This is a genomic window from Idiomarina sp. X4 (assembly GCF_002808045.1).
GTDB lineage: Bacteria > Pseudomonadota > Gammaproteobacteria > Enterobacterales > Alteromonadaceae > Idiomarina.
The window spans coordinates 631,558-689,228 of the sequence record NZ_CP025000.1; the positions used below are offsets into that span (position 1 = coordinate 631,558).

Below are 57,671 nucleotides of genomic sequence, written 5' to 3' on the forward strand. Positions count from 1 at the left end.
AAGGCGCCGCAATATCTTCTGCCGGATCAAAGGTTAAGTCCGCTTGTAAGCCCGGGTTATCGGCACGTTGTTTCAAGCGGAATTCTTCGTCAGCACACACTGGGTTGTCGCGCAGGCTCTGCATTTGATGCGTTGTTTCGGCCCATACCGTACGCCAGTGCGTACGACTTTGAGCCAATACGTTTTTGCCTTCCCGGGTAAAGACAATAGCGTCTTCATTGGTTGGCTCACCAATGCGCTTTACGCAGTCGCTTAAACCGGCTGACGCGTATGCATCCATGACGTTTTGATACTGCTCGTCGCTCACCTGAATAACCGCGCCCAATTCTTCATTGAACAGTGCCGCCAGGTTATTTTCGCCAAGCTCATCTAACGCGACATTCACACCGCAGTTACCAGCAAAAGCCATTTCCGCCACGGTGCCGAACAAACCGCCGTCGGAACGGTCATGGTAAGCCAGCAACCGCCCTTCAGTGACCAGTTGCTGCGTGGTATTGAAAAACGCTTTGAATACGTTGGTGTCGTCGAGATCCGGCGTTTCTTTACCCAGCTGCTGATACACTTGCGCCAGCGCAGAGCCGCCCAAACGGTTCTTGCCCTGACCTAAGTCAATAAGTACCAGATGCGACTGTCCTTTGTCGGTGCGCAACTGCGGCGTCAATGTCGCCCGAATGTCATTCACGCGACCAAAGGCCGTGATAATTAAGCTTAACGGTGCAGTGACTGCTTTGTCTTCGCCATCGTCCTGCCACTGGGTTTTCATCGACATTGAGTCTTTACCCACCGGAATGGTGATGCCCAGTTCCGGACATAACTCTTCACCCACCGCTTTCACGGCTTCGTATAGGCCCGCGTCTTCGCCCGGGTGGCCGGCGGCTGACATCCAGTTCGCCGACAATTTAATGCGTTTTAAGTCGCCAATATCAGCGGCGGCAATGTTGGTTAATGACTCGGCGACAGCCATGCGTGCCGATGCGCCAAAGTTCAATAAAGCCAGCGGTGTACGCTCGCCCATGGCCATGGCTTCACCGTGATAGCTGTCATAACTGGCGGCGGTTACCGCAACGTCTGCGACCGGAATTTGCCACGGGCCAACCATTTGGTCGCGCGCCACCAGACCGGTAACACTGCGGTCACCAATGGTAATCAGGAAGGTTTTCTCGGCGATAGCCGGTAAGCGCAATAAGCGGTCTGCAGCGTCATTAATATCGACACCTTCTAAGTGCAAATCGACACCGCTTGCTTGCTTGGTTTCAACATCACGGTGCATTTTCGGCGGCTTGCCAAGCAGAATATCCAACGATAGGTCGATAGGCTGATTAGAGAACTTAGCGTCGTTCAGCAATACCGTCAGCTCTTCGGTGGCTTCACCAATGACGGCGTACTCGGCACGTTCGCGTTCGCAAATCGCTTCAAAACGCGCCAGGTTTTCCGGTGCGATGGCAATAACGTAGCGCTCTTGCGACTCGTTACACCAAATTTCCAGTGGCGTCATGCCCGGCTCGTCGTTCGGAATGTCACGCAGCTCGAACTTACCACCGCGCCCGCCGTCGCTGACCAGTTCCGGCATGGCATTCGACAAACCGCCGGCGCCCACGTCATGAATGAAAGCAATCGGGTTTTCAGCGCCCAGCTGCCAGCAGCGGTCAATCACTTCCTGACAACGGCGTTCCATTTCCGGGTTTTCACGTTGTACAGAAGCAAAGTCTAAGTCTTCAGTCGATTCACCCGACGCCATGGAGGATGCCGCGCCGCCGCCCAAGCCAATGTTCATTGCCGGACCACCTAACACGACTAACTTAGCGCCAACCGGGATGTCCCCTTTTTGGACATGCGCTTCGCGAATGTTACCCATACCTCCGGCTATCATAATCGGCTTGTGATACCCGCGTGTTTCAAGGCCGTTATGGCTGTCGACGGTTTGCTCGTAGGTACGGAAATACCCCGTCAGCGCCGGACGACCAAATTCGTTATTAAAAGCAGCGCCGCCTAATGGGCCTTCCAGCATAATGTCCAGTGCTGACACAATGCGCGCTGGCTTGCCGTAGTTTTCTTCCCACGGTTGCCTGAACCCCGGAATGTTCAGGTTCGAGACACTAAAGCCCACCAAACCGGCTTTCGGTTTTGAGCCCACGCCTGTGGCGCCTTCATCACGAATTTCACCGCCGGAGCCAGTTGCGGCACCCGGGTATGGCGAAATCGCGGTTGGGTGGTTGTGCGTTTCTACTTTCATAAGAATATGCACAGGCTCGTGATGGTAGCCATAGCTCATGCTGTCCGGCTGCGGGTAAAAGCGCCCGGCTTCGTGGCCCTCCATAACGGCGGCGTTGTCTTTGTACGCAGAAAGCACGTAGTCTGGCGTGGTTTCGAAGGTGTTTTTAATCATTTTGAACAGCGACTTAGGCTGCTCTTTACCGTCAATAGTCCAGTCGGCGTTGAAGATTTTATGGCGGCAGTGCTCAGAGTTGGCCTGAGCGAACATATAGAGTTCGATGTCGTTCGGATTACGTTCAAGCTTCTGGAAGTTTTCGACAAGGTAGTCAATTTCATCGTCGGCCAGCGCCAGACCTAAATTGATATTTGCTTGCGCCAACGCCTCGCGCCCGCCCGCTAAGATATCAACAGACGACAATGGCTGAGGCTCCTGTGTACTGAACAACTGGCGCGCGTCGTCCATGTCGTACAGGACACTTTCGGTCATGCGATCGTGCAATAACGCAGCAGCTTGTTTCAGTTCTTCAGCAGACAAGTCGCCTTTTAAGTAATACGCGGTGCCACGCTCCACTCTGTGGATGTTTTTTAAACCACAGTTGTGCGCAATATCGGTCGCTTTCGATGCCCAGGGAGAAATGGTGCCAATACGTGGAGTGACTAAAATGAGCGCGCCTTCTGGCTCATGAGCGGGCAATTCCGGGCCGTATTTCAATAATTGCACCAATACTGAACGATGTTCGTCGGTCAGCTCATTGTGCAAATCTACGAAATGCTGGTACTCGGCATAAAGTTCGTTAACCGGCAAGCCGGCTTGTTTCAGTTGCTCGAGTTGCTTCGTTGTTTTAAAGGCTGATAAGGCTGGTGCACCGCGGTAGATTTCCACAAGCAAGGTCTCCAAAGCTGGGCGATTTTTGCTGGCGGATTATACAGTACCCCGAAGGTATTGGAAAGGCAGTTGGTCGTAGCTAGATGCTGACAATTGACCGTAGCCTGATGCTATTTCATCAGGTGAGATTTAGCTAACTGCACCGCCGGAACAGTTGGGTGATGAAGGTTTAATGTGGGTAGTTGCGGCATCGCACCTGACGTAATAACGTCAGGCTACTCGACTTTAGGTGTGCCTTCTTTCTGGACTAAGCGAAACCACTTTTCGCGGCGTTCAATAATGCGCTGACGGCGCTTGCGGATAACGGCACGGCGGCGGGAGTTATTTTCTCGTCTGAGGCGGTTGGCTCGCATAGACTTAGGCCTTTATTACGTTGAAAGACCTTTTCAGCTTACCTTGCCGCCCCAGTTTTTTGCAATGATTTTATGCCGACGGCTTTTTGATGACTAAAGTGCCGGCCATAATGTCATGTAAACCCTGCTTTTTCTCGGTGAAGGCTATCATGATAAAACCAACCATGAGGAGAAGCGCTGACACAATTTTACCCCAGTAACGACCATTGGCACGGCCAAAGCCGATTTGCTGACCGTTCATGTCGGTGACCTGCAGACCCAGAATTTTCTTGCCTGGTGTTGCCATCCAGCCAGAGATTTCAAAAATGGTGAAATACAACCACTGACCAACGATACCGATAACGTAACCGATACCACCGGCGACCATTTCAATATCACCCATTGGTGAACCCGCAGCGCCCATAAATATACCGACGAAAATGCCGATAATGACACCGATAATGGTTAAGCCCAATTGCGTGATAATAGTGTCGATAATAGCTGCCGCTAAACGTAGCCAAAAACCACCGTGATTAAATTCCATTTGTTGCTCCGTATTGTTAATTTTGCGTTAAGATGCCTTGAGTAAACGCTCAAGTCAATACGCTTGCGTCGTATAGATTAATATGGAAAGATCCGCCGCCAATAAAGGAAAGGATGTGTTATGAGCCAGCTCGACAGTGACGTTTGGTACGTTATTCGCACGAAGCCTAAGCAGGAAGAGCGTGCCGCATTAAACCTGGAAAACCAAGGGTTTGAGGTGTTTGCGCCCAAGTTAACGGTGAAAAAACTTCGTCGCGGCGTTCGTACGTCAGTTGTTGAGCCCATGTTTCCGAATTACTTGTTTGTAAAGCTGGACGATATCATTGAGCAGTTTTACAAAATACGCAGTACCTATGGTGTGGCTGGCGTTCTCAGGTTTGGTAACAACATTCCCAAAATTCCACAACAGTGGGTCGACGAAATGAAAGGCGTTGACGAGCTGACCGATGAACAAGCCCCGAAAGTGGGTGATAGCGTCGAAATTCAGCAAGGTCCGTTCCGTGGATTCCTTGCTAAAATTGTTCAGCTTGACGGCGAGTCACGATGCTTCGTGATGCTCGAGTGGATGCAAAAAGAAGTGAAAGCCAACTTCAGTTACAAAGAGCTGCAGTTTAAGTAGCCTGATGCTATTGCATCAGGTGCGGTTTTGTCATTTCCCACTTTGTTTAAATAATACGGAGGTGCGTTTTAGACATCGTACCTGACGTAATAACGTCAGGCTACGGTAGCATCAGCGTTTGCAACGTCGCACTAACCACGCGACTGGCACCAATAACAATAGCCAGGCTGCATTACCGCCGCTACTGCCTGACGCAGCTTCAGTGACAGTAAAACGGACCGCTGCGGTCTCGCTGTTACCCTCGATGTCGCTTGCGGTCAGGCGGTATTCGTACTCACCGGTAGACAGGCTGCCTAATGACGCAGTGGCCGTATCACCCTCATAATTGACGTTGGACACACGGGTTTCGCTGCCGTCACTATTCAACCGAACGACCTCGATGCTGGACGTATCTAAGTTGCCGTCAGCGTCGGTCACCATTGCGGTTAATGACACGCTCTGCCCTGCTATTGTATTACTAGCCCGAAAGCTTCGTATGGTCGGCGCAATAGCGCGAGGCTCTACCGTGAGAGACACATTAATGCTGGCACTGCCGTCACTGAAGTTGATTTGCAGTGGCACAGACAGCGCATCGTCCACGGGCGGTGTCTCACCCGTTAGCTGAATGCGCCGCTCACCTTCAACGGCCGATTCAACTTCTGTCGCGCTGAAGTTTTCAATAAGCCCCTCAACATCGTTAACAGTAATGGCAACATCCGTCGGCACGTTATACACGCTGATAGCCGAATCCAGCGTCATGACCTCTCCAACGCGCTCTCCCTGGCTGATAAATGCCTGGGCAGCGCCGCCTGTCATGGAGTCCGGGTCTACCCACAAACCACTGGACACTGAAAACTCCGCAGCATTGGTATTTACCACTTTTAGCGGCAAGTGATACGGGTTATGAACATTATCTTTGTTCAGCCCCGCACTAATGTCGGCCAATGACTGCTTGAGGGTTATTGTCATTGTTCGGGTAGTGCCTGAGCCGGCTACTTCCCAACTGAACCACTCAGCGGCATTGTCGATACCAATTTGCTGACTGACGTCAGTGCCACTAGCGGTTACCGGAAGCGCTAGCTGAATAGCGGCGTTGTCGGTGTTTTCATCCGAGAGTTCAATTGTTACCTGAGATTGATCACCGGCTTCCACCAAACTGACGACGTTGTTGTCGAGTAAGAGGTAGTTTGCAGCGGCGTCGGTATAGTCTCCACTAAAGCTTGCGTTGCTGACAAAGCGCCAGCGGGCGGTGTTAGGGTTAACCTGTTCAACGGCAATAACGCACAGGTTGTCATAACCACCGTCAGCTAGAGTTTCAGCCCCATTGGTGTTAATGGCCTGATTAGACGCCGTATCAAGAAGTTGTTGCTGAAATAACCCTGCAATCTCTTCACACGCATTGGAATAAATCGCATAGTTGTCCGCACCTTCAACTCTCGGCCAGGTCAGCGTTACCTCATCATTCCCTGAACGCGTGACTTGCATGCCCGCCACATTTGTTCTTGAGCTGTTATTCGACCAAATAATGCTGCTACGCTGTGCGGCCAAACTGGCATTGGCGGCGTCAATTTCGGACGCGGCTTTGCCTAACGGTAAACCATAGTTGCTGTCGACAATGTCAGGGCTTGAGAATGCGGCTTCGCTTGAACAGTCGCCGGTGCTAAATTCGCTGCGACAAACCGAACCATATGACATGGTTGTGTAGAAACGACCTTCGCCTTCAATATAGCCGTAAGGAATATGGAAGTCTTCCTGCTCTCCTTCACCGCCGCTTGAATTATCAGCGAGGGTATAGCGATCATGACGTAAACCAAAATTATGCCCGACTTCGTGCGCAACCGTACCGTTCCCCATGCACTCTATAGCCGTATAGCCGGCGTTTGAGCCACCACTGACATAATTCACTTGATTGTCACTGGTATTAAACTCGGAGGCTCTAAACGCAATACCGCATAGGTCAGGGTTTTCAGCCCCAACAAAATGCACCACGTCGGCTTTGTAACGATCCACCAGTCGTATTACTCGCTGATCGTTTATAAGCTCATCCAGTATGGTATCCGGGTTCTCATTGGGAAAGTCGGTTGTGCTTTCTGGTCTGAAAGGCTCTACGCCGGCTATGGTCATGGTGACGGGTAAGCTTGAGCGTTGAAAAATCGCATTGCTGGTATCGACTGCACCTTGAATAGCAAGCTCCAAGTCGTACCCATTGTCGTCGGCATAACCCAACAATCGATCATCGTAGATAAATAAAACATCCAACGAATTATCGAATAACTGAACCTCGTCTGCCGGGGCCGCCGCTTTATTGGCTAAATACGCTTTCTGAGGCAGCGCCCGCGCATTCACAGCGGTTGTTGTCGTACGCTCTGTTTTGGGTTGCTTCGGTTCTGCGGGCGATGAATTGGTGTTTTCAATGACCGTTTTGCCGTTAACCACGCGGATGGTTACCGAGCCGACCTGCGGATGAGTGATTGAAATGAGCTGGTTGTCACCGCGTCGGTGTATAAAGCCGAGGTGTTGAGTATCGCCGCTGGCCATTTCAAAAGTCAGGCGGTAGCTGTTTTGCGAAGAAAGCCGCTCTGCGAGGGTCGCTTCAATGAATTCGCCATTGACGTCGAGTTGAATCGTTTCTCCCAGGCTTTGCGCCCAGGTCAACATTGGAGTCAGAGCGACGATTGTCGCAGCAGCTATTTTTTTCATTTTATTTGACCTATTTGAAATCGGTAACATTACACCTTGTAGCCTGATGCTATTGCATCAGGTGCGATCTCTCCGACGGCAAATTACGTGTAAATAATTACGCGGTGGTGCCGTAAGTCAACACCGCACCTGACGTAATAACGTCAGGCTACAGCCTACCCTGCTCATCGAGGTATTTCAGGGTGTCGTAAAAACGGCGGATGTTACCGACGTAGGTTACGGGCTCATCACCACGGGCGAAGCCAAAGCGGGTTTGCCGATAAAACTGTTTCTGGCGCAACAACGGCAGGCGCTTTTTCACGTCCACCCAACGGTCCGGATTACCACCCTGCTTTTCTGTCAAAATACGGGCGTCTTCCAGGTGTCCAAAACCAATATTATAGGCGGCTAGAGCAAACCAGGTGCGATCTGGCTGAGGGATACGATCGGGTATTCGTTCCAACATGCGCTCTAAATAACGCGCGCCACCACGAATGCTTTGCTCTGCGTTCAAACGGCTTTTTACGCCCATGGCTTTGGCTGTGGGTAGTGTCAGCATCATCATGCCCCGCACGCCGGTAGGTGACACTGCCCTTGGGTTCCACAGCGACTCCTGATAAGAAATTGCCGCCAACAACCGCCAGTCTAGAGTGCCTGAGTGCTCTTGAAATAACTCTTTGTATTTGGGCAGTATGTTATCCACCGCCTCAATGAACAAACTGGTGGTCACGTAGTTAAACTGCTTAACATGACCAAAATGCTGTTCTTTTATATGCGCTAGCCGGCCACTACTACGAATTTCCCCAAAGTACTCAATAACAGCGGCGTACAGTGAGTCATCACTGCTCTGTGGCAGTGCCCAACCAATGTCCTGCTCATGTTTAACCGTAAAGGCGACACTCAAGTCAGGGTGAAAGCGGCGCTGAATATCCAACGCTGTGCTGTCCGTAATGGTGTAATCAATTTCTTCATTGATAACCATGCGCAGCAACTCGACCGCATCATGGTCGGTGGTGGCACGCCACTTTAGGGTAGGAATGCTGTTGCCCAGGCTTTTTAGAAATTCATGGTGCGAACTGCCCTCGACCACAACAATTTCACCGTCGGTAATTTGCTGCAAGTCTCTGGGGCGTTGCCGGGAGCCCTGCTTAAACACGACCTTTTGGCTGATCACATCATAGGGCGGGCTGAAACGAAACAGCTGCGCACGCGTGGACGTTCGGTCAATGCCAGCTGCGACAATGTCCACTTCACCCCGGCGCAACATAGTGAATAAATCATTCACATCGAAGCGCGGCACCATTTCCAGCTCCACCCCAAGCCGGTCGGCAAAGCGCTTTGCCAAGTCATACTCGAAACCCTGCTCACGGTCGTGGTCAAAATAGTAACTGGTGGGGTTCATTAGCGTACCCACCCGAAGCACTTGTCGTTCCTGCACAACAGTCATGGCGTTCGGTCGGGTTTGAGGGGTACAGGCCGTCAGCGTCGTGACGGCCAAAAACAAGGTAACTAAAAAATAAACAACAGACTTCGGCATATTAGAGTGATTCCAGCGCCCAATTCACATACAGCTCGGTGCCGGTTTTCAGTGCGTCTTCGTCCGCATAGAAGTAAGGCGAGTGGTTGCTCGGCTCTTTGCTCATGTCACGCTCAGGTGGAGTAACCCCCAAAAAGACAAACATACCCGGTACTTCCAGTGCATAGTAGGAGAAGTCTTCTGCGCCTGTCACCAGAGGCACTTCCTTCACTTTGTCAGCACCGGCAATGGCTTTTGTTATTGGTAACATTTGCTCGACCAGTTCCGGATCGTTCTTCGTGACCGGATAGCCTAAGTCAACGTGTACATGCGCTTCAGCACCATTGGCCTCTGCTGTTTTCTCTGCGGTATGCTTTAACTTCGCATGAATGTCTCGGCGAATGTCCATATCAAAGTTGCGAATGGTGCCAATAAGGGTAACATCGTCCGGAATGATATTATTGCGCACGCCACCCTCGACAATCCCAAACGACAGCACCGCGGGCGCTTTAGTGATATTGGTTTGGCGACTAATAATGGTTTGTGCGTTATTAATAATTTGCGCAGAGGTAACGATTGGGTCTACGCCACCCCACGGAGTTGAACCGTGCGTTTGTTTCCCTTTAACTGTAATTTCAAATTGGTCAGACGATGCCATCAGTGGACCTTTGCGGTAGCCAACATGGCCTGTCGGGAAACCGGCCCAAACGTGAATACCGAATACTTTCTCAGGCTTATTCTCGGCAATAAGATCACCAAACAGGCCTTCTTTTAGCATCAGTTCCGCACCACCTTCTTCACCTTCTGGCGCGCCCTCTTCGGCCGGCTGAAAGATAAACATAACGTTACCGGCCAACTGGTCTTTCATCTCTGCCAGCTTTGTTGCGGCGCCCATGAGCATAGCTACATGAGTGTCGTGGCCACAAGCGTGCATGACGCCCACTTCATTACCCCGGTATTCCGACGTTACGGTCGACTTGAAGGGGACATCGGTTTTTTCCGTTACCGGCAAGGCGTCCATATCAGCACGAAGTGCAATGGTCGGTCCCGATTTACTCCCCTTTAACAACCCAACAACGCCAGTATGAGCAACGCCTGTCGCAACCTCCATGCCGAGCGAGCGCAGGTGCTTTTCGACCATTTTAGCGGTTTCAAACTCTCGGTTACTCAACTCCGGGTTCGCATGAATGTGACGACGCCATTCAATGACTTGCTGCTCGAGGTCATTGCTGACGGTAATTGGCGACTGCTGCGCCATGGCTTGACCCGGCAATGACAGTGCCCCCAACGTGGCGCTACTGACCAACAATAAACTGATAGCAAGCTTTTTCATAATGCTCTCCTGTGCCTCAAGTTGCCTCAAGTTGCCTTCGGTAAACCCGGGCGGATGGTTGTTCTGGTACTGGGTAATATCCTGCGCTAAAATCGCCGCCATGACAACCGATGAAATTTACATGCGACGAGCGCTCGAGCTTGCCGAAAAAGCCCAACAAGCGGACGAAGTGCCGGTTGGCGCGGTATTAGTGCTAAACGACACGATTGTTGGCGAAGGCTACAATCAAGTCATTAGCTTATCCGACCCGTCAGCTCATGCGGAAGCACAAGCCATTCGTGCCGCTGGGCAGGCTATTGAAAACTATCGGTTAGTCGACTCCACCTTGTACGTCACGCTAGAGCCTTGTGCAATGTGCGCCGGGCTTATTACTCACGCCCGGGTTAAGCGCTTAGTGTTTGGCGCCAGCGACCCGCGAACGGGCGCGACGGGCACCGCTATTGAGGTGTTGAACCATGCCTCAATGAATCACAAAGTGGACATTGAAGGCGGCGTATTAGCGGACGAGTGTGGCGACATTCTGCGCCGTTTTTTCCGCGCACGTCGCAAATCTGCCGCCAAACCGTCCAATTCTTAAATTACATCAACAGCCCCGTGACGGCGTACGCCAAGGTTGCGCCTACCCCCGCCAATAATGCGTACGGCAGTTGTGTTCTAACATGGTCAATATGCTCGACCCCTGATGCCATAGACGCAATAATGGTGGTGTCTGATATAGGCGATGCGTGGTCTCCGAAAATACCGCCGGAAATGGCAGCCGCAATAAACGGTGCGGGCGGCAAACCGAGCGTCATCGCCAGAGGGATAGCCAACGGCAACATAATAGCAAACGTGCCCCAGCTTGAACCGATAGAAAAACCGGTAATCGCCGACAATACAAAAATAAGCGGCAAGAGCATCCACAGTGACACCGAACCGTCGAGCACCGATGCCAGGAACTGACCCGTACCTAAGTCTCGTGTCAGTCCGCCAAGCGCGATTGATAGCCATAAAATAACCGCCAGCGGCAGTATATTCCACGCCCCTTTGAGAAGGTACTCAGCAATGTCTTTTAAATTCACCGGTTGCGTCAGCAGTGTGCCAATACTCGCTATGCCGAGTGCAATGTAGATGGCAATGAAGACACTCAACGTGCCGTCACCTTCAACCAGGACGCCGTCCCCGGTCACCAGCAACATAACCGGCACCATAACCACTAACGAAATAAGGCTGGTCAGCACCACCGCCGTTCCTTTACCAAAGCTGACGTTTTCATCGGGGCCATCACCCCAGGTGTTTTTCGAGACTTGATCGGGCACCGCATTTTTCTCAAAGGTTTTCATTGGCCCGATATTCCAGTCGAACAGAGCGACAAAAAGCGCCAGCAAAACCGCAAATATGGCGTAGAAATTAAAGGCAATAGACTGAATGAACACCATTAACGGTTGCTCAACACCCTGCTTTGAAATCAGCGTTAAGTTAAATGCGCCCCAGGCATTGAGTGGAATAAGAATACAAATGGCCGCGCAGGTCGAGTCAACAATATAGGCAAGTTTCTCGCGAGAAATTCCCAGTCGATCATAAATAGGTCGGGAGGTAGTACCTGAAATCATAATGGTGACGTTAGACTCAATAAACACAATAACGCCAAGTACCCAGGTCATAAAACGTGCCCGACGCTTGCTTTCTATCCATTGCTTGCGCTCGAGTTTGAGGACGAATTGTTTAAAAGTACCGCCCTTTTCCAAAACACCAAATAACGCACCAATACCCAGCGTGAAAAACCACACCAGCATATTGCCGGGGTCTACGAGGGTTTCCCAGGTGCTGTCGAGCGTGCCATAGGCAATGCTTTCCGGGGCCGGCCAAAACAACAGAACATTCGCCAGAATGATGCCGCCAATAAGGGCTAACAACACTTTTCGGGTAATAATGGCAAAGATGATTGCCAGTAAGGAAGGTAAAAGGCTCGTCCAGCTCAGTTCCATTTGGATACGTTAGGTTGTGTTTGATACTGGGAGGTTAAAATAATAAACCGCCGCGGGCAATACCAACGGCGGTTTATTCGTTTGCTCCTGACGTAATAATGTCAGGTTACAGCGCAGAGCTTAGAAGGTATAACGGATACCTATCTTCGCCTGCCAAGTTGAACGCTCTGGTAAGTATGATGTCGGTGCTGACGTATCATAACCAGCGTATGGGCGACCATAGACAACATTACCCGTTTCAGGATTAATATCACCCTTAACGAATTGAGTTGTTGGGCTACCATTAAACAGGTAGTGCTGCTGAGCAGAATCTTCATCGATTAACGCAAGAATGTTTCTTACATCAAAGAACAAAGTAAACTTATGCTCATCCATAAATCCTGGTAACTCTTGAGTATAGTTAAAGTCTAGAGTTGTATTCCAAGGACCACGGAATTCATTCATTGGCGCGAAGCCACCTGCGTATTGGTCTAAACCAGCTTCTTGTAGTAACGGCAGTAACTGCTCATAAGTTAAGCCATCAGTATACTCTACATTACTGTCATCCGGACCAGTCGGAATATATGGCAGATAACGAGGACGAGCTAAGTTTCCTGCGTCACCGAAGACGGAGTTACCATAAGTATCCAATACGTAGCTATATGGACGTCCTGAGTATCTCTCCCAGAATAACGTAAAGCTTGAGTCATAACCGTCCATTAACTGAGTGGTGTAACTTAGGTTAGCCACAAAACGGTGCTCGACTTCATAGCCTGCCGTGTTTACAAGAACATTTTCGGCATCAACTGTTGGCGTGTAACGGTAGTTTGACCAAGCCGTTGATGAGCCACCAGCAAATGCTTCAGTCACGTCTTGGTGAGTATAGCTAGTATTAAAGCTAAGACCGTTATCCCAGGCTTTACCTGCGGTCAACGTCAATATTTTGCTATCACCAGAACGTCCGTTAGTCAGCATCAGGTCGTAGCGAGAGATGCCGTTGTCGTCACCAATCTCAGACGGAACATGGTTATCTAGCGGGTCATCTGCCACATAAATTGGTCGACCAGCCGAGGTAGTAACTGGGTTACCATTTTCATCTAATAAGGTGCGACGACTTAAATCAGTCCAGGCTACATCATCCTGCTTCTTACCATAGATGAATTCAGCACTTAAGAACCAGTCTTCACCTAAGTAGCCTAAGTCAGCACCGTTCCAGTCAATAGCTAAACTAGAACGCCACTCAGATGGTAACTCGAAGTTAGGGTCGATTGGTGTGACGATGCCGTCACCTGCCACTAATGAATCAACAACTTCCTGAGGAACATTAGCTAAATCAACATTTTCTAAGTAAACAGATGAATCTACAGAGCTCGGATCAAAGTTGACTGCACCGATACCATCGTTAGTATAAGCGTTTGATATCCATACATTAGGTCGACCACCGCTGTATTTACCAACACCACCGCGAAGGGTCATATCGTCAGCAAAGTTCCACTTAAACCCGACACGAGGCAAGATAATATCAACGCCATCCAGGTTCTCAGTGTTAGCAAACTGGTAACGCTGAACAAAACGGTCATTCAAACGAGGCTGATTATCAGCAAAAATTTGCTCGTAACGAACACCGTAGGTAATTTCCAGATCCCAAGTTGGCGTCCAGGTATCTTGTAAGTAAATAGAATGAGTGCCTTGAGTGAATATCGCCGCAACGTTATCTACATTACCTGACGGGTGGTTTTTGTATTCAAAGCCAGAAGCCACTTGATTACGGAAGTCTTCAATTGAGTCAAATTCCCAGGCACCCAGAGTTGCTTCAGCGAATAAGTTGTAAACATCAACGCTAGTGTAGTCGTAACCAGCCTGAATCAGGTGATCACCCTTCAAGTATTCAGCATTAAACTGGAACTGAGTGGTGTCATTTTGCAATTCATTCGCTTGGCTAGAATAATCTGGACCGATATACGGCTGCTTCACCCGTTTCGATACGAGCTTGACCATAGTTTTTGCCCAGTAAAGGAACACGACCGTTGTCGACTTCTTTTTTAGATAGCTTTATTTCAGTTGAGAAGTCTGAGGTCCAGTTAGAGTACAACTGTGCAGAGTATGCTTTTAACTCTTGAGTATTTGAGTACCAGTTTGAGCTCAGAGTTAACGTACCTGTACTCCCACCATTATTTCTGGTTTGCTGTCCTTCAGTCGACTGGTAAGTTACCGCTAAACGGTGATCGTTATTGATGTTCCAGTCAATTTTAGCAAGAACTTTCTCATCTTCTTCTACCGGGTTGATATTCCAGTCACCTGGCTCTACCTGATAAACTTCACGAGCGATGTCCTGAATAGTCTGAACATCGGAAGCACTGACGTTTGCAAAGTTCGACGCCGTTGAACCTTCAGGACCACGCGCAACTGGCTGTGGCTCTTCAGTCTTTTCATAGTTTACGTAGAAGAAAAGAGTATCTTCAATGATAGGTCCACCAAGACCAAAACCTTTCGTTTTCTCTTCATAATCTAACTCAGGGGCAGTTGAGTCAGGGTAATAACGGTTTGGCTCCGGGTCTCCTGCCAAGCTGTCGCTGGCATATTGGTAAAATACCGAGCCTTTGAATTCGTTGGTACCCGATTTGGTTACCGCATTTATTTTCGCACCGGTAAAGTTACTATCTTTAACGCTGAAAGGAACAACATCGATGGACACTTGTTCAATTGCATCAATTGAAATTGGAGAACGTTGGGTTGGGTAACCGTTATTATTCAAACCAAAATCATCATTCTGACCAATGCCGTCAACTGTGATTGAGTTATATTTAGGGTTGTTACCTGCAACCGTCAACTCACTGCCATCACCGATTTGAGTCGCTAATGGGTTAAGTCTCAAAACGTCTTTTAAGTCTCTACCATAAGTCGGTTGCTTCTCAATTTGCTCTTCGCCAAACGAGCTACCAGAGCCACGGTTTAAGCTAGCGTAATTGATTGCTGAACCACTTACTTGTAAGCGCTCCATTTCGTCCGCTTCTAATTGAGCGTTTAAACGATAAGTTGAGCCAAGCTGTAAATAAATGTCTTGATAAGCCGCGTCACGATAGACGTCAGAATCTAAGACAACTTGGTAAGGACCACCAACACGAAGACCATTGGCAACAAAGTTACCATCTTCATCAGTCGTCACAGTTACCGTTGAGCCAGACGGCACATGGCGGATGACAACTTCAGTGCCGCCGGCACCATTTCCTTGAGGACCAACAACACTGCCTCGCATTGCCGAAGCTGTGTCCTGAGCATAAACGGTGCCAGAGAATACAGCAGCCAACGCAGCCGCAAGAGCTGTACGCTTGAAAGTAGAGTTAAACATAGTTTTGTTCTTCCCGGTTTTGGTTTTGGGTTTTTAAGCACAGATAAGGGTATAGCTTATTTGTGACAATTCTGTGAAAAAGAATAGAAAAATTTGACGAAGCGAAAGCGTTAAATAGAGGGAGGAGCGAATAATGAAGATAACAAAAATAAGACGTTCGTATATTATTCGAGGATGCCCCACGGCATAACAGCTGATTCATCACAGGAAAGCTCATGACTTGATAAGTCTCGAGACTGTGGTTGGTGGTCGGAGCTGTTGGGAATACCGCTTGGTTCATTACGCTTCTAAGACATTTATGTGTCAGATATGTGACATATTTTAATCAAAATATTCGCGCTTGCCTAGCGCTTTGGGAACCTTTATTCTTCTTAATTGTCTTAGGCGTTTCTCAAACAGGCATTCCCATGGGCTTTATGCGGTTTTCAATATATTCAACATTTGTACTTTTTATGGTCACTTCTTTTTCTGCATTAGCGGGTTCGGGCAAAGGCGAACCAGAGACGGTTCGTATTGCAACCTTTAATGTCAGTATGGATGCTTCTAACTATTTGGCAGAAGAGACTCTGCCCACTTTAGAACGTTCCCCGCTTCCTGACGTTCTTCAGGCCAACAATGAACAAGTTCGCGGTATTGCTGAAATATTGCAGCGTGTGCGCCCCGATGTAGTCTTGCTGAACGAATTTGATTACATCGATAAAGCCGTTGGTATTGATGTTTTTCGCAGTGACTATTTAGAAGTCTCGCAAAATGGTCAGGCTGTCATTGAGTATCCTTATGCTTATACCGCTCCGGTTAATACAGGCGTGCCCTCTCCTTTTGACTTAAACCGCGATGGTGAAGCGACGGGTTCGGGTGATGATGCCTGGGCCTTTGGCTGGTACCCAGGCCAGTATGGGATGGTGATTTTGTCAAAGTATCCTTTAATGGCCGACAACGCGCGTACTTTCCAGCACTTTTTATGGAAAGATATGCCCGGTCGTCATATTCCTTATGTTCATAACGCCGACAAGCAACCGACTTCTGAGCCTTGGTTTTCTGACGAAGCAATGGCGCAGTTCCCTCTCAGCTCTAAGTCGCACTGGGATGTGCCGGTAAAAATAGGCGATCGTGTCATTCATCTACTAGCGGCTCACCCAGTGCCGCCGGTTTTTGACGGACCTGAAAACCGTAACGGTATGCGCAACTACGATGAAATTCGTTTATTTGCTGACTACTTAACACCTGGTCGTGACAACTACCTGTATGACGATAATGGCGTGCGTGGCGGGCTTAGTGAAGACGCCAGTTTTGTTATTCTGGGGGATATGAATGCACAGGCAGGCGCAGGTGGTGTCGATGGCGCCATTGAGCAGTTATTGGAGCATCCTCGCGTGAACGATGTGAAGCCTCAAAGTCAGGGAGGCAAACTGCACTCTCCTGATATTGATGGTTCGCAATTTCATACTGCCGCATGGCGCAAGCGTGTTGACTACGCGCTACCGTCTGGCGACTTAGTGGTTAAAAACGCGGGCGTGTTCTGGCCGATTAACGGCGAACCAGGCGCTGATATGATGAAAAAGCGCAAAGCGTCTTCTGACCACCGCCTGGTATGGATAGATATCGTTAAATAAAAAGACGCATTACGCCCATTTTATGGGCTGTCGGCCATGTTGCTGCAAATAGTCGTTGGCTTTTTTGAAGTGGTTTGCATCAAAAAAGCCGCGATGCGCTGACAAAGGCGACGGATGCGGTGCGGTCAGAATGCAGTGTTTAGTGCCATCAATTAGCGGAATTTTTTTCTGCGCATGTGAGCCCCACAGCAAAAACACCACGTGCTCTGTTGCTTCAGACACTTTTTTTATCACGGTATCGGTAAAGGTTTCCCAGCCCCAGCTGGCGTGACTGTGCGCATTCCCTTGTTCGACTGTGAGCACCGTATTTAATAGCAACACGCCCTGCTCTGCCCATCCTGTCAAGTCGCCATGCTGAGGTAATACGGTGTTGGGGTAGTCAATAGAAATTGCCTTAAACATATTGCGCAGAGACGGCGGGAACTTCACGCCTTCTTTCACCGAAAAGCTCAGCCCATGCGCCTGACCGGGTCCGTGATATGGGTCCTGCCCCAGAATAACCACTTTGACCTGTTCGGGTTCGGTCAGCTTCAGCGCATTGAATACTTCTTCCTTTGGAGGGTAAACCACCGCCTGCTGACGCGCCTGCTCAACACGTTGCCACAGCTCTTTGAAATACGGCTTTTGTTTTTCCTCAGCGAGTAAGTCGCTCCAGGGCATTGTCGATTCCTTTGGTTGGGCTACACCTTTGTATGATAAAACGATATGATCCCGCTTCTCAACTGAATGATTTCAAGGTTTACTATGGCAGAGCAAAATAGCTTACCGAAAGTAAGTGTTTACTTAATAACACTCAACGAGGGTCGTCATTTAGATGAAGTTCTCAGCAGTGTCAAAGGCGCCGACGAGGTCGTTTTAGTCGACTCAGGCTCCACCGACGATACGCTCGACATTGCCGAAAAGCATGGCGCGAGAATTATTCATCAGGAGTGGCTAGGCTATGCAAAACAAAAGGCCTTTGCTTTAGAGCAATGTAAAAATGATTGGGTCATCAACTTAGATGGTGACGAAGTGTTGCCGGATGGCGCTTTTGAAACCATTCAGCATCGCATCGCGAAAGGTGACATTAATGGTATCTATTTAGCGCATGACGATATCTTTATGGGGCACTCTCTGCCTGGGCATCGCCACCATCGTTTTCGCCGAGTTTACCGAAAGTCTAAGTCTCACTGGAATACATCGACAAAAGTCCATGAGCACATAGAAGTGGAGCCCCCTCTGACCCATTTGCCCATTGATGTTAAGCATTACGGCTACGACTCCGCACATGGCTACATGGATAAGCTGAACAAATATTCACTGCTGAAAGCAAAGCAGCGGGAAGAAAGGGGGCGTCACTGCAGCTTAGCTCGGGTATTACTGATATTCCCGCTGATGTTCATCAAGTTCTACTTTATACGCCGCATGTTTTTAGCCGGCTGGCGAGGTTTCATTAAAGCCAATATTGATGCTTTTCACTTTTTCCTCACAGAAGCGAAGCTTTATGAACGTGCCTACAGACGTAAGCGCGGCGATGATGTCGAGAAGTCTGAGCGCTAATATGTCATTTTTGCCCCTATTTTTGATTAACCTCGACCGCTCTCCCCATCGTCTGAAGGATGTTGATGATTCGATGCGGCAGCTCGATCTTGATTATGAACGCGTTCCGGCTGTTGACGGACGAGCGACTTCTACAGCAGAAGTCAACGCCGTGTATAGCCATAAACAAAACGTTGAGCGCTACAATTATGATTTAACGCAAGGTGAAATTGCCTGCTATATGAGCCACCGAAAGGCCTGGAAAAAGCTCCTGGACAGTGACCATCCAGCCGCCATCATACTCGAAGACGATATTGTTCTGAGTCCAGCGTTTGCCGACCTGCATCATGCGGTGGCCGGCATAGCGAGCAGCAAATACGCGAATTGGGACATTATAAAATTAGCTCAACCCTTCAAACCCAAAGAGTCAACTCCGCTCGATGCTTTTGGTGATTTCACACTGGTCGATTATGAAAAGCCCCCTATGGGCGCTTGCGGCTATTTAATAAGCCGACAAGGTGCAAAGAAAATGTTGTCTCGCACACCGTTTTTTCGGCCGGTCGATGTTGATATGCAGTGGCAATGGGAAACTGGCGCTCACGTTCTGGGCTTACTTCCTTACACTGTGGATAACAGCCACACGCACGAAAGTGATATTTTTAGTGTCGCCAATAGACACGAAGCAAAACGCCGGGGATGGGTTCGTTTGAAAGAGCAATGGCGGTTCTTCTGGCAGAACCGCCGTTACCACAAAAGAAGACAGAGACCTTAGTCTTCTTTGTCCTTATACTTCTCAAACCAATGCAAGATATAAGCAACTTTGTTCATCAGGTTGCTTGGTCTTGCATAAATGCCGTGACCTGAGTCCTGGATACGCACCATTGCGGTGTCCACGCCTTTCAGCTTTAACGCCTGATAGTACTGCTCGGTTTCCGACATGGGGGTTCTGTAGTCATTCTCACCGGTTAATAGCATGGTTGGCGTTGTCACGTTATCCACGTAACTGATTGGCGAGCGCTCCATGTAGTGCTCCATATTATTCCAGGGAAGACCCGGGAACCAATATTGATAGAAAAAGTTATACATATCGGCGGTTAACACGAAGCTGTACCAGTTAATAACCGGCTTAGCGACAACAGCTGCCTTGAAGCGATCAGTATGACCAACAATCCAGGCAGTTAAGACACCACCGCCGCTTCCGCCAGTAACAAACAACTCATCTTCGTCAATGAAGCCTTTTTCTATAACGGCATCAACGCCATCCATCAAGTCGTTGTAATCATCGCTTGGGTAGTTGTGATGAATTTCATTGGCAAAGTCAGCGCCGTAGCTGGTGCTGCCTCGCGGGTTGGTATAAAGCACCACATACCCCGCCGCTGCGAAGAGCTGTATTTCGGCAGCAAAACGCGGCCCATAGTTAGTATGTGGACCACCATGAATTTCCAGCATCAACGGATAGTCTTTGTCTTTGTCGAAGTTCGGTGGGTAGGCAATCCAGCCTTGTAGCTCTCTGCCATCCACACTCGATTTATAGCGAATTTCTTCTACTTTCGCGAGCTGCTTATGTCCCAGCGCATCTTCGTTTAAGCGAGTGACTTGCTGTACGTTGCCGTCTTTCCATAGTGCCAGCTCTGCCGGGCGCATTGGGTTTGAAATAGTGAAGGCAATGTTGTCATTGTTCGCAACGCTAAAGTCGCCGCCGCCATAAGGTCGACTGTAAGACAGACCGCCCACGCGGTCAGTCAAATGTGTGTGTTCACCGCTTAAGTCGGTTCGGGCCAACTGACCGACGCCGTTGTCGTCATAGGTAAAGTAAATGCCCTCGCTGTCAGAGTCCCACGCAAAGCCCGATACACTGCGGTCTAAGTCTGGCGTCAATGTTTTTATGTCAGACCCGTCGGTGTTCATGACGTAGAGCTTGGTGATCTGGTAGCTCATTTTCTCATCGTCATAGCCGGTATACGCAATTTTCTCTCCGTTTGGTGACACTTTAGGTGAACCGTCCGGGCCGTTTCTGTCTGTGACGGCCGAGATGTCTTTACTGGCAACGGTCAACCGGTAAATTTCACTATTGACTGGTTGGCGAAACGCGTCTTCGCGACGATTCGCTGAGAAGAAAATATGCTTTCCATCTGCAGACCAGGCCAAGTTACCACCATGGTTAAATTGGTCTTCCGTTAATTGACGTGGAGATCCGCCGGTGGCCGGTATCACATAAATTTGTTGGTGGCCATCTTCTGCGTAGCCGCCGCCGTCATAGCGGTAATTGTCTTTATCGATATATTTTGGTGGTGTGGTCCAGTTGGCCCCATCGGGTTTCCCCGGCAAACTGACCGGAGCAGGTTCAGGCTTTGGCGTAAACATTGAAAATGCGATTTGAGTGCCATCGGGCGACCAACTCAAACCGGAAGGTGCTTTGGTTAACTGAGTAATGGCGGCGCTTTCACCAGAATCCACCCAGTAGATATGAATTTGCGGGCTGCCTGTTTCTGTCGAGACATAGGCTAGCCGTTTGCCGTCTGGCGACCATACGGGTTGGCTTTCACTGCCTTGCTCACCGGTTAATGGACGAATATCACCGTCAGGTAAGACACTCCATAAGCGCCCTACTTTACGGTCGTTTTGTATGTCCATAGACTGACGGACAAATACGCTCCACTCGCCACTTGGGTGAATGGTCGGTGACGATGCGTACTCCAGAGTGAATACGTCTTCTAACGCCAGTTTTTCCTGCGCGACTGCGGCACCTGATACAGCCAGAGCCGCTGCTGCAACTATCCACTTTTTCATTGTTGTTCTCCCCAGACATTACACCTGACGTAGGTAACGTCAGGCTACATTCGCATACGGGCATAAAAAAACCGCCTCTTAGAGACGGTTTTATCGCGATTCAAAACATGAATCAATGTATTAGAACGCGTATGAGAAGCTAACGGACGCAAAGTCTCGATCCGCTAACGGGTCTAAGTCGCTGTCTGAATACATGGTGTAGCCAAGAGTGACTTTATAGGTTGACAGGTAGTCAGCCATTAAATTCAGACCCAGTGATTTGCGGTCTTCAATAAAGTTACTGTTTGGCGAGTAACCATTCACGTCATGGTTAAACTGAACGGTTGGGTTTAAGCCCCAGCCTTGCCATACGTTTGAGTATTCAAACTGGAAGCGCGTGCGATAACCCCAGGATGTTGAGGTCACAAAACCTTCGCAGTTGCCATTTGCCATTGGGCCAGCGTCTTGTTCTGTTAAGCACTTACCAAATAATGGTAAGCGACCATAACGTTGTTCTTGAATGCCCGGCATGTCGTGAACACTGTTCATGGCGACTTCACCGACAAAGGTCATACGGTCTGAACCTAAGAAACGGTCGAAGAAACGAACAAAGCTGACTTGAGCCTGGCTGACATCTAAACGGTCATAGCCATTAGCTAAGCCGCCGAGTTCTGTATTATCCACACGATCAGCAAATGTACTTGGCGTGTTAGGGCGTAAGCCTGCGGTCAAAATTTCAGTGGTGTTAATTTGTACCGGCATACCATCACGATAGCTGTACTCACCAGACACTGACCACATACCAAGGTTTGTGCTAAAGCTTAAACCATAAACTTCAGTGTCTTCCGGGTATTCCAGTACCAAGCGTGGGCCATCAATCGGGTAGCCGTTTGGCGTTGACCATGCATAACCTGGTGCTTGACCAGCTGCTCCAGCCGCTTCTTGATAAGGGCGAGGATCAACAGTCCAGTTATACGCAGAAATAATTGGCGTGTTGTTGTGCAGGTTTAGGTAGTAAACACCAAACTCAGCACCCAGATCCATTGAGTAGTAGCGTAAGTTTGCACCCCACTGACCACTGTCAGAGGCTTCAATGCGCGGGTTGCTTCCAATATAAGCGCCAGCTTCAATAGACTGACGGTCACTCAATGCAATACCATTACCGATGGTTGGGTTCAGTGTTACTAAACCACAGCCTGGACCACCAATAATATCAACGCTTGAGAAATAAGTACCACAGCCATCTAGCTTGGTGTTATCCCACTCATATTGATAGAAGGCTTCAAAGTTCATTACGTCGGTTAAGCCGATGTTGGTGCTTATCATACCAACCGGCAGCAATGCTTCTTTAATTTCAGCACCTGGACGACGTGCGGCGTTAACATCTAACGGGTTAATGTCGTTAATACCGTTGAAAACGAAAGTGCTTTCACCCCAGCTTAATACCTGACGCCCGACACGAACACTTGTCGGCATATCGCCCAGGTCAAAGTTGGCATAAACAAACGCATCCAACAGCTCAACACCGTGACCTTGTGAATAATCATCAAAGGCGTCGTCTCTTAAGGTGGTATTTGGGTAGTACAGGTTTGCCGTGTGACCATGCGACATTTCTTCTTCAGAAATCACATAATCGTACCAGTAGTTAAAGCGCACAAACGCACCGTGGCTACCGCCGTCAATGCTCAAGTCGTGCACACCTTTAAATACCGATGATACCAAGTCGCCTTTGTCAAAGTTCAAGTTGCCGTCATCACCGACACTTGAGCCTGCGGTTCCGCCTGCGCGGTTGCCTGGATGAATCAGGTGGTTGGCCTGATCTTCCATACGCCATGACGCACCGTAGGACAGAATAGAGTCGAATTTAATTTCATAGTCGCCGACTTCGAAGTCAGCAGCCTGGCCTGTAGCCGCAAAGCTCAGTGCAATGGCCGTAGCCAGAGGAAGTTTTTTTAGCATAGTTGTTCTTCTTTTCATTGTGAGCCACCTAATCCTTTAAACTTGTTTGGCGGTTATAGATGAATCATGTCCGATGAGTTAAAAATATGCAAGTGTATGAACACGAAAAGATAACAAGTTGTTGGAAAAAGTGCGGGAAAATGTCGTTACCAGCGTCTAAATTGACGCTGGTAACGAGTCTTCAAAAGTGTTTTATAACTTTTCTTTGAGTTCAGGAAGAACATCAAATAAGTCGGCTACCAAACCGTAATCCGCAACCTGGAAGATAGGCGCTTCTTCGTCTTTGTTGATAGCAACAATGACTTTGGAGTCTTTCATACCGGCTAAGTGCTGGATAGCACCACTGATACCGACCGCCACATAAAGCTGTGGAGCAACAATTTTACCGGTCTGGCCAACCTGCATGTCGTTAGGGACAAAGCCAGCGTCAACGGCCGCACGTGATGCGCCTACCGCCGCCCCTAGTTTGTCGGCAATGTCTTCCAGCATATGGAAGTTTTCGCCGTTTTGCATACCACGACCACCAGAAATAACGATTTCCGCTGCTGTCAGGTCTGGACGCTCAGAGTCAGCCAGTTGCTCACCAACAAACTCAGATTTGTCGTTGTTAAACACTGAATCGATGCTCTCAACATCACCACTACCACCTTCTGCTGCTACCGCGTCAAATGCAGTTGCACGGACAGTAATGACTTTGATTTTGTCTTCTGACTGCACGGTAGCAATAGCGTTACCGGCATAGATTGGACGCTTGAAAGTGTCGTCGCTTTCTACCGCGATAATGTCGGATACTTGCGCTACGTCCAGCAAAGCAGCAACGCGCGGCATAAAGTTTTTACCGGTCGTGGTCGCTGGTGCCAGGATGTGACTGTAGTCTTTGCCTAACTCTGCGACCAACTCACTGATGTTTTCAGCCAACTGGTGCTCGTAAGCTTCGTTATCGGCCAAAATCGCTTTCTTCACGCCGCCCGCTTTAGACACGTTCTCAGCAACAGTTGAGCAGCCTTTACCAGCAACCAGCACATGAATATCGCCACCGATTTTCTGGGCAGCGGCTAACGTTTTCAGCGTTGAAGGATCAACGGCGTTATTGTCGTGTTCTGCTACTACTAAGATGCTCATAATACTTTGGCCTCGTTCTTCAGTTTGTCTACCAGCTCGTCAACATCGGCAACTTTCACACCCGCACTGCGCTCTGCAGGCGGCTCGACTTTCAGCAGCTTAATAGTGCGTTTTACTTCCACGTCCAGCTCGTCTGGTGTTGTTGTTTCTAACGGCTTACGCTTGGCCTTCATAATGTTTGGCAGTGACGCGTAACGCGGTTCGTTCAGACGTAAGTCGGTGGTAACAATAGCCGGCAGGTTCAATTTAACCGTTTGCAGACCGCCATCAATTTCGCGAGTGACATTAACAAAGCCGTCACCCATTTCGACTTTAGACGCGAAAGTGCCCTGCGGCATGCCGGTTAAGGCGCCCAGCATTTGACCGGTTTGGTTGTTGTCTGAGTCGATAGACTGCTTACCCAGAATGACCATGTCCGGCCCTTCTTTCTCTACCACGCCTTTGAGAATTTTCGCAGCAGATAAAGAATCCGGCATGTCATCGGTTTCAACCTGAATAGCACGGTCAGCGCCAAGTGCTAAGGCCGTGCGAAGTTGTTCCTGAACAGCTTTAGGTCCAATTGACACAACCACAACTTCATCAGCAGTACCGGCTTCTTTTAAACGCACAGCTTCTTCTACTGCTATTTCGCAAAATGGGTTGAGTGCCATTTTGACGTTCGCCAAATCGACATCGGACTGATCTGGTTTCACACGAACTTTGACGTTGTAGTCAATGACGCGCTTAACCGCGACGAGTATCTTCATGTTGTACTTCCTTTTGCTGGAATGTTCTTAATGTTGGTGTTTATTATGCTTCCATTATCCTAAACTGGCGTCGATCTCACAAGTTGTGGGAGAATAAAACTCTATTGCCGTAAGGGAGAGTTTACATGGCCAGCTGGGAACAGCTTTTTCGTCAACTAGTGCAACAGGCTAGAAGTCTAGCAGAATATCCGTCCGAATGTCGTGATGACGATCATTTGGTGGGTGGCTGCGAGGCAAAGGTATGGTTGTGGCTGGATACCTCGAACCCAGAATCGGTGGTTATTCGTTTCGACTCCGAGTCACGCGTTGTGCGCGGTCTACTCGCGATGTTGCAACAACGGCTGGACGGTTGTTCGGTCGCGGAGATAGCGGCCTTTGACATTGACGCCTTTTACCGCGAAGAAGGGTTGGATAACGCCTTAAGCCCCTCGCGCAGCAACGGCCTATACCAGGTCGCCAAAACCCTGAAGCTACGTACGCAATGTTCGGCGCTTTAACCGAGCGGATGCCGGAACCAGGCCGACTTTTAACCCAAAGGGCTTAAACAGTCGATTAATTATGTCGCTAGAATAATTGCCTAGATCATTTTCAACTTCTGAAATGGTCTTTCGGGAAGTTCTTGTGAGCTTGGCATAATCGCTTTGATTCAGCCCAGTAATTTTTTTCCTGAACTCCTGCAACGCTTGTCCCTGGCTTATGTCACCCTGTAATAGTTGTAGCGCAATACGTTCAATAAGAGCTTCTCGCTCTTCACCGCTAAGCTGGTTACTCTTACTCATAGCAGCCCCCAGCGTTTCAGTTTTTCTGGAATATTAGCCAGCCCGACTTTGGGCATGGTCATAATACTGTCTGGAACGCCCCGCTCCCTTAATCTGCTTTCCAAGCCAATAAATTGCTCAGCCGTTGTATTCAGGTCACTGAGCAATTGTTCAGGTTTGATTAAGTCAGAAAGCTCCTCGCAGATGGCTCCAAAGTTATATTCGCCGCCACTTTCCATTGGCTCTCCCCAAACAGTTGATCTTGGCACTCCTTCGGGGTCAGCTCGCATCGGCGCAAAATCATAAATTGGAGTGAGCTTTATGCCGCCTTCATCTCTGAAAAATGCCGTATTGCGACCGTGATTATCCGAGTTACCAAAAGCAATATTCAATAAATCCCTCCGTACCCATTCGGTTACGAACGCCTCTACATTAAAGGGAGCGCCTTGTTCTTTAACCGTATAAGAGTTTTCAATTTTGCGGACTAAATTACGTATTACATCAGCATGACGAAGGCGCACACCGGGCGCTCGCTTTAATATTGAGTAAACAGACTCCATTGCCTTGCGAGCAACCACGCCATTAACAACATCAACATCGAAGCGCGGAAGCCAAAGCGACGGAAAGTTTTCACCTTCTTCAAGCCTCATCTGTTCGGTTGTTATGGTGCTAACTCCCATTTCCTCTAGCTCGCAATAAAAGTGATATTCCGCGCGCAAGATATCGCAGTCAATTTGCTTTCGTTGACCCCGAGGAAACTTCACCAGATAAAATGCATCCTGAATATTAGTTCCGTCTTGAAAGGTATCTATCCAAACCTCGTCATTATTGTTGCATCGCAGTAATAATTTTGGCGCCTCGCCACCCGCACCGGTTGCTCCTCCGGCAATGGCTCCTCGCTGATGAGCATACTCAAGAAAACTCGCGTTTCTTTCTACAACATCGCTGACACTAAACTGAGGAGGGTCTATAGTTTCGTTCTGGTTTTCGACAGCTTCTTTTATTCTCAAATGCCCAACAGGTGCAATTGCGGCTTTTTCTAATAAAACCAAATTTTGTTCGCTTAGTGGCAAGTTCGATATTTCAAGCTGATCTACCCAAAACCTTCGCGCCGCGCCGCTTGGGATAATATCATCAAGAAAGCGAAGCCAACCGGGTTGATCGTCATCATCAAAGTAAAGCTGAACGGGATGGTTTAAGGAAACAGCATGGTGATCATCCTGCTCCAGGTGTTCAATAGCGTAGCCCGTTTTATACTGCACTTGTACGTCGGGCTCATTCTGTCCGGTTCGTTCAGTAAAAGTTAACATGGCTATGTCCTGCCATTGGCTTTGCAGATAAGCCTGTATCGTCAGACTATTCATGAAGCACCTGAAATTGAGTGATATTACACTCAAAATAGACAAATAAATCTATTTTTGCAACCTATATCACGCAAAAATTTATTTTGGTAGCCTGACATTCATGTCAGGTGAGATATAGCCACTTAAAATACTGCCCAAATAATTAGATGACGACGTTGTGTTCAATATCGTTCCTGACGTAAACGTCAGGCTACATCTGGGGCTGTCAGGCTACGGGCTCAATCGCTTCAATAGCGTAGCGGTGGCTTGCATAGCAAAGCTGCAGGTAACTACCATAGCGGCGCCAAAGCCGGAGCTGCAGTCCATGCGCATGGAGCCGGAGCCTGGTTTCTGAAGGGTGACTTCCCCTTCTAGCTCACCGGAAATAACCGGATAACGCAGTTGTTCTTCGGAGTACACGCAGTCGACACCCCACTTACGCTTGGGGTTCTTGGAAAAGCCATAGTCGCGACGCAGTTGTGAGCGTACTTTAGCCAGTAACGGGTCCTGCTTGGCTTTGGCTAAGTCACCCACACGGATCATGCCCGGGTCTATTTGCCCACCGGCACCGCCGCACACCACCAGGCGTAGCTTGCGCCGTTTACACCAGGCCACTAGCGCAGCCTTGGTGTTCACACTATCTATGGCGTCCAGCACCGCATCGGCGCCGGCTAAGTACTCTTCGAAATTTTCCGGCAGCAAGAAGTCATCAATGACTTTTACTTCGCAGTTGGGGTTAATGCTTTTCACCCGCTGTGCCAGCACCTCGGTTTTGAGCTGCCCAATGGTATCATCGGTGGCCGGTAACTGACGGTTAATGTTAGTGGTGCACACGTCGTCTAAGTCAATGAGCGTGAGCTTGCCAATGCCGGTTCGCGCCAGTGCTTCTACTGCCCACGACCCAACGCCGCCAAGCCCGGCGACCACGATATGTAACTGCTGAAAATGGCTTAACGCTTGTTGTCCGTAAACACGGCTGACACCACCAAAGCGCGGATCCGATACTTCACTCATGACTGGGTTGTTCGCTCACATCGTAAATAATAATGCCCACCTGATGCACTTCACCACGCGGATTCTTAAGCGGAATTAGGGTGACGTTTTGGTACATCCACTCGCTCTGCCCGCTTATGGGGCGGCTGTGGCGAAAACGAAACACATAAGGTCGCTGCTGCCAGGTAATAAACACTCGCGAGTTTAGCTGCCGCACCCGGTCAATTTTCCGCTGGAACCAAGCCTGGTCGATACCCGGACAGCAGCGAAATAAATTTTTGTCGCGCACTTCGCTGGGGCGCAGACCACTGTGGTTCTGCATAAACTCGTTCCACATCTGGATATTGTTGTCGTTATCAACCACCACAATACCTACGTCAATGGCGCCCAGAATACTCAGCTTGCTGTGCAGTTCGTCCATATCGTCTATCATTCTTCGTCCCCCTGAAGCCAGTGTGCCAGCTGCTGGTCGAGAATTTTTACTGCGTCAGCCGGGAACAACAACAACAGATCAAATGCCAGCTTATGCTCCGGCAGTTGATAGCCTATTTCTATGGCAAGAATTTTCTGCCAACGCTTTTCACCGTGTTTTAGCAGCTCCTGCATGGACTGGTTTTCGCCCAATAACACCGGCTGCGATGCCGCAAATTCGACATGCAACTGCTGACCTAAGCCATTTAAGCAGGCAGACGATAAAATAGACGCCACGTCCATTAATGATTCAATACGCTGTTGCTTTACCGAACCACTTTCACCGAGTTTTGCGCCTAACAACTTACCAATGTCGTCAATAGCCGCTTCGTTAAAGAGCGTTAATGCCTCACCTAAAATACCGCTGCCGGAAAACCCCTGACTGACGGCCGCCACTTGTTGCTTAGCGTCGATGGACTCAATCGCCATGTGCAGCTCAGAAGGGGCAATGAAGTTGACGTTAGGCACCGGCAGTTCGATAAAAGTGTCCAGCACCCGGGCTAAGTGATCACCCGCCTGGCCCATGGCAACGTTTGAGACCTCGCGGTACACATCCAGCGGATTAGCCGGTGCCTGGGTTTGTTGGTCGGCAACTTTCAATTGCCCGCCGGCAGGCTGGTAAAGGCCGAATTGCTGCAACAAAGTTTGTACGTCTTCGGCTTTCATCGGCTTTTTCACAAAAGCCATAGCACCTAATGACTGCACGCGTTTTTGCGCCTCAGGCTGTATGTCACCCGACACGACAATAACCAAGGTTTCCAGTTGCTCTTCTTTAATGGCCTGCAGGGTTTCGTAGCCGTCTTTTACCGGCATGTTCAAATCCAGAAACAGGATTTCAGCACGACCTTCACGCACACAAGTGAGCGCTTGCTCACCGTGCTCCGCCTGGTGCACTTCAGCATCCCAGTCGCTCGGCAGCGTGCGTAACAGCTGTTTCCGCGCCATTTTCGAGTCATCGCACAGCGTGACTTTTAGCGTCATAAATTGAGATTCCTGCCCGTTATCGTATGCCCTTATTCTAGCGCAGGCAGTAGCCTGATGCCATTGGTGCCTTACGGCGATACCTCACTACACATCGTAGCCTGACGTTATTTACGTCAGGTTCCGAGGGACGGTGTAACCTGACGCCATTGGTACGTTACGGAGATACCTCACCTGATGCAATAGCATCAGGCTACACGGCGAATGGGTATTTAATGGGTTCGTGGCATTGATAACCGCTGACGGTGAAATCGTCTTTACTGACCCAGGTTTCAATGTCTTCTAACGACTTTATCTCAGGGTTAATGTGCAACTGAGGCGATGGAAAAGGCTCACGTTTTAGCTGGACATCACGCATTAACTCTAGCTGGTTTTCATAAATGTGAGCGTTCACTATCTTATGGTAGGCCTTACCCGGTTTGTGCCCGGTAATTTGTGCGACCAGAGCCAGCAGAACAAAGCACTGAATTTGGTTAAAGTTGAGCCCCAGCGGTACGTCGCAGCTGCGCTGGTACGAGGTTAAGTAAAGCGTGTCGCCTAACAGCGAAAAGTTGTGGGTATGCATACACGGGCGCAAACAGCCTAACTCAAATTCCCCCGGGTTATAGAAGGTGACTATTTCACCGCGATCATCAATGCCTTTTGACAGGTTATTAACTACTTTTTTCAGCTGATCTAAATGGCTTCCGTCAGGCTTTTGCCAAGAGCGACCCTGTACTCCATAAACCCGGCCCATGTCATCTTCGCCTTTGCGGTTCGGATTGTTCAGCCAAGCCTGGTTTTCATTGGCATTGGCATCCCAAGTTTTGCAGCCAATATCACGAAACTGGGCCGCATTGTCGTAGCCGCGTAAATACCCTAAAAGCTCAGCAATAGCTGACTTATAATAACTTTTGCGAGTGGTAATGAGCGGGAATTGGTTGTTGGCTACATCGTACTCTAAGTCGGCGTTTATAACCGTTAGACAATTAATGCCTGTACGTTCGTTTTTAACCCAAACACCTTCGTCGACAATGCGTTGGCACAGTTCTAAATATTGTTTCATTTTTTATGTGAATTTTGTTGTGCGTAATGTTTTCTATCGTACCTGATGCTGTAGCCTGATGCTATTGCATCAGGTGCGATATTACCTACGGCAAGCATGTGGAAATAGTAAATTTTTGCTGGTAACTGCTCTATCTCACCTGACGTAAACGTCAGGCTACATCTCGCATCAGACTACATCCATCAACCCTTAGGTGGTTGTTTCTGTGCACGAACCATCAGAAGAATACCTAAAATAATCATTGGCAGAGTCAGCCACTGGCCCATGGACATTCCGAGTGACAATAAACCTAAATGCGCGTCTGGCTCGCGGAAGAATTCGACAATAAAGCGGGCAATACCGTAGCCCAGCAGGAATAATCCACTTACTGCGCCAGTGCCGCGAGGTTTACGTTGGAACCATAAGATAACTAAAAACAACAGCAAACCTTCTAACAGCGCTTCGTATAGCTGCGACGGATGACGCGCTACCGGTCCGCCGCTGGGGAAGTACATTGCCCAGGGCACTTCTGCCGCACGACCCCAAAGCTCGCCATTAATAAAATTACCGATACGCCCGAAGAATAAGCCCATAGGCACTAGCGGTGCCACAAAATCCCCCACTTGCAGGAAATCGCGCTTTTTCTTTTTCGCATAGAGGTACATAGCCGTAATCACACCGAGTAATCCCCCGTGAAACGACATGCCGCCTTCATGGACGTAGAATATATAGAGCGGGTCAGCTAAAAAGTAGTCGAAGTGATAAAACAACGTGTAGCCAACGCGACCACCGACAAAGACGCCAATGAAGCACCAGAACAATAAGTCGCTGAACTGTTCTTTGTTCCAGTTTTCGTTTGTTTTGGTCTGACGGACACCCCAAAAATAAGCAAAGGCGAACGCAACAAGATAACTGATTCCATACCAATGCACATCAATTGGACCGATGCTAAAAGCCACCGGGTCTATCGCTGGAAACTGCCAGTATTCGTTCGAAGGCACTGCGGACACTCCCTTGTTCTATTTAAAAATGAGTTGCACGGCGACAATAATTAAAAAGGCCGCAAACACGCGTTGCAACTGCTTAACCGGTAATTTATGAGCGAGCTTGGCCCCTAGTGGCGCCATTAAAACTGACGCAACTGAAATACCTATCCAAGCGGGTATGTGTATCAACCCAAAAGCGCCGGTGGCTTTACCAGACAACCAGCCATTCGCGATAAACATGACGACGGAACTGCAACCAATAATAAAGCTACCAAGCGACGATATTGCGATAGCCTGGCGCACCGGCAGTCGCATTTTCGTTAGAAATGGTACAGTCAACGCACCACCACCAATACCAACCAGCCCCGATATGGTACCAATAATATAGCTCCCCAGAGCCACTAACCGCTTGGATACCGACGTCATAGGCTCGCCTGTTTTTTGAGGCATAACCATGCGAGCCGCCAACGCAATTAACACGATGGAGAAAATGCGTTTCAGCCAGTCGGGATCAATTACAGTAACCAGATATGCGCCGGTCATCGCCCCTATCGATAATCCCGGCAGTACACGTATTAACCAAAACTTTTCCATTAAACCGTGCTTCGCGTGAGAGCGCGATGCACTCGCCGTTGTCATACAAACGGTCGCCAAACTGGTCGCAATAGCTGAGGGTACAACCAACTCAGGCGGCACACCGATTATAGGTAATAAGTAAATAAGCAGTGGTACAATAACCAAGCCACCACCAATACCGAGCATACCGGCCAGCAAGCCCGCAACCGTTCCGCCGCCCAAACATAAAAGCCAGGTGCTTAATAACATAATTACTTCCCTGCCCGCACAAAGCCGCCAAGCCCCATGCTTTCCATTTTATCCGCTATCATATTGCGTATTTGCTCTGGATTACGCGCTTGCAACGCTTTTGCCAGCATCACGTTAAGCGTACTTGAGCGCACGTTGCGAAGAATCCACCGTACTCTGTCCACGTTGTAACTGTTCATACTTAGCTGTCGGTATCCCATTGCAACCAAAAGTAAGGCTCCGCCAGGGTCACCGGCTAATTCGCCACAAACACTGACAGGTTTACCCAAGTCTTCACAACGTCGGGCTATTTCATCTAAGCTTGCCAATACCGCGGGATGGTAAGCGTCATATAAATGCGCTACGCGGCGGTTATTTCGGTCAACGGCTAACAAATATTGTGTTAGGTCATTGCTGCCCACTGAGAAAAAGTCGACTTTGCTGGCCATTGCCGGTAACTGATAAATAGCCGCTGGCACCTCAATCATCACACCCAGCTGTGGTTGAAATAAGTTCACGCCAACCTCACAGCCTTGCTCTTCTGCAACTTCAAAGTAGGCCTGCTTAATCAGCCGTGAGGCTTCGTCGACTTCACTGGTGCTGGTTATCATCGGCAGTAAAATTCGTAAATTACTCTTGCCGATACTCGCCCTTAGCATTGCCCGAATTTGTATCAGAAAAATTTCAGGGTGATCGAGCGTTAAGCGAATACCGCGCCAGCCAAGGAAAGGGTTGTCTTCCTGCAGCGGGAAATAAGGTAATGGCTTGTCACCGCCGACGTCTAACGTTCGCATCACAACAGGCCGGTCGGGAAACTGCTCAAGTACCTCCTGGTACATTTCCGTTTGCTCATCTTCTGTCGGAAGCTGGTCGCGCATCATGAACGGGATTTCTGAACGGTACAGCCCCACACCGTCAATATTCAGAGTTTGTAGATAGTCATGAGCGACATCTAAACCAAGATTCAAGTGCAGGCTCACCCGCTGGCCGTCTTGCGTTTCAGCCGGTAAGTGGCTGTGTTCAGAGACGATATCTTTGAGCTCTTGCTCCTCTTCCGCCAACTGATGAAACTGGCTCAGAACCTGTGGCGGTGGGTCAATATACACTTCACCGGTGTAGCCATCGACGGCCAGTTGACGATCGGAGAAAAAGTGCAAATCGATATCATCAATACCTAACACGGCCGGAATGCCCATGCTGCGAGCCATGATAGCGGCATGCGAGTTACTGGAACCGTTCAGTGAAATAATACCGTCAATATGATCTTGTGGGAGTTCAGCTAGCATAGAGGCCGTTACTTCGTCCGCCACCAGAATGAAGCTCTCTGGCAGTTGCTGACGCCTACGTTGACGATTCTGCAAGTGCATGAGTACACGCTGACCAATATCCCGGACATCGGTCGCGCGCTCTTTTAAATACGAGTCCTCCAGCGCTTCAAACTGGGAAACAAACTGCTCTACTACGTGCTTTAACGCCGTTTGGGCTCTCCAGCCCTCTTTGATCATATTCTCGACAGCGTCCCCTAAACTGGCGGCATCAAGCATACCTTGATACACGTCGAAAATAGCGAGTGTGTCATCGGGTACCTGACCCGCCATGCGCCTTGATAGCTCTTTTAAGTCGGCTCGTGTGCGCGCAACGGCCTGACGAAACTTACGAATTTCATGAACAGGTTTATCAGAGCGCTTAGGAGTGACTTCATCCAGTCTCGCTTCCGGTCGGGATACGTAAGCATCGCCAACGGCGACACCAGGAGACCCCGGAAGTCCGCGTAGGCTATGAATCCACGGCGAGTGGTCGCTGGCCAAAAGACCTTTGGCATCAGCGTGAGCAATAACCACCGCCAACTGCGCCGCCAGAGTAACAATGAAAGCCTCTTCTTCGCGGGTAAACTGACGAGCAACGCTTTGGTGAACCACGACAATACCCAGCACCTTTCTGCGATGGATAATCGGTGCCGCCAATAGGCCGCGATAGATGTTTTCGTTGGTGTCGACCAACTTCTTATTGGCGGGATGCTGACTGGCATCAGCAATATTCAAAGGCTCTTCCCGCTGTGCAGCGAGACTGATGATACCTTCACCGAAATCGACGCGGATAGCCGAACCGTCCTCTGTCCGCAAGCCATCGCTGGCGGCCATCACAAACTGACGTTGATCGTTGTCAGCGATAAACACACTGCAACTGTCTGTTTCTAGCGCTTCGCGTACCTGACCGACCATGGTATTGAGTGCCATGTTAAAGTCAGGCGCCTTATTCACGCCTTCAACAATTCTTTGCAGTGTGACTAACATCATTATCTTCTACGTCGGTGGTGACGTCCTCCAGACGAACGAAATGGCATAGCATGCGAGGCAAATTCTTTCATGACCCGACGGTAGACATCGCGCTTAAAAGAAACGACCTGTCTCACCGGGTACCAATAGCTTACCCAACGCCAGCCATCGAACTCAGGATGACCTGAATGCAAAACATCGACGTCTTCTTCTCGACATTTCAGGCGCAGTAAAAACCACTTTTGTTTTTGTCCAACACACATGGGCCGTTGTTCACGTCGAATCAGTCGTTTAGGCAACCGATAACGCAACCAGTGACGGCTGGTGTACAGAATTTCGACCTGCTCAGGTTTTAAACCGACTTCTTCATAAAGTTCTCGGTACATTGCCTGCTCAGGCGTCTCGCCGTCGTGAATGCCTCCTTGTGGAAACTGCCAGCTCTGCTGGTTAATTCGACGAGCCCAAAATACCTGCCCATGCCCGTTACAGATGACGATTCCTACGTTGGGTCGGAATCCTTCAGCATCTATCACGCGAGCATCCTCAATTATTCTCTGTTACAGTGGATTCTTCCATAAAGCCCGGTTTCGGGCAAATACTCATTTTGGATTTGCGCAGATTTACGACATGACAGACAAGCCTTCTCGCCCCGCCTCCGTTGACGAATTGTTCCAGCGCGCCGCTGCACTGGCAGGAAAACGCTTTTCAGAACTTGCCGAGCAAGTGGGGCTAACCGCTCCAGAAAACTTGCGCCGCGACAAAGGTTGGGTTGGTCAGCTGCTGGAGCTGCACCTTGGTGCTACCGCCGGCTCTAAACCGACCCAGGACTTTCCAGAATTAGGAGTTGAGCTAAAAACACTGCCGGTAACGCCCGAAGGCGAGCCGTTAGAAACCACGTTTGTCTGCAGCGCCCCGCTAACGAACATTGAAGGGGTGCAATGGGCTACTTCAAACGTACGAAATAAACTTCAGCATGTGCTTTGGCTGCCGATTGATGGGCGTCGTGACGTACCGGTTCCCGAGCGAGTCGTGGGCAGCGCCTTTCTGTGGGCGCCGAACACGGAAGAAGAGGGCTTACTTCGTGAAGATTGGGAGGAGCACATGGATCGCATTGCCTTAGGTCAAGTGGAGAGTATTACCGCGCGCCAGGGCGAAGTCATGCAAATACGACCGAAAGCGGCCGATGGGTCTGTTCTGACCGACGCTATTGGCCCCGACGGCACAATGATAAAAGTTCGTCCCCGTGGTTTTTATCTGAAAAAGGACTTTACCCGCCAAATTCTCCGGCGTGTTTTTGCCTGATACAACCTTTTGTAGCCCGACGCTATTGCATCAGGTACGATGGTGAACCATGATTAGCCTATGAATTCAAAACCTCACCTGACGTAAATAACGTCAGGCTACAGAAACCTCTTTGTAGCGATAAAGGAACGCGATGCAATTTACGGTAAGCCCACAAGCAAGACGTAACGCGATCAGTTTTTGCGGAATTGCGCTATTTATACTCGCGCTACTGGTGTTTTTGCATTTGATTCGGGAGGATATTCCCGTTGGCGTTTCCGTGGTACTCGGCGCTGCCTCCGGTATCTTTATGCTGCTTGGGATTGGTAAGCTTATAGAGCCCCCAATCTCATTGGTGATTACCCCAGAAGGTATTCAGTACCTGCATCGCCGCGGAGAGTGGCACATTCGCTGGGAAAACATCATTCGCTTTGATGTCCCCAGAGTTAATCGTGTGCTTGAATTGGAAGACGCCCCATTTTTAGGTTTCAGACTGCATAACGTAGAAGAAGTGTTAGACGAAATATCGCCTCGACTAGCATCCACATTACTGTTTGAACAGCGCCAGCTACTGACTATGGCGCTAAGACATCAAGCGCCAGATAGAGAAGACTATACGCCCTATTTTGACATACCGGACAGCTACATATCACCTAATGGCAAAGTGTATAAAGGCTTGATTGGCGTTTTTGGCAAGCGAATGGAGCAAATGCGGGAGCTGTTGGGTTACGATCTTTATGTAAGTGCTAATGCTTTAGACCGTGACATTTATGAATTTAAGGCCCACCTTCAGCGTTTACAGGCGAGCCGTTAAAATCGCACCTGATGCAATAGAATCAGGCTACGTGGTTACCGAAATACGACCGGCTGTATGGCTTCTAGCATGGGTTTCTGAAAGAAGTAGCCTTGCATAAGCGATACACCGGCGTCCTGCAGATACTTTAATTCTCTTTCGGTTTCTATGCCTTCAGCGATAACCCGAATGCCAAGCTGCTCGGCAATATCTAAAATACCTCGCACCAATACCTGATTCACTCTATTGGCATCAATGTCGCGAATCAGCTTCATATCAATTTTAATAATATCAGGCTGAAAATCTGACAATAAGTTCAATCCGGAGTACCCAGACCCGAAGTCATCAATAGCCGTTAAAAAACCTTCTTTGCGGTAGGCTTTAAACACATCCACCAAAAAGTCCTGACTAACCACTTTTTCCTGCTCAGTCACTTCAAAGATGATGTTGTGTTTATCGAAGCCAGTTTTACGTGCCGTTGACAGCGTTTTCGCCAAACAAGTCTCCGGTTCATAAATCGCGTTTGGCATAAAGTTAATGCTGAGCTTGGTGGGCAGCTCAATTCTTGACGCTGTTTCAATCGCCTTAACCCGACAACTTTGATCGAAAGTATATTTGGTATCTTCCGTGACCCGACCTAATACTTCTCCGGCTCCCTCGCCATTTTCTCCGCGAACTAACGCTTCGTAGGCAAATACATTTTTCTGGCTGGCGTCAACAATCGGTTGAAAAGCCATTTTTATACCGAAGTTGAGCGGCGTTCGGCAATCGCATCCTGGACATGCAGACATAAATTTTCCTTGCTTACTCTTTCATCGTCTTCAAACGAAAAAATTCTTTTAAATGATCACTAAAAAAATTGCCTTTTTTGAGAAATACTGTATTAAGCACTCAGCATTAATTACAAGGTAGCACAATGACAACAATTGGTTGGAGAGAGTGGGGTCACCTCCCCGAGCTAGGCATTAGTAACATTCACATGAAAGTCGATACGGGAGCTAAAACTTCCTGTTTGCATGCTTTTCAGCTTGAACCCTTTATGAAAAAAGGTGAAGAATGGCTGCGTATATTTGTTCACCCTAAGCAGGACTCGCAGGAAGAGCACGTCTGTGAAGCTAAAGTTCACGATAAACGAGACGTTACTGATTCTGGTGGGCACACTGAAACCCGTTATGTCATAAAGACTCGTCTCGTGCTAGGTTCATTTGACCAGAAGGTCGAACTAACCTTAACTAACAGAGACACGATGAAATTCAGAATGTTGTTAGGACGTCAGGCCATGCGTGGGCATTTCCTGGTCAACCCTGATGCCTCTCACTTACTTGGAGATGTAAAATGAGAATAGCGATTTTATCGCGAAACTCTTCGCTGTATTCGACTCGCCGGTTGATTGAAGCGGCGCGTGATCGCGGTCACGAAGTTGACGTACTTAATCCGCTGAGCTGCTACATGAACATTAATGCTCGTGAGTCGTCCATTCACAAACATGGTAAAGAACTGCCACATTACGACTGCGTTATTCCGCGTATTGGCGCTTCAGTCACTTTCTATGGTACTGCCGTGTTGCGTCAGTTTGAGATGATGGGTACCTATCCGTTAAATGAGTCAGTCGCTATTTCGCGTAGCCGCGACAAGTTACGCTCATTACAACTGCTATCGCGCAAAGGCATTGGATTGCCAACGACAGGCTTTGCGAGTCAGCCACAGGATATTCCTGACCTTATTGAAATGGTTGGCGGTGCACCGTTAGTGATTAAGTTACTCGAAGGCACTCAGGGTATTGGTGTAGTGCTGGCTGAAACTCGCCAGGCGGCTGAAAGCGTTATTGAAGCGTTTATGGGCTTGCAGTCGAATATTATGGTGCAGGAATACATTAAAGAAGCCGGTGGTGCTGACATTCGTTGTTTTGTTATTGGTGACAAAGTTATTGCCGCAATGAAACGCCAAGCCAAACCCGGAGAGTTTCGTTCAAACCTTCATCGTGGTGGGAGCGCCTCGTTGGTCAAGCTGACTCCCGCCGAGCGGGCAACGGCCGTTAAAGCTGCAAAAACCATGGGGTTAAATGTGGCTGGTGTGGATATCTTGCGTTCGAACCACGGGCCGCTGATTATGGAAGTGAACTCATCACCGGGCCTTGAAGGTATTGAGCAGGCAACAGAAAAAGATGTTGCAGCACAAATTATTACTTTCTTAGAAAAAAACGCCAAAGCGCATAAAACGCGTACGAAAGGAAAAGGCTGACATGCAGCGGTTTGAGCTTGCCGGGCAGTCGATTGAACCTGGCTCACACCAACACATTACGCTGCCGGCGGTTCGGCTTTATAACGACGCGCCATTGGATTTACGTATCGATGTATTCCATGGCACCAAGCCGGGCCCGGTGCTGCTGGTTTCTGCCGCTATTCACGGTGACGAGCTCAACGGTATTGAAGTCTGTCGCCGTTTAATTAACGAAACTGACGCCCGCAACCTTTCAGGCACCTTGATTGTTGTGCCTATCGTGAACCTATTTGGCTTTATTCAGCAGTCTCGTTATTTACCTGATCGCCGTGACTTAAACCGCTGCTTCCCGGGTTCGGAGCGCGGCGCTTTAGGCAGCAGAATGGCTTTTCTGTTCAGTGAAGAGTTGGTGAAAAAGTCTACTCATATTATCGATTTGCATACCGGTGCCATTCATCGTAGCAATTTGCCGCAAATACGAGCAGACGTTGATAACGATAAATCTTTAGCCATGGCTAAGGCCTTTAGCACGCCCGTTATTTTGCACTCCAAGGAACGTGACGGTTCGCTAAGAGCTCTGGCTACGGAGTTGGGCATTCCGCTCATTCTCTACGAGGCCGGAGAAGCATTGCGCTTTGACGAAGCGTCAATAAGTGCCGGGGTTATTGGCGTCCAAAACGTCATGAAGTACCTGAAAATGCTGAAAGGCCGTCGTAAGGGTCGCCGAATTACCGCAGTAATATCGCACCGCTCAACATGGGTCCGTGCCGAACGTGACGGTTTAATATTACCCAAAGTTGAGTTAGGGCAAACCATTCAGAAAGGCCAAATATTGGCGCTGAGTGTTAATCCGCACGGTGGTGCCGACGATCCTATTGAATCGCCCGTTCGGGGGATTATTATCGGTTGTAGCAACATACCGGTTGCAAACGAGGGAGAGGCACTGTTCAATGTGGCGCAGTTTGACAAAGACGTCATATCCGAAGCCACAGAGAGTGTCGATTCATTCACCGAGGTCTACGAGAATAAGCCGTTATGACAACCAATCTGTCAAGCGTTAGCTTTGAGCAAGGGCTTCACCATTGCGATGATGTTCAGCCGCTCTATTGCGAAGTCCTTCGCTGTTATTTAGAGGAATTTTCACCTTTATTAGACGAAAGCTCCCTACTTGCTGACGACGATGAAGCTAAAATTAAACTGCATACTCTTAAAAGTTTAACCGCCACTGTTGGTGCTTATGAGTTCAGCGAGTTTATTGGACAACTATTCAAAAAATGGCCCAAATTGTCTGAAACTGAAAAGAGACAAGAGGTTAGACAAGTTAACTACTTTCTTTTTGAAGTGAATCAAAAAGTCCAACACTATTGTAACGAAAACACTTCGACTGACTAAAAACAATACAAAAACTCATCAAAATTCGTTAATATTGGCCGATAAAATTATAACAACAGTTAGAAAATAGGCGCACAATGTCCAGTCCGGTGAGTTTCCGGGTTTCTGAACGCGATGTGTACATCAGTATTGATGGCGGCACATCGCCTTCAGACGTTAAAGCAGAAGCATTACAGAAAGCCTGGCAGGCGTCTGAGTTTTCGGCTGCCAAATTGTTAGATCCCCAAATGCTGACTCAAACTGCGACAAAGTATGCCCAGCACTTCTCCAAAGACAGCAACAAAAGCATTCCTTTCCAAGTCATCATTGCGGAAATTTTTGATGCTGATCTGAAATTACAAGTCAGCGATGACGACATGAGAGTCACTGCCAGCGGTATTGTCGGGTATGGTGGCAAAGCATTAACGCAGGAAATGATTATTTCTGCGCTACGCGAGAAAAATATTACCTCAGGCATTCAGCGTAAAGGTATTGAAGCGTTAGTCGAACACACAAACGAAGCGCCTCCCGGGGCCGAAATGTCGGTCACTGTTGCCAAAGGCAAACACCCGATCAACGGCAGCAATGCACGTTTTAAACCATTGGTCGATGACGCTCGTAAGCGAGTGTTACGCCCCCAGCTTCGAGAAGACGGTACCGCTGATATGCGCGACTTAGGCGCGCAAGTCACGGTCGACCCCGGCCAGCCGCTGCTGCAGAAAATACCATTGAGTAAAGGTCGACCGGGTTTCACCGTGTTTGGTCAGGAACTCGAGGCAATGGACGGAGAAGATCGTGACTTTGCCCCCGGTGAGGGCACGAAAATAAGTCATGATGATCCGAATGTTATTATCGCTGACCGCACCGGTTTACCCAGTTTTAATGGTAACAGCGTACAGGTTGATGACGTTATGCAGCTTAATAACGTTGATGTTTCAACGGGGCATGTCAAGTTTAAAGGCAGCGTCATCGTAACGGGTAATGTCAGTGAGGGCATGAAAGTGACCTGTACCGGCGATATTACCGTCGGTGGTTACGTCGACTCTGCCGAGCTCTACGCTGATGGCAATATTACCGTGCAGAAAGGCTGTATTGGACGCTTATTAAATGCGTCGGAAACCGGCGAGCACGATGAAGACGCGGATGACTGGATACCAGAGGTATCCACTAAATTGGTCGCGGGTGGTTCGGTTTGGTGCGCTTATGCTCAATATTCGTTTTTTGATGCGAAAAACGGTGTGCATACCAATAAGCAGCTCACGCATTGCCATGTCGTTACAAAAGGTCCTTTGGCAATTGGCGGGGAAGGTAAAGCCGCCAGGGGTAAACTCATTGGTGGCACCATTGAAACCAGTGATCACATCTATTGCGGTCAACTGGGGGCTCCTGCCGGGACCAAAACTCGTATTTACTGGTCGCTACCACCCCACGATCCACAGGCAGTCTCTCATCTCAATCACTTACGTAGCTCTCTCGCTAAGTTGATTGCGCGTGCCAAAACGCTACAGCAAGGTTTGGAACGTTGTAAATCACTTGAGGACGAAGCCAAACGGGTGCAATACCAACAAAAACTGCACGGTGAACTCAAAAAAATAAAGTCCCGAATTACGACGACTCGCATTAGCATTGATTCTGTTTTAGAAGCGTTTGAAACGCACCCGACGTTACGCACCATGGTCAGTCGTGAAGTGTTCCCGGGCATACTCTTTATTTTTAAAGAAAAAAGCCTGCGCATTAAAGAGCACCGCAATGGTACAATGTTCCTACTTGAAGACAAACAACTGCGCGTAGACAGTCTACTGTAACGATTCACTATAATGTCATCTGCTATTTTTTCTTTACTAGAACGTCAAAACGAACAGCCCTGGCGTGACTCAACTTTATTGGTTATTAACCCGCTCGACGATAGCTTGGCCGGCTTAGACAATACCGAAGCCTGGAGCTTTCACGCCGGTATCGCCAGTCAATGGCAAGCGAAAGGCAGGGTCGTTTATTGCCAGGCTTCAGCGCCTGATATGAGCCAGTACACACAAGTCATGTTGGTTGTTGCGAAAGAGAAAGCTCTTAATCACTATATCCTAGAACAACTCAGTGCCTTACCTGAAGGCGCGACCTTATGGTTGGTCGGGGAAAAACGTTCCGGTGTTCAGTCACTGGCGAAAAAGTTACCGGGCAGCTTCTCAAAGGCACATAAAACCGCATCAGGAAATCATTGCCAGTTGTTTAGCGCTGCGCATACTAGCGGAGCTGGAGATCCGCCTCCGTTAACCGATTACGCAACCCACGTGCAGTATGACTTAAACGGGCATTCTGAGCACTTTACCACACTGCCCGGCGTGTTTAGTCAAACACACATTGATCCGGCAACACTGTTACTTTTAAACACGTTAAAAGACACTTCGCTGGGCCGCGTATTAGACTTTGCCTGTGGCGCCGGTGTGATAACCAGTGCGTTGCGCCAGTCCGCCGAACAGTTAACCGCCTGTGACGTTAATCCAATGGCGATAGCTGCCAGCAACATGACGTTCTCACAGCAGGGGATTGAGGTCGATTTGCGTTTGGCCGACGGCTTACCCGATAATTTAGAGATGTTTGACACCATTGTCAGCAACCCGCCTTTTCACACCGGTCAAAAAACTGACTATGCCATTGCTCGTAAATTTTTGGCTAATGCTCGCAAACATTTGAACAAAGGCGGGACGTTATATATCGTTGCGAATCGCTTTTTACCTTGGTCAGAAGTGATTGAGGAAGGCTTTGGACATTGCGACGTTTTAGCAGATGACGGTCGTTATCGTGTCTACAAAGCGACTTGTCGATAAAATCAGCGTTTTATCGTTTAGATGATTACCCTTTTGTTAACGATTTGCTAACATAAATAAACATAAATAAGAATTAAGTTGAGCTGTTAACTGAATGCATACGATTTCACTGAAGCGCATACTCATTTATCTGGTGCTATTAGTCACCAGTTTTGCGCTGCTTATTGGCTTTACCATAAATATTGTCAGCCAAGTTGGACAGTTCGAAAAGTCTTTGCAGGAGCAGGCATTGTCTTATACGCGGATTATCGCCAGCAATGCCGCCAGAACCATCGTTTTTGACGACACCGTTTCCGAAAAGCAACGTCTTGGCACCTTTCAAAACACTCCGTTTATTGAGCATATCCATGTTTATAAAATGGACGAAGCCAGCGGCCAGTTAACCTTTTTCTCCAGTTATAACAAGCAAGGTTTAGCCCCTATTCCGGCGCGCTTTTCAAAGTTAGAGCGATTAACATCGCCAACAATAAACGATTCAAACATTGAGGTGTCCCAGCCCGTGACTCTCGATGGCGACGTTATTGGTTATGTCTATCTAAGAGGCTCGCTAGAACAAGTTAGGTTATTCATGTGGCGGTCTATAGCTGTAGCTGTCGTTGTAGCACTTGTAACCCTACTAGCATGCTGGCTGGCGACGTTGCGGTTACGTAAAGCGATAGTACAACCGCTTGACTCCGTGGTTGATGTTGTATCGCAGGTGGCACGAGATAAAAACTACTCGCTGCGCTTACCGTCGTCGCAACTTGCTGAGTTCGACACCATGGCGCAAGCCTTCAACACCATGCTGGATCGAGTCCAACAGCACATTACCCGACAACGCCGCGCGGAAGAAGAAGCAAGCCAGTTAAATACTCAACTGGAGCAGCAAGTCACACAGCGCACTCAAGCATTGAAAGAATCCAATAGCGAACTCCTGAAAACACTGGAACAGTTGCACCAATACCAGGGACAACTTGTCGAGTCTGAAAAAATGGCGTCGCTAGGTGATATGGTTGCCGGTATCGCACATGAGGTGAACACGCCTATTGGATTATCTGTCACCGCATCAACGCTGCTGCAGGATAAGCTTGCTGTTATGCAAGAGAAGTTTGACGCCAAACGTATTTCAACCAGCGAGTTCGAACGTTTCTTAACAGATTGCGACGAGAATTTGCAGATTATTTACCGCAATTTGAACAGAGCCGCTGACTTAGTGACCAGCTTTAAACAAGTGGCAGTTGACCAATCATCGGAAGTGGATCGTGACATTGAAATCAACAGCTTTATGAACGATGTACTTATGTCAGTGAAACCGCGCCGCTTAAACCCTGAACACTTCCCTATAAACGTTCACTGCGCGGGCGATATCCAGGTTCGAGCGAAAGCCGGCCCTCTTAACCAGATACTCATGAACCTCATTATTAACTCAATGGTTCATGCGTTTGAGGGACGCGAAAAGGGACAAATCGATATCAGTTTTCAATTGGTGAACGATAACGAGCTTGAAATTATATACACTGACAACGGTCAAGGCGTTGACGCCGATATCAGTCGCAAAATATTTGATCCTTTTGTGACAACCAAACGAGGTTCCGGTGGCAGCGGCTTGGGTTTGCATTTGGTTTACAACTTGGTTACGCAGGTTTTAGGCGGCAACATTCACTTTTTCAGTGAAGAAAATAACGGTGTTGAATTTATTATCCGCTTTCCAGTGACCGTGCTCAGCAATGCTTGAAAAATTTGAAACAAAAGTCATAATGTAACGTCATAACTTTTATAATTTGACGCTAACTTTCACGTCAAGCGACGAACTTTCCGGGAAAATCAACGCTTATGAATGCCAGAATACTGATTGTTGAAGATGAAGTCGTTACCCGCCAGACTCTAACTCGTTTATTCCAACAGGAAGGCTATGAAGTATTTGACGCGGCGGACGGTCTGCAAATGGAAAACATCATGCGCCAGGAGCGCGTCGATGTTGTGATTATGGACGTTAACTTACCGGGTAAAAATGGTTTAGAGCTTGCTGAGTCACTACGTGAAAGAGACAACATTGGTCTCATTTTTCTGACCGGTCGTGACAGTGAAGATGATCGCTTGCTTGCCCTTGAGCTGGGTGCTGATGACTACCTCATCAAGCCTTACAACCCGAAAGAATTAACCATTCGTGTTCGTAACCTATGTCGTCGTATTGAAGCGTCCCGCTCAAGTAATCCGGTAGAAAATAATAGCGTTGAATTTCGCTTCCACGGTTGGCGTTTAAACAGTGACAGCCGTTGTCTTTATTCGCCTGACAACCAAATGTTCCGTCTTCCGAAAAGTGAATACCGCGCGTTAGAGTTGTTTTTAACGCATCCGGGTCGGATTTTAGATCGTGAAACTTTGGTAAAACGCATGTTGGATCGTGAGTTACGCCCGAATGACCGTACCGTCGACGTCGCTATTCGTCGTATTCGCCGTCACTTCGAGTCTCACCCTGAAACGCCGAACCTAATAACCACCATCCATGGTGAAGGTTACCGGTTCATTGGTGAAGTTGATCAGCAAGCTCAGTGATGGGTAGCTAACCAAGCATCAATTTGTTGCCGATGCGGAATAACCGCGTCGGCCCACTCTATCAGCCAACGTTCTACTTGCGGCCACTCCCATTTTTCCTTTTCAACTCGTTTCATCATTTCTGCAAGCTGAGATAAGCCAACAGAGCTGCACGCGCCTTTCACTTTATGCGCTTGTTTGCGAAGCTCGTCTTCTTTGCGTTCTTTGGCTGCCGTATGAATCAGCTTAGCGTACTCTTGAATCACCCCATCAAAAGTAGCTAACGTCGTTTTTAAGCCGTCCACACCCAATGAGTCAACGTACTGCTGCAATAATTCGGTATCAATGACCGATTTTTCTGACATTTTCTTACTCCGTCAATCCAAAACTCTATCCTCGGCGTAATTACTGTTTTAGTCAACTCCCCGGCTTGTTTGTCAGGGAGAATCGATTAGGGCAATCGGTGTCACCCGATGGAATTCTGCGCTATAATGCCCGACTTTAAGACTGAGCCTAATTGATAAAGATCAACTCGGCCCTGACAATATTCACGAAATTTTTGGAGTTCACAACGAATGCCAACAGTTATGCCCGACGTAGCCAACCAAACACAGGCCCAGACAGAGGGAACCCTGGATTGGGTTGGCATGAGCAATATTGAAGTTCCATTGATGGTGGCAGCGGCCGGTGCGTCTGAACGCCCTGTAGCAGCGAAGGTGGAAGCTTTTGTTAACTTGAAAGATCCGAAGACTAAAGGCATTCACATGTCGCGTCTTTATTTACTGTTGGATGAGTTATCGACCAACGGTGAGCTCAGTCACGAATCACTAAAACAATTATTGAATGACTTTATCGAAAGTCACAAAGACATCAGCAATCAAGCGTTTATTAAGTTTGATTTTGACTATCATCTGCGTCGTAAATCGCTAATCAGCAAGAAGCAGGGTTGGAAAGCGTATCCTGTCAGCCTAACCGGCCGCTACGATGCCGGCACGCTGAATCTGGAGCTTTCTGTTGATGTGCCTTATTCATCAACTTGCCCGTGTTCAGCGGCACTTGCGCGTCAGCTAATACAGGACGCCTTTAGTGAAAAGTTTGCCGGTCAAGAAACCGTAGACGCCGCTACGATGCACGAATGGCTTGGTTCTACCGAAGGTATTGTGGCAACCCCACACAGCCAACGTTCAGTTGCAGAAGTCAAAGTTCAGCTCAGTGAGAATGTCACCGACTTCCCAATTGTTGAGCTTATCGACGCGGTAGAGGATGCGTTAAAAACGCCCGTTCAAGCTGCGGTTAAACGGGAAGACGAACAGGAATTTGCTCGTCTGAACGGTCAAAATCTGATGTTCTGTGAAGACGCTTCTCGCCGCTTACAACATAAGCTTAACCAAATGCAGAACTTCCGTGACTTCTGGTTGCGGGTTAACCACTACGAGTCCCTGCACGCGCACGATGCCGTCAGTGTCACCACGAAAGGTGTACCGGGCGGTTATAAAGCCTAAAAAATAAAGCTGTGTCATATTTTTGTGGCACAGCTTTTGCTTCATACCTCAGAGAGCGTCAATTTTCTGATGAGGTGTGAAAATGGAAATTATCCTGTTGTTGTTTGTTGTGGTTCTTATTGCGGTCGCTGTTATTGCCAGTCGCATGTCCGAGAACTATGTCCCCTACCCTTACAAACTAAAAGATGTGTCTTTGTGTACGGCTCAGGAAGATCAGTTTTTAACACTGCTTGAGAAATCTGTAGGCAATGAGTTCCGCATTTTCACTAAAGTCCGTCTGAGCGATATCGTAACAGTGCGTTCAGGGCTTTCGTCTTCTGCGCGAAAAGACGCCCAGCAAAAAGCCAGTCAGCGTATTCTGGACTACGTATTGTGCGATATCGATACCATGCAAGTTAAAGTTGCTATTGAGCTTGAACCTAACCAGTCATCGCTGCAACAGCAAAAGCGTAACCTATTTTTGAAAAACACACTCGCCGCAGCAGGGCTTCCTTTCCTGCGCTTTAAGGCCAAACCAGGTTACCGTGTAGCCGAGCTGCATGACTATATTCACGGGAAAATTCGTCAGGCTGAGCACGTTCGCGCTGCCGTACCTAACAACAAGGACAAGAACAGCCAGCCGATTGCCGCTTAAGCTTTGCCATGGCAATATAACGGCATGACCGCTGAACTGTTTAAAGAGTTACTGTTTTCCCCTTTTGGCCTCGCTCTGCTGGCATTGCTGGCAGAGCGCTGGTTTCCGTGGCCAGAGCAATGGCATCCTTTTGCCGTACTGCGGCTAATGTCCGCCTACATGAGCGGCAAAGTGAACAAGCAAGGCCGTCCTTCCAGTCAGCAGAAAATAGCGGGATTTCTGGGGTTGTTGACGATGCTGCTATTAGTACTTCTCCCCGCAGCCATCGTTTTCGCCGGTGCCGAGGTCTCCCTGGCCATTGGTTGGCTGATTTTGTTAGTCAGTCTGCGCCAACAAACCACTCGACAAGCGACGCAACTCGCCGAACAACATTTAGCAAAAAGCCGTAAAAACGCCGCACGTTCATGGTTAAGCCGGGTAACCTGGCGCGACTGCGACTTACTCAGCGAACACGGCATTGCTAAAACCAGCATAGAGTTGCGGGCAACCAGTCTGTTAGAAAGCCGTTTTGCACCACTGTTATTCTGGTGCGTAGGCGGTCCTTTAGCCGCCCTGGGGGTTCGCGTTGTTGCTGAACTCAAGGAAGTGTGGCCGATCGCCCAAGCCCGCTACCGTAATTTCGGTCAGGCAACGGCTTGGCTGTACGCTATTACACACTTTTTACCTTCATTTTTTCTTTCTGTGTTTGCTCGTGCGGTTGGTTTATTCCGCCGAAACACACCGAAACTTGAGCCATTAAAGCGTAACCCGGTATTCCCGACCATCATACTCAGTTGGCTGCAAAGCTTCAGCTATTGCCATAAGGTCACTCTAGGCGGTCCTATACAAGCGGCCGGCATTCGTATTAGCCGACAACGTTTTGGCGGTCGCCCGGCGGAGTTGTTATTGCCTTACGCCGCCCACTGGCAAAGGCTATGGCAAGGTTTCTTTATTGCTTGTCTGCTAATTGGACTTTTTACGCTGTTCATTTATCGACCCTGACAGACTCATCGGGTATACTACGCGCCCTAATAAGGCAACCATTTGAAACTATGAAAACCATTGATGTAATCGGCATTGGCAACGCGCTGGTGGATCAGGAATTTGAAGTCACTGACGACTTCCTGCAAAAACATAATCTTAAAAAAGGCATGATGGAGTTAATTGACGAAGACGCTCAAAATACTCTCATAGCCGAACTTTCTGAACTTGGCGAATTAAAAAAGCAGTGCGGTGGTGGCTCAGCCGCTAATTCACTGGTTGCTTTTGCCCAGTTTGGCGGTAACGCTTACTATTGCTGCAAAGTCGCGGACGACGAAGCGGGCATATTCTACCGTCAAGACTTAGAATACGTTGGCATTGAAACCAGTCTTAAAAACCAGCAAAACCCGGGTATTACCGGACGTTGTCTGGTGATGGTAACCCCCGACGCAGAGCGCACCATGCGTACGCATTTAGGGATTACAGCGGACTTGTCAACGACAGAAATCGATGATCACGCTATTGCCGCGGCCAACTACTTGTATATTGAAGGGTATCTGATTACCTCAGATATCGCCCGTGGCGCTATTCAGCATGCAAAAAAAGTCGCCCGTGAAAACAATACCAAACTGGTCATGACTTGCTCAGATCCGGCCATGGTTAAGTTTTTCCGAGACGGCATTGACGAGATTCTGGACGGCGGTGTCGATTTAATGTTTTGTAATCGAGAAGAAGCGGAATTACTGACGGGTAAAGAAGATCCTCAAGCTGCATTGAGCGTATTATTAGAGAAAGCTGAGACCGTCGCTATAACGCTGGGCAAAGACGGCGCTATTATTGCCGATAAGGAGCGCCAGGTTCATATACCCGGTGTACCTGTTAAAGCGATTGATACCAATGGCGCCGGCGATATGTTTGCAGGTGCTATGCTGTACGGGTTGACTCAAGGTATGTCATTAGAAAACGCAGGCCGTTTAGCAAGCCATGCGGCGGCTGAGTTGGTCACTGAATTTGGCGCTCGCTTAGACAAAGCACGCCAGCAGCAGTTGATTGAACGCGTTATGAACGCTGAAACCGCATAGAATTCACGAAAATTACTGAAAAGAGAGTCGTTATGAGTGTAGAAAATTCACAAGACTATAAAGTCGCTGACATTAGCCTCGCCGAATGGGGCCGCAAAGAAATTGCTATCGCTGAGTCGGAAATGCCGGCATTAATGACTATTCGTCGTAAATATGCGGCCAGCAAGCCTTTGGCGGGCGCGCGTATTATCGGCTGTATTCATATGACGATTCAGACAGCGGTGTTAATTGAGACATTGCTTGAGCTGGGCGCAGAAGTGCGCTGGTCTTCGTGCAATATTTTCTCGACTCAGGACCACGCAGCTGCGGCAATGGCTGCCGCTGGCGTCCCTGTTTTCGCCTGGAAAGGTGAGACAGAAGAAGAATACGAGTGGTGTCTGAAGCAAACCTGTCATAAAGACGGCGAACTTTGGGATGCGAACATGATTTTGGACGACGGCGGCGACTTGACGCTGATGATCCACGACGAGTTCCCGCAAATGCTTGAGAAGATTCACGGCATTACCGAAGAAACCACCACGGGTGTTCACCGCCTGCTGGATATGCTGGAAAAAGGCACGCTGAAAGTCCCAGCCATTAACGTTAATGACGCTGTCACTAAGTCAAAAAATGACAACAAATACGGTTGCCGCCACTCGCTGAACGACGCCATTAAGCGCTCAACCGACCACTTATTGTCGGGTAAAAAGGCGTTGGTTGTTGGCTATGGCGATGTGGGTAAAGGCTCTGCCGCCAGCCTCCGTCAGGAAGGCATGATTGTTAAAATCAGTGAGATTGACCCAATCTGTGCTATGCAAGCTTGTATGGACGGATTTGAAGTGGTTTCTCCTTATATTGACGGTAAAAACAAAGGTAACGGCGAAAACATTAATAAAGACTTGCTGGGGAATACCGACCTTATTGTGACCACCACCGGTAATATGGATGTGTGTGACCGTTATATGCTGGCAGCGCTTAAGCCTACGGCTCTGGTTTGTAACATTGGTCACTTCGATAACGAAATTGACACCGCCTTTATGCGCAAGAACTGGCGCTGGGAAGAAATTAAGCCGCAGGTACATAAAATTTATCGTTCAGACGATGATAACGACTACCTGATTTTGTTAGCCGAAGGTCGTTTGGTGAATTTAGGTAACGCAACTGGTCACCCTAGCCGCATTATGGATGGCTCATTTGCCAACCAAGTACTGGCTCAAATTCACTTGTTTGAGCAGAAGTTCGCTGACATGGAAATTAAGCAGCAGGAAGAATATCTGCGAGTTGAAGTTCTGCCGAAACAACTGGACGAAGAAGTGGCACGTTATATGGTGCAAGGCTTCGGTGGTGTCATGACTCAGTTGACGCCAGAGCAAGCCAATTACATCCATGTTAATGTTGAAGGTCCATTTAAAACTGACGAGTATCGTTACTAATGAGCGAAGTCATTTATCGTCAAATAACGGCTGCCGATGAGGCGGCCGTTATTGATCTGGCCAACGAAGTTCATGGTGACAACTATTTAACACCAGAGAGTTTCCAGCATTATTTATCAGCAGGCACCGCCGGTAATGTTCAACTTAACTGGCTGGCAATAAAAGACGGTGAGATGCTCGGTGTGCGGCTGACACTAGCGCCCGGTCAATGGCCCATTGATAGCTTCTGCACACCATCTGAATGGCCATTTCCTGCAGACAAGCTGTGCTATTTTAAGTGTGCGGCGGTTTCAGAAAATGCACGGGGTTTAGGCATTGGTAAAACCTTATTGCAACGCAGTATCGATAGCGCTAAAGAGCTTGGCTGCCAAGGTGGTCTAGCGCATATTTGGATGCAAAGCCCCCAAAACAGCGCCTACGAATATTTCACACGCTGCGGTGGCGAAATGATAAAACAACACGGTAAGCGTTGGTACCAGGCTTCCGTCGAAGACGGCTACTATTGCCCAGTATGCAACGGCACCTGCTACTGCGACGCCGGTGAAATGCTGCTGAAGTTCGGCAATTAGCGAGCGCTGCTTTAATAGGTGGTGATTATGTATGATCCTTTGGTTAATGCGCCTCCGGGGCCGCATGATGCTCCTGAGCCAAGTTATTGGCAGAAGTCTACTGAAGCTGAGTTTCCGGCGTGTGTCGGCGACGTGCCGGAGGAAGTGGAATTTGCCGTTATTGGTGCGGGTTATACTGGCTTAAACGCGGCTCGGACGTTGGCTGAAAACGGTCGTTCCGTTGCGGTATTTGAAGCCAATAGTTTGGCTTGGGGCTGCTCATCTCGTAATGCCGGGTTTGTCATGAAAAGTACGGGGCGTTTAGGTCTCTCTGCCTGGGCGGAAGGTTTTGGTGAAACAATAGCAAAAGGAATAGCCTGCGAGCATCGGACTGCACTGAAGCTTATAACAGAAACCACTCAACACTGTCCTGAGCAGTGCCAACGCCAAAGTGGTGGCTATTTGAAAGTTGCCCATAAACCTGAGGCTATTAAAGCGTTACACGAGCAATACCAAAGCCTTAAGCAGTTTGAGCAACCCGTTGAATGGCTGGAAAAAGACGCATTAAGCCAGGTGATCAATAGCCCACAAGCGCACGCAGCGCTGCGCTTTACTGACTGCTTTGCCGTTAATCCGCTGTTATTGGCCGCCGCGACCGCTCGCAGAGCGGCCAGTGCTGGAGTGCAACTCGTTGAGCATTGCCCGGTAACATCTGCTGTTTCAATGGGCGACAAAGGTGTGTATTTAAAAACAGCTAAAGGCAATGTGCGGGCTTGTAAACTATTAGTTTGCTCCAATGGCTATACATCCCAACAGTTGCTTCCTAAGCTAGCCAGCCGTTCTTTACCGGTTCTTTCTAGCATAATTACCACACCGCCGTTGTCACCAGAGCAAGTTGACAGCATTCGTTTGTCGCCTGAGTACGCGGTAATGGATACGCGGGTGCTGAAGTACTACTTTCGTTTACTGCCGGATAACCGCCTGTTATTTGGTGGTCGCGGAGCCATTCAGGGTAAAAATGCTGAAAACTCGACGTTCGCCAAGCGCTTATTAAAGGCATTGCATCAGACCTTCCCGCAACTCAAAGACGTCACGCGGTGGGACAGCTTCTGGAGTGGCTGGGTGAGCGTGTCACTTGACGACTATCCTCGCGTCGGCAAGTTCAGCGACAACATATACGCCAGCATGGGGTACTGCGGCGCCGGTGTTAGCTTCAGCGCACTAGCTGGCCAACGATTAGCCGAGTGCGCAATGGGAGAAACGCTACCGGAGCTTCCATACTACCAGTCTCAATTAAAACCATTTCCCCTTCCCCAATTCCGACGCCTCGGACAATGGCTCTACTACCACTACGGCCGCCTGCTTGATTAGCTGTAACTAAAGAGCGCTGAGGTTGTAACAGGCACTATGAAGGACGCCAGTGAATACATCCCTGTAGGGCTTAGGCAGCGCCATCCTTGGCGCTGCACACCTCCATAGTGCCTGTTACAACCTTTGTCCGCGCTCTCTAGTTACCTACTTATTACAGACGCAGTGGACAGACTAGTCGCTGGCAAGCGTTATGAGAGTTAAGGCCTCTGTGACGGAGTGTCGAAGGCCATGGATGGCCTTCGTCAAGCCCTCATGGATGAGCTCGTCGCGTCTCCGACACAGAGGCCTTAACTCTCAAGCGACGCATGCGGCTTGACTGTCCCCCTCCCTACAGGCCGAAGACTATTTTCTCGCTTTTGAGGAGACGGGCTATGTATTTGATGAGCAGCAATGCGGCAGCCAGGGTTGCTATGGCGCTTACCACTGTGCCCATGACGTTAATCGACTCGCCGCGAATCAGAGACAAGAACGCTTGGTGCTGTCCGGTAAGCGGCAGGTAATAGAGTATCGGGTTTTTAAGCCTTGCAAACTCGACACCGAAAGAAGCGGCCATGGGAATGATCAGCAAAAAGCTGATATAGGTTTGTGCTTCCTTGAAATTCTTTGCCCTGAACGACACAAACAATTGCAGTGCGGTTGCGAACACGGCCAGCGGTACGAGCAGCAGGAACATAAGCAGCATCATGCCCACACTAAAGTTCACATTCATGCCTATTTCGTGAAGTGGCACGTAAGCAAAAATAATAGGGATGATTATCAGCGACAGGGCTGCACCAAACAAAGAAAAAGTAGATGCAGTCAACGTCTTACCGGCCACAATGTCCCATGTGCTTAATGGTTGGCTCAATAAGAACTCGAGTGAGTTCCGCTCGCGCTCGCCGGCACTAATATCGATAGCTACATTCATACCCGACCAAAACACCGACAAAATGATAAACACTAAAACAGAACCCATAATAATTGCGGCCTTAGAGCCTTTAGTTGCAGCGTCTTGCTTTTGCAGCTGAATGGGCTGTACAACGCGAGGGTCGATTCCGCGAAGAATAAGTCGGTAACTGGCTATTTGGCTACTGTAGGCCTGTACCGCTTTTTCGACTCGTTTAATGTCAGTTTGTTGCTTTTGTGAAGACCAGTCCGCTTTCAGCTCAATTTCAACTGGCTCAGCGACGGCGATTTTATCCGCCCAGTTAGCTGGCAAACTCAACACGATAGGCGTTTCATTTTCTGACCATTCGCCTTGTTTTTCGACAATACCATTTTCGTTTAAGAAGTCGACCAACTGCGGTGCGTGCTCTTTACCTTCGATATTGATACCAACATCCGCCTGGTCGGTTAACTGTGAAATTAAAAAGAAAAACGCGACGGCCATAAGCATTGGCCCAAAGAAAGCGTAAGACATTGCCGCGAACACTGAACGTTTATCACGTATTGCGTCGCGAAACTCTTTTTTCCATACGGTTGTTAAAGCACTCATTACGCCGCAATTCCTTCGTCCGTTCCTATAATTTTCACGAAAGCATCCTCGAGTTGTTCTTCGCCTGTCATCCGGCAGAGCTCTTCCGGCGTACCCTCAGCAGCCACTTTCCCGGATGCCATAACCACAACTCGGTCACACAACGCAGCCACTTCCTGCATGACGTGGCTGGAAAACAAAATGCAGGTTCCCTGGGCTCTTTGTTCACGCAGCACGTCGCGTAAAATACGTGTGCTCATGACGTCTAAGCCACGGCTTGGCTCATCCAAAATAAGGTGTTTGGGGTTATGAACCAAGGCTTGGGCAAGTGCCACTTTCATGCGCTGTCCCTGAGAAAAGCCCCCGGTACGGCGATCTGCGAGTTCTTCAATATCGAGCTTCTTAATCACTCGCTCAACCGCGTCTCTTCGAATATTGCCAGTTAAACCATGCAATTCCGCGAAGTATGCGACCTGCTCACGTACAGTCAAACGTTCATAAAGACCGAATTTATCCGGGAAGATCCCCAAGTTCTTACGAGCCCCCATAGGGTTAACGTTAGCATCCACGCCTTCTATCTCCGCCTTCCCCTGGTCTGCCTGAAGCAGGCCATAAATAATACGGAGGCACGTTGTCTTACCAGCACCGTTTGGTCCCAATAGACCCGTGATTTCACCATCGTTAGCCTGAAAGCTGAGGGAATTTAACGCCTGTACACTTTTAAAGGTTTTACTCAGTTTATCGACATTAATCATCCTACAGCCCCGCTCCATTTTGGTTTAGCACAAAAGGTTTCAGGCGTTGTTTTTGTAAACAACTGCCATCAATAGCGGTCACGTCAGCCTTTTCGATAAACTCAGCGATGAGCTTATTGGCACAGGTATGACTGGCAATAGTATGACTTGCGTTGGGCGCCGTCAGGTGCTTACTGTTCGGTAACGTCTTTGCGGCTAAGTCGCCCCAGGCTGGTGGTGTCACCGGATCCAATTCACCCGACAACAATAAAACCGGCTTATCACTAACGACTGGCTCAGACCAGTAAGAAGGTACGGGAGCCGACTTCCAGCCGCTGCACATATCAACAAAGGCATCACCGGTACGCCCTCCAATAAAGTCGTTGTCGCCGTCTTTTGCTAACAACTGCTCCGTTGCACGAGGTAAGTCTTCACTACAAACTACCGAGAGCATTAAGCCCAGGTAGATACTACTTTGTGACATGGTGCCCCCCATTAAGCCCAATACGGCTTTATAATTGCTTTGAGCGGCCGAGTGAATCGCATAAGGTAAAAGCTGACGTGTATTTGGATGATACAGTGCCATGCGAACAATTGAACTGAAACGTCCCGGTGTTAAATTTATCGTCATCGGTTCAAAGGAAAGCGGATCGTGCGCGTCTAGCAGAACATCCTGTCCTTCTAAAGCATTCATCACGTCATGATAATCTTGTTCTAACGTCGGGAATTTTTCCTGACACGCTACTTGCTCTTCGCAATTACGTAACATTGCATCAAAAGCTTGAGCCCCGTGCTGCCCAAACGGGCCAATAACCACCTGCGGTGGCGCTACGGCGTCTAACGTTGCCGTACGTACAGACTCCGGAGCTTCTCGTAAATAGGTCAACCCGACTCTCGTCCCATAAGAGCCTCCATATAAATTGACTTGCTGAACACCCAGATGCTCACGAACTTTCTCGAAGTCTTTAACAGCGTTGACCGTATGGTATTGCGTGGTGTCTGTGTCTGGATATTGCTTAAGACAGTCGCTTGTGAGCTGAGCCAGCTCTTGCTCGTCGTCACTTCTGATGAGCTCATCAGGACGGTTTATGTCGCATTCGAGAGGATGGCTCTTTCCCGTACCCCGCTGATCAATAAGCACAATGTCACGCTTTTGACGAACGGTATCGAACATGCGGGATATCATAGGCGCCAGCTCAGTGGCTGCCTGACCTGGCCCTCCCGCCAAAATAAGCATTGGATCCGGCTTTGCACCTTCCTGAATAGCAGGTAGTACCGCGTAATGTATACCAATTTGCCTGCCTTGCGGCTTTTCATAGTTTTCAGGCACCTGAACAATGCCGCACTCAAGTCGTTCTTGTATTCCCGGCAAGTAGCATTCGCTGTCGGTTGAATCCGTCACTTCGTGTTGCTGTTGAGCGTATGCGCTACCACTTATGGCAGCCAATAACAGCAGCGGTAGGGAGACTAGCTTCCACTGTTTCATAATCAGTCCAATTGAATTGAATCACAGTGAGTTATTGTCGTTGAGAAGTGAAAAAAATAAAAGGTAAGTGACTGAAAGAATTGTTAGTAGATGTAAAAAAGCCCGCAAACTTAGCTTGCGGGCTTTCAAGTACTCAAATTAACTGGCTATTAAAGGCCTGCGCGCTCTTTAATTGCTGCCGCAATAGGCGAGCCTGCATGGCCATTAGACTGAGCCCACTCATAATCGCCTGAGCTTTTTAACTCGTCTACTGATAGGCGTCCAACAATGAACTCTCCAATGTCTTGTGAGCCATTTGACATTGCGAATTGCAATAGACTTTGACCGTTACACTGAATACCTGAGTAGATGTCACGGACACGCACACGTGAGTCACGTAACTTTTTACGCATACGCATAGTGTCGTCACCTTGTACGTATGTACAAAGGCTTAACGCCAGCTCATTCGCTTCTGCGCTTTTTGAAAAAGTTGCGCCAGTTGCTGCAACCGCAGCCATCAAGGTGCCTAATACAATCGCTTTCATCTAAAACCCCATCACAAGATTGTTCAAAAATTCATCAGGATGATACTACGATATGAAGCTCTCTGCAATGGGGGGCAAGTGATGTAAGTAACTGAAATTATAACGTCTTATTAACGTTTCCTATCGAAAATAAGGGTAGTAAAGTCATTGGAATTACGATCATTTGCGGCAAAGTCTTGCCGCTCTACCTCTTGCCAATCAGCGA

The 57,671-nt window shown here is 48.7% G+C and carries 54 protein-coding genes (2 of these 54 only partly in view); 23 read left to right on the top strand and 31 right to left on the bottom strand.

The features are described 5' to 3' along the window. From purL to CWC33_RS03040, 3 genes are all read right to left on the bottom strand, one after another. Positions 1–3,097: the 5' portion of a phosphoribosylformylglycinamidine synthase gene (purL, locus tag CWC33_RS03035; RefSeq protein ID WP_100690730.1), read on the bottom strand. 791 nt of this gene lie to the left of the window's left edge; 3,097 of the gene's 3,888 nt are visible here — the first part of the coding sequence; it begins with the start codon at positions 3,095–3,097; its stop codon lies off the left edge, out of view. Positions 3,098–3,315: 218 nt separating this feature from the next. Then, entirely contained in the window at positions 3,316–3,453 is a 138-nt protein-coding gene (locus CWC33_RS12640) for a hypothetical protein (protein ID WP_157776081.1), read from the bottom strand. A gap of 70 nt (positions 3,454–3,523) precedes the next feature. Beyond that, positions 3,524–3,976, bottom strand: coding sequence for an RDD family protein (locus CWC33_RS03040; protein ID WP_088768809.1), 453 nt, complete (start codon positions 3,974–3,976; stop codon positions 3,524–3,526). Between the two features lie 120 nt (positions 3,977–4,096). Between CWC33_RS03040 and rfaH the strand changes: the two genes are divergently transcribed. Beyond that, entirely contained in the window at positions 4,097–4,594 is a 498-nt protein-coding gene (gene rfaH, locus CWC33_RS03045; RefSeq protein WP_100690731.1) for a transcription/translation regulatory transformer protein RfaH, read from the top strand. 111 nt (positions 4,595–4,705) lie between these two features. Here rfaH and CWC33_RS03050 read toward each other — a convergent pair whose 3' ends face one another. From CWC33_RS03050 to CWC33_RS03060, 3 genes are all read right to left on the bottom strand, one after another. After that, a complete protein-coding gene (locus CWC33_RS03050; protein ID WP_100690732.1) occupies positions 4,706–7,273 on the bottom strand; it encodes a zinc-dependent metalloprotease family protein in 2,568 nt (855 codons plus the stop codon). Between the two features lie 148 nt (positions 7,274–7,421). Next, positions 7,422–8,789: a membrane-bound lytic murein transglycosylase MltF gene (gene mltF / locus CWC33_RS03055; protein WP_100690733.1), complete on the bottom strand. Its 1,368-nt coding sequence runs from the start codon at positions 8,787–8,789 to the stop codon at positions 7,422–7,424. A 1-nt stretch (position 8,790) separates the two neighbouring features. Continuing rightward, on the bottom strand, positions 8,791–10,101 hold the full coding sequence (locus tag CWC33_RS03060; RefSeq protein WP_100692261.1) for an amidohydrolase: 1,311 nt from the start codon (positions 10,099–10,101) through the stop codon (positions 8,791–8,793). Between the two features lie 121 nt (positions 10,102–10,222). Here CWC33_RS03060 and tadA point away from each other — a divergent pair, with 121 nt between their 5' ends. Further along, positions 10,223–10,678, top strand: a complete 456-nt coding sequence (gene tadA, locus CWC33_RS03065) for a tRNA adenosine(34) deaminase TadA (protein ID WP_232709831.1) — start codon at positions 10,223–10,225, stop codon at positions 10,676–10,678. Position 10,679: 1 nt separating this feature from the next. Here tadA and CWC33_RS03070 read toward each other — a convergent pair whose 3' ends face one another. From CWC33_RS03070 to CWC33_RS03080, 3 genes are all read right to left on the bottom strand, one after another. Then, a complete protein-coding gene (locus CWC33_RS03070; protein WP_100690735.1) occupies positions 10,680–12,068 on the bottom strand; it encodes a Na+/H+ antiporter NhaC family protein in 1,389 nt (462 codons plus the stop codon). A 120-nt stretch (positions 12,069–12,188) separates the two neighbouring features. Beyond that, complete coding sequence (locus CWC33_RS03075; protein ID WP_157803471.1) at positions 12,189–14,045, bottom strand: TonB-dependent receptor domain-containing protein; 1,857 nt, start codon at positions 14,043–14,045, stop codon at positions 12,189–12,191. Beyond that, entirely contained in the window at positions 13,987–15,396 is a 1,410-nt protein-coding gene (locus tag CWC33_RS03080; protein ID WP_100690737.1) for a TonB-dependent receptor, read from the bottom strand. The genes CWC33_RS03075 and CWC33_RS03080 overlap by 59 nt, the downstream gene beginning before the upstream one ends. A gap of 452 nt (positions 15,397–15,848) precedes the next feature. On the opposite strand from CWC33_RS03080, the gene CWC33_RS03085 reads away from it, so the two are divergent. Continuing rightward, on the top strand, positions 15,849–17,009 hold the full coding sequence (locus tag CWC33_RS03085; protein WP_232709832.1) for an endonuclease/exonuclease/phosphatase family protein: 1,161 nt from the start codon (positions 15,849–15,851) through the stop codon (positions 17,007–17,009). A gap of 9 nt (positions 17,010–17,018) precedes the next feature. Here CWC33_RS03085 and ung read toward each other — a convergent pair whose 3' ends face one another. Further along, a complete protein-coding gene (ung, locus tag CWC33_RS03090; protein ID WP_100690739.1) occupies positions 17,019–17,669 on the bottom strand; it encodes a uracil-DNA glycosylase in 651 nt (216 codons plus the stop codon). A gap of 84 nt (positions 17,670–17,753) precedes the next feature. Here ung and CWC33_RS03095 point away from each other — a divergent pair, with 84 nt between their 5' ends. Next, a complete protein-coding gene (locus CWC33_RS03095; protein ID WP_157803472.1) occupies positions 17,754–18,548 on the top strand; it encodes a glycosyltransferase family 2 protein in 795 nt (264 codons plus the stop codon). A 73-nt stretch (positions 18,549–18,621) separates the two neighbouring features. After that, entirely contained in the window at positions 18,622–19,299 is a 678-nt protein-coding gene (locus CWC33_RS03100; RefSeq protein WP_232709833.1) for a glycosyltransferase family 25 protein, read from the top strand. Here the strand turns inward: CWC33_RS03100 and CWC33_RS03105 are convergent. The 4 genes from CWC33_RS03105 to CWC33_RS03120 form a co-directional block, all read right to left on the bottom strand. Further along, complete coding sequence (locus CWC33_RS03105) at positions 19,296–21,317, bottom strand: S9 family peptidase (protein ID WP_100690742.1); 2,022 nt, start codon at positions 21,315–21,317, stop codon at positions 19,296–19,298. The genes CWC33_RS03100 and CWC33_RS03105 overlap by 4 nt on opposite strands. Positions 21,318–21,437: 120 nt before the next feature. Continuing rightward, positions 21,438–23,255 carry a DUF1302 domain-containing protein gene (locus CWC33_RS03110; RefSeq protein ID WP_100690743.1) on the bottom strand — a complete coding sequence of 606 codons (1,818 nt, stop codon included), beginning with the start codon at positions 23,253–23,255 and terminating at the stop codon, positions 21,438–21,440. 192 nt (positions 23,256–23,447) lie between these two features. Beyond that, a complete protein-coding gene (locus tag CWC33_RS03115; protein WP_100690744.1) occupies positions 23,448–24,377 on the bottom strand; it encodes an electron transfer flavoprotein subunit alpha/FixB family protein in 930 nt (309 codons plus the stop codon). Then, entirely contained in the window at positions 24,374–25,123 is a 750-nt protein-coding gene (locus CWC33_RS03120) for an electron transfer flavoprotein subunit beta/FixA family protein (protein ID WP_088768825.1), read from the bottom strand. Before CWC33_RS03120 ends, CWC33_RS03115 begins: the two co-directional genes overlap by 4 nt. A 125-nt stretch (positions 25,124–25,248) precedes the next feature. On the opposite strand from CWC33_RS03120, the gene CWC33_RS03125 reads away from it, so the two are divergent. Further along, positions 25,249–25,620, top strand: a complete 372-nt coding sequence (locus tag CWC33_RS03125) for a SufE family protein (RefSeq protein ID WP_100690745.1) — start codon at positions 25,249–25,251, stop codon at positions 25,618–25,620. Here the strand turns inward: CWC33_RS03125 and CWC33_RS03130 are convergent. The 10 genes from CWC33_RS03130 to rppH form a co-directional block, all read right to left on the bottom strand. Next, positions 25,594–25,902 (bottom strand): helix-turn-helix domain-containing protein, encoded by a 309-nt coding sequence (locus CWC33_RS03130; RefSeq protein ID WP_100690746.1) that lies wholly within the window; start codon positions 25,900–25,902, stop codon positions 25,594–25,596. The genes CWC33_RS03125 and CWC33_RS03130 overlap by 27 nt on opposite strands. Beyond that, positions 25,899–27,245, bottom strand: coding sequence for a type II toxin-antitoxin system HipA family toxin (locus CWC33_RS03135; protein ID WP_100690747.1), 1,347 nt, complete (start codon positions 27,243–27,245; stop codon positions 25,899–25,901). The genes CWC33_RS03130 and CWC33_RS03135 overlap by 4 nt, the downstream gene beginning before the upstream one ends. Before the next feature lie 210 nt (positions 27,246–27,455). Then, on the bottom strand, positions 27,456–28,238 hold the full coding sequence (gene tcdA, locus CWC33_RS03140) for a tRNA cyclic N6-threonylcarbamoyladenosine(37) synthase TcdA (protein ID WP_100690748.1): 783 nt from the start codon (positions 28,236–28,238) through the stop codon (positions 27,456–27,458). Then, positions 28,231–28,650, bottom strand: coding sequence for a PAS domain-containing protein (locus CWC33_RS03145; RefSeq protein ID WP_088768828.1), 420 nt, complete (start codon positions 28,648–28,650; stop codon positions 28,231–28,233). The genes tcdA and CWC33_RS03145 overlap by 8 nt, the downstream gene beginning before the upstream one ends. After that, the gene (locus CWC33_RS03150; RefSeq protein WP_100690749.1) at positions 28,647–29,669 is read right to left on the bottom strand and encodes a response regulator; all 1,023 of its coding nucleotides are present in this window, start codon (positions 29,667–29,669) and stop codon (positions 28,647–28,649) included. The genes CWC33_RS03145 and CWC33_RS03150 overlap by 4 nt, the downstream gene beginning before the upstream one ends. Before the next feature lie 193 nt (positions 29,670–29,862). Next, positions 29,863–30,714, bottom strand: coding sequence for a thymidylate synthase (locus CWC33_RS03155; protein WP_100690750.1), 852 nt, complete (start codon positions 30,712–30,714; stop codon positions 29,863–29,865). A 182-nt stretch (positions 30,715–30,896) separates the two neighbouring features. Then, positions 30,897–31,694, bottom strand: a complete 798-nt coding sequence (gene lgt, locus CWC33_RS03160) for a prolipoprotein diacylglyceryl transferase (RefSeq protein WP_100690751.1) — start codon at positions 31,692–31,694, stop codon at positions 30,897–30,899. An 18-nt stretch (positions 31,695–31,712) separates the two neighbouring features. Next, positions 31,713–32,504: a sulfite exporter TauE/SafE family protein gene (locus CWC33_RS03165; RefSeq protein WP_088768832.1), complete on the bottom strand. Its 792-nt coding sequence runs from the start codon at positions 32,502–32,504 to the stop codon at positions 31,713–31,715. 2 nt (positions 32,505–32,506) lie between these two features. After that, entirely contained in the window at positions 32,507–34,777 is a 2,271-nt protein-coding gene (gene ptsP / locus CWC33_RS03170) for a phosphoenolpyruvate--protein phosphotransferase (protein ID WP_198511840.1), read from the bottom strand. A gap of 2 nt (positions 34,778–34,779) precedes the next feature. Continuing rightward, positions 34,780–35,292: an RNA pyrophosphohydrolase gene (gene rppH / locus CWC33_RS03175; protein WP_088768834.1), complete on the bottom strand. Its 513-nt coding sequence runs from the start codon at positions 35,290–35,292 to the stop codon at positions 34,780–34,782. Between the two features lie 94 nt (positions 35,293–35,386). On the opposite strand from rppH, the gene mutH reads away from it, so the two are divergent. Both mutH and CWC33_RS03185 read left to right on the top strand, forming a co-directional pair. Further along, on the top strand, positions 35,387–36,061 hold the full coding sequence (mutH, locus tag CWC33_RS03180) for a DNA mismatch repair endonuclease MutH (RefSeq protein ID WP_100690753.1): 675 nt from the start codon (positions 35,387–35,389) through the stop codon (positions 36,059–36,061). 133 nt (positions 36,062–36,194) lie between these two features. After that, the gene (locus tag CWC33_RS03185; RefSeq protein ID WP_100690754.1) at positions 36,195–36,854 is read left to right on the top strand and encodes a DUF2982 domain-containing protein; all 660 of its coding nucleotides are present in this window, start codon (positions 36,195–36,197) and stop codon (positions 36,852–36,854) included. A 35-nt stretch (positions 36,855–36,889) separates the two neighbouring features. Here the strand turns inward: CWC33_RS03185 and CWC33_RS03190 are convergent, their stop codons facing one another. Further along, entirely contained in the window at positions 36,890–37,624 is a 735-nt protein-coding gene (locus CWC33_RS03190) for an EAL domain-containing protein (protein WP_100690755.1), read from the bottom strand. Between the two features lie 125 nt (positions 37,625–37,749). Here CWC33_RS03190 and CWC33_RS03195 point away from each other — a divergent pair, with 125 nt between their 5' ends. The 8 genes from CWC33_RS03195 to arcA all read left to right on the top strand — a co-directional run bounded on the left by CWC33_RS03195 (position 37,750) and on the right by arcA (position 45,781). After that, on the top strand, positions 37,750–38,172 hold the full coding sequence (locus CWC33_RS03195; protein WP_100690756.1) for an ATP-dependent zinc protease family protein: 423 nt from the start codon (positions 37,750–37,752) through the stop codon (positions 38,170–38,172). After that, a complete protein-coding gene (gene rimK, locus CWC33_RS03200) occupies positions 38,169–39,074 on the top strand; it encodes a 30S ribosomal protein S6--L-glutamate ligase (protein WP_100690757.1) in 906 nt (301 codons plus the stop codon). The genes CWC33_RS03195 and rimK overlap by 4 nt, the downstream gene beginning before the upstream one ends. A gap of 1 nt (position 39,075) precedes the next feature. Continuing rightward, the gene (locus CWC33_RS03205) at positions 39,076–40,092 is read left to right on the top strand and encodes a succinylglutamate desuccinylase/aspartoacylase family protein (RefSeq protein ID WP_100690758.1); all 1,017 of its coding nucleotides are present in this window, start codon (positions 39,076–39,078) and stop codon (positions 40,090–40,092) included. Next, positions 40,089–40,445, top strand: a complete 357-nt coding sequence (locus CWC33_RS03210; protein WP_100690759.1) for an Hpt domain-containing protein — start codon at positions 40,089–40,091, stop codon at positions 40,443–40,445. The genes CWC33_RS03205 and CWC33_RS03210 overlap by 4 nt, the downstream gene beginning before the upstream one ends. Positions 40,446–40,522: 77 nt before the next feature. Then, positions 40,523–42,229, top strand: a complete 1,707-nt coding sequence (locus CWC33_RS03215) for a DUF342 domain-containing protein (RefSeq protein ID WP_100690760.1) — start codon at positions 40,523–40,525, stop codon at positions 42,227–42,229. Positions 42,230–42,241: 12 nt separating this feature from the next. Further along, complete coding sequence (locus CWC33_RS03220) at positions 42,242–43,246, top strand: class I SAM-dependent methyltransferase (RefSeq protein WP_100690761.1); 1,005 nt, start codon at positions 42,242–42,244, stop codon at positions 43,244–43,246. A gap of 94 nt (positions 43,247–43,340) precedes the next feature. After that, complete coding sequence (locus tag CWC33_RS03225) at positions 43,341–44,960, top strand: ATP-binding protein (protein WP_100690762.1); 1,620 nt, start codon at positions 43,341–43,343, stop codon at positions 44,958–44,960. A gap of 98 nt (positions 44,961–45,058) precedes the next feature. Then, positions 45,059–45,781 carry a two-component system response regulator ArcA gene (arcA, locus tag CWC33_RS03230; protein ID WP_164976526.1) on the top strand — a complete coding sequence of 241 codons (723 nt, stop codon included), beginning with the start codon at positions 45,059–45,061 and terminating at the stop codon, positions 45,779–45,781. Here arcA and CWC33_RS03235 read toward each other — a convergent pair. Beyond that, positions 45,775–46,125, bottom strand: a complete 351-nt coding sequence (locus CWC33_RS03235; protein WP_088768844.1) for an Hpt domain-containing protein — start codon at positions 46,123–46,125, stop codon at positions 45,775–45,777. The two genes, arcA and CWC33_RS03235, sit on opposite strands and share 7 nt — an antisense overlap. 210 nt (positions 46,126–46,335) lie before the next feature. Between CWC33_RS03235 and folE2 the strand changes: the two genes are divergently transcribed. The 7 genes from folE2 (at position 46,336) to CWC33_RS03270 (ending at position 53,269) form a co-directional block, all read left to right on the top strand. Continuing rightward, positions 46,336–47,262, top strand: a complete 927-nt coding sequence (gene folE2 / locus CWC33_RS03240; protein WP_100690763.1) for a GTP cyclohydrolase FolE2 — start codon at positions 46,336–46,338, stop codon at positions 47,260–47,262. Positions 47,263–47,344: 82 nt separating this feature from the next. Further along, a complete protein-coding gene (locus CWC33_RS03245) occupies positions 47,345–47,896 on the top strand; it encodes a DUF2726 domain-containing protein (protein WP_088768846.1) in 552 nt (183 codons plus the stop codon). A gap of 24 nt (positions 47,897–47,920) precedes the next feature. Beyond that, complete coding sequence (locus CWC33_RS03250) at positions 47,921–48,877, top strand: cobalamin biosynthesis protein (protein WP_100690764.1); 957 nt, start codon at positions 47,921–47,923, stop codon at positions 48,875–48,877. Positions 48,878–48,927: 50 nt separating this feature from the next. Continuing rightward, the gene (locus CWC33_RS03255; RefSeq protein WP_100690765.1) at positions 48,928–49,938 is read left to right on the top strand and encodes an adenosine kinase; all 1,011 of its coding nucleotides are present in this window, start codon (positions 48,928–48,930) and stop codon (positions 49,936–49,938) included. 32 nt (positions 49,939–49,970) lie between these two features. Further along, positions 49,971–51,350, top strand: coding sequence for an adenosylhomocysteinase (ahcY, locus tag CWC33_RS03260; protein ID WP_058575990.1), 1,380 nt, complete (start codon positions 49,971–49,973; stop codon positions 51,348–51,350). Continuing rightward, positions 51,350–51,919 carry a GNAT family N-acetyltransferase gene (locus CWC33_RS03265; RefSeq protein ID WP_100690766.1) on the top strand — a complete coding sequence of 190 codons (570 nt, stop codon included), beginning with the start codon at positions 51,350–51,352 and terminating at the stop codon, positions 51,917–51,919. Before ahcY ends, CWC33_RS03265 begins: the two co-directional genes overlap by 1 nt. A 27-nt stretch (positions 51,920–51,946) precedes the next feature. Continuing rightward, on the top strand, positions 51,947–53,269 hold the full coding sequence (locus CWC33_RS03270) for an NAD(P)/FAD-dependent oxidoreductase (RefSeq protein WP_100690767.1): 1,323 nt from the start codon (positions 51,947–51,949) through the stop codon (positions 53,267–53,269). 328 nt (positions 53,270–53,597) lie between these two features. Here CWC33_RS03270 and CWC33_RS03275 read toward each other — a convergent pair whose 3' ends face one another. The 5 genes from CWC33_RS03275 to folA all read right to left on the bottom strand — a co-directional run. Beyond that, positions 53,598–54,743 (bottom strand): ABC transporter permease, encoded by a 1,146-nt coding sequence (locus CWC33_RS03275; protein ID WP_100690768.1) that lies wholly within the window; start codon positions 54,741–54,743, stop codon positions 53,598–53,600. Next, positions 54,743–55,477 (bottom strand): ABC transporter ATP-binding protein, encoded by a 735-nt coding sequence (locus tag CWC33_RS03280; protein ID WP_100690769.1) that lies wholly within the window; start codon positions 55,475–55,477, stop codon positions 54,743–54,745. The genes CWC33_RS03275 and CWC33_RS03280 overlap by 1 nt, the downstream gene beginning before the upstream one ends. A 1-nt stretch (position 55,478) precedes the next feature. After that, positions 55,479–56,942, bottom strand: coding sequence for an alpha/beta hydrolase (locus CWC33_RS03285; protein WP_100690770.1), 1,464 nt, complete (start codon positions 56,940–56,942; stop codon positions 55,479–55,481). A 149-nt stretch (positions 56,943–57,091) separates the two neighbouring features. Further along, entirely contained in the window at positions 57,092–57,466 is a 375-nt protein-coding gene (locus tag CWC33_RS03290; protein ID WP_088768854.1) for a DUF3718 domain-containing protein, read from the bottom strand. A 110-nt stretch (positions 57,467–57,576) separates the two neighbouring features. Continuing rightward, on the bottom strand, positions 57,577–57,671 hold the end of the coding sequence (gene folA, locus CWC33_RS03295; RefSeq protein WP_100690771.1) for a type 3 dihydrofolate reductase. 406 nt of this gene lie beyond the right edge of the window; 95 of the gene's 501 nt are visible here — the last part of the coding sequence; the start codon falls outside the window, past its right edge; it ends in the stop codon at positions 57,577–57,579.

Coding starts and splice junctions, on each gene's coding strand:
- CWC33_RS03105 (WP_100690742.1), bottom strand. CDS start 21,317: ATGAAAAAGTGGATAGTTGCAGCAGCGGCTCTGGCTGTATCAGGTGCC.
- CWC33_RS03080 (WP_100690737.1), bottom strand. CDS start 15,396: ATGTTTAACTCTACTTTCAAGCGTACAGCTCTTGCGGCTGCGTTGGCT.
- folE2 (WP_100690763.1), top strand. CDS start 46,336: ATGCCAACAGTTATGCCCGACGTAGCCAACCAAACACAGGCCCAGACA.
- CWC33_RS03165 (WP_088768832.1), bottom strand. CDS start 32,504: ATGTTATTAAGCACCTGGCTTTTATGTTTGGGCGGCGGAACGGTTGCG.
- CWC33_RS03185 (WP_100690754.1), top strand. CDS start 36,195: ATGCAATTTACGGTAAGCCCACAAGCAAGACGTAACGCGATCAGTTTT.
- tadA (WP_232709831.1), top strand. CDS start 10,223: ATGCGACGAGCGCTCGAGCTTGCCGAAAAAGCCCAACAAGCGGACGAA.
- arcA (WP_164976526.1), top strand. CDS start 45,059: ATGAATGCCAGAATACTGATTGTTGAAGATGAAGTCGTTACCCGCCAG.
- CWC33_RS03225 (WP_100690762.1), top strand. CDS start 43,341: ATGCATACGATTTCACTGAAGCGCATACTCATTTATCTGGTGCTATTA.
- CWC33_RS03155 (WP_100690750.1), bottom strand. CDS start 30,714: ATGAAACAATATTTAGAACTGTGCCAACGCATTGTCGACGAAGGTGTT.
- CWC33_RS03135 (WP_100690747.1), bottom strand. CDS start 27,245: ATGAATAGTCTGACGATACAGGCTTATCTGCAAAGCCAATGGCAGGAC.
- CWC33_RS03235 (WP_088768844.1), bottom strand. CDS start 46,125: ATGTCAGAAAAATCGGTCATTGATACCGAATTATTGCAGCAGTACGTT.
- CWC33_RS03110 (WP_100690743.1), bottom strand. CDS start 23,255: ATGCTAAAAAAACTTCCTCTGGCTACGGCCATTGCACTGAGCTTTGCG.
- CWC33_RS03190 (WP_100690755.1), bottom strand. CDS start 37,624: ATGTCTGCATGTCCAGGATGCGATTGCCGAACGCCGCTCAACTTCGGT.
- CWC33_RS03210 (WP_100690759.1), top strand. CDS start 40,089: ATGACAACCAATCTGTCAAGCGTTAGCTTTGAGCAAGGGCTTCACCAT.
- CWC33_RS03265 (WP_100690766.1), top strand. CDS start 51,350: ATGAGCGAAGTCATTTATCGTCAAATAACGGCTGCCGATGAGGCGGCC.
- CWC33_RS03145 (WP_088768828.1), bottom strand. CDS start 28,650: ATGATAGACGATATGGACGAACTGCACAGCAAGCTGAGTATTCTGGGC.
- CWC33_RS03245 (WP_088768846.1), top strand. CDS start 47,345: ATGGAAATTATCCTGTTGTTGTTTGTTGTGGTTCTTATTGCGGTCGCT.
- CWC33_RS03100 (WP_232709833.1), top strand. CDS start 18,622: ATGCGGCAGCTCGATCTTGATTATGAACGCGTTCCGGCTGTTGACGGA.
- CWC33_RS03040 (WP_088768809.1), bottom strand. CDS start 3,976: ATGGAATTTAATCACGGTGGTTTTTGGCTACGTTTAGCGGCAGCTATT.
- CWC33_RS03275 (WP_100690768.1), bottom strand. CDS start 54,743: ATGAGTGCTTTAACAACCGTATGGAAAAAAGAGTTTCGCGACGCAATA.
- CWC33_RS03205 (WP_100690758.1), top strand. CDS start 39,076: ATGCAGCGGTTTGAGCTTGCCGGGCAGTCGATTGAACCTGGCTCACAC.
- mutH (WP_100690753.1), top strand. CDS start 35,387: ATGACAGACAAGCCTTCTCGCCCCGCCTCCGTTGACGAATTGTTCCAG.
- CWC33_RS03075 (WP_157803471.1), bottom strand. CDS start 14,045: ATGGTCAAGCTCGTATCGAAACGGGTGAAGCAGCCGTATATCGGTCCA.
- CWC33_RS03280 (WP_100690769.1), bottom strand. CDS start 55,477: ATGATTAATGTCGATAAACTGAGTAAAACCTTTAAAAGTGTACAGGCG.
- mltF (WP_100690733.1), bottom strand. CDS start 8,789: ATGCCGAAGTCTGTTGTTTATTTTTTAGTTACCTTGTTTTTGGCCGTC.
- CWC33_RS03130 (WP_100690746.1), bottom strand. CDS start 25,902: ATGAGTAAGAGTAACCAGCTTAGCGGTGAAGAGCGAGAAGCTCTTATT.
- rimK (WP_100690757.1), top strand. CDS start 38,169: ATGAGAATAGCGATTTTATCGCGAAACTCTTCGCTGTATTCGACTCGC.
- CWC33_RS03095 (WP_157803472.1), top strand. CDS start 17,754: ATGGCAGAGCAAAATAGCTTACCGAAAGTAAGTGTTTACTTAATAACA.
- CWC33_RS03270 (WP_100690767.1), top strand. CDS start 51,947: ATGTATGATCCTTTGGTTAATGCGCCTCCGGGGCCGCATGATGCTCCT.
- CWC33_RS03050 (WP_100690732.1), bottom strand. CDS start 7,273: ATGAAAAAAATAGCTGCTGCGACAATCGTCGCTCTGACTCCAATGTTG.
- CWC33_RS12640 (WP_157776081.1), bottom strand. CDS start 3,453: ATGCGAGCCAACCGCCTCAGACGAGAAAATAACTCCCGCCGCCGTGCC.
- CWC33_RS03195 (WP_100690756.1), top strand. CDS start 37,750: ATGACAACAATTGGTTGGAGAGAGTGGGGTCACCTCCCCGAGCTAGGC.
- CWC33_RS03125 (WP_100690745.1), top strand. CDS start 25,249: ATGGCCAGCTGGGAACAGCTTTTTCGTCAACTAGTGCAACAGGCTAGA.
- CWC33_RS03085 (WP_232709832.1), top strand. CDS start 15,849: ATGGTCACTTCTTTTTCTGCATTAGCGGGTTCGGGCAAAGGCGAACCA.
- CWC33_RS03220 (WP_100690761.1), top strand. CDS start 42,242: ATGTCATCTGCTATTTTTTCTTTACTAGAACGTCAAAACGAACAGCCC.
- ung (WP_100690739.1), bottom strand. CDS start 17,669: ATGCCCTGGAGCGACTTACTCGCTGAGGAAAAACAAAAGCCGTATTTC.
- ahcY (WP_058575990.1), top strand. CDS start 49,971: ATGAGTGTAGAAAATTCACAAGACTATAAAGTCGCTGACATTAGCCTC.
- CWC33_RS03150 (WP_100690749.1), bottom strand. CDS start 29,669: ATGACGCTAAAAGTCACGCTGTGCGATGACTCGAAAATGGCGCGGAAA.
- CWC33_RS03070 (WP_100690735.1), bottom strand. CDS start 12,068: ATGGAACTGAGCTGGACGAGCCTTTTACCTTCCTTACTGGCAATCATC.
- CWC33_RS03215 (WP_100690760.1), top strand. CDS start 40,523: ATGTCCAGTCCGGTGAGTTTCCGGGTTTCTGAACGCGATGTGTACATC.
- CWC33_RS03115 (WP_100690744.1), bottom strand. CDS start 24,377: ATGAGCATCTTAGTAGTAGCAGAACACGACAATAACGCCGTTGATCCT.
- CWC33_RS03255 (WP_100690765.1), top strand. CDS start 48,928: ATGAAAACCATTGATGTAATCGGCATTGGCAACGCGCTGGTGGATCAG.
- CWC33_RS03290 (WP_088768854.1), bottom strand. CDS start 57,466: ATGAAAGCGATTGTATTAGGCACCTTGATGGCTGCGGTTGCAGCAACT.
- CWC33_RS03250 (WP_100690764.1), top strand. CDS start 47,921: ATGACCGCTGAACTGTTTAAAGAGTTACTGTTTTCCCCTTTTGGCCTC.
- CWC33_RS03120 (WP_088768825.1), bottom strand. CDS start 25,123: ATGAAGATACTCGTCGCGGTTAAGCGCGTCATTGACTACAACGTCAAA.
- rfaH (WP_100690731.1), top strand. CDS start 4,097: ATGAGCCAGCTCGACAGTGACGTTTGGTACGTTATTCGCACGAAGCCT.
- ptsP (WP_198511840.1), bottom strand. CDS start 34,777: ATGTTAGTCACACTGCAAAGAATTGTTGAAGGCGTGAATAAGGCGCCT.
- CWC33_RS03285 (WP_100690770.1), bottom strand. CDS start 56,942: ATGAAACAGTGGAAGCTAGTCTCCCTACCGCTGCTGTTATTGGCTGCC.
- tcdA (WP_100690748.1), bottom strand. CDS start 28,238: ATGAGTGAAGTATCGGATCCGCGCTTTGGTGGTGTCAGCCGTGTTTAC.
- CWC33_RS03060 (WP_100692261.1), bottom strand. CDS start 10,101: ATGAAAAAGCTTGCTATCAGTTTATTGTTGGTCAGTAGCGCCACGTTG.